49 protein-coding genes and 2 pseudogenes (1 of these 51 cut by a window edge) are annotated in these 56,368 nt (G+C 71.2%); 18 read left to right on the top strand and 33 right to left on the bottom strand.

What is annotated here, in order from left to right; genetic code table 11:
• Window positions 1–668 precede the first annotated feature (668 nt).
• Window positions 669–1,667 (top strand): annotated as a pseudogene (gene trpS, locus ACFU5O_RS21560) (tryptophan--tRNA ligase).
• Here trpS and ACFU5O_RS21565 read toward each other — a convergent pair.
• On the bottom strand, window positions 1,634–2,632 hold the full coding sequence (locus ACFU5O_RS21565; protein WP_384242818.1) for a GlxA family transcriptional regulator: 999 nt from the start codon (window positions 2,630–2,632) through the stop codon (window positions 1,634–1,636). The pseudogene trpS and the gene ACFU5O_RS21565 overlap by 34 nt on opposite strands.
• Before the next feature lie 73 nt (window positions 2,633–2,705).
• Here ACFU5O_RS21565 and ACFU5O_RS21570 point away from each other — a divergent pair, with 73 nt between their 5' ends.
• Window positions 2,706–3,293 carry a cysteine hydrolase family protein gene (locus ACFU5O_RS21570; protein WP_384242820.1) on the top strand — a complete coding sequence of 196 codons (588 nt, stop codon included), beginning with the start codon at window positions 2,706–2,708 and terminating at the stop codon, window positions 3,291–3,293.
• A 3-nt stretch (window positions 3,294–3,296) separates the two neighbouring features.
• On the opposite strand, the gene proC is transcribed toward ACFU5O_RS21570, so the two are convergent.
• The 7 genes from proC to ACFU5O_RS21605 form a co-directional block, all read right to left on the bottom strand.
• Entirely contained in the window at window positions 3,297–4,106 is an 810-nt protein-coding gene (gene proC / locus ACFU5O_RS21575) for a pyrroline-5-carboxylate reductase (RefSeq protein ID WP_384242822.1), read from the bottom strand.
• Between the two features lie 128 nt (window positions 4,107–4,234).
• Window positions 4,235–4,972: an ABC transporter permease gene (locus ACFU5O_RS21580; protein WP_384242824.1), complete on the bottom strand. Its 738-nt coding sequence runs from the start codon at window positions 4,970–4,972 to the stop codon at window positions 4,235–4,237.
• The gene (locus ACFU5O_RS21585) at window positions 4,969–5,760 is read right to left on the bottom strand and encodes an ABC transporter ATP-binding protein (RefSeq protein WP_384242827.1); all 792 of its coding nucleotides are present in this window, start codon (window positions 5,758–5,760) and stop codon (window positions 4,969–4,971) included. The genes ACFU5O_RS21580 and ACFU5O_RS21585 overlap by 4 nt, the downstream gene beginning before the upstream one ends.
• Window positions 5,757–6,278: a hypothetical protein gene (locus tag ACFU5O_RS21590; protein ID WP_384242829.1), complete on the bottom strand. Its 522-nt coding sequence runs from the start codon at window positions 6,276–6,278 to the stop codon at window positions 5,757–5,759. The genes ACFU5O_RS21585 and ACFU5O_RS21590 overlap by 4 nt, the downstream gene beginning before the upstream one ends.
• Before the next feature lie 688 nt (window positions 6,279–6,966).
• Window positions 6,967–7,848, bottom strand: a complete 882-nt coding sequence (gene sigJ / locus ACFU5O_RS21595; protein WP_384242830.1) for an RNA polymerase sigma factor SigJ — start codon at window positions 7,846–7,848, stop codon at window positions 6,967–6,969.
• 99 nt (window positions 7,849–7,947) lie between these two features.
• A complete protein-coding gene (locus ACFU5O_RS21600) occupies window positions 7,948–8,499 on the bottom strand; it encodes a hypothetical protein (protein WP_384242832.1) in 552 nt (183 codons plus the stop codon).
• Between the two features lie 33 nt (window positions 8,500–8,532).
• The gene (locus tag ACFU5O_RS21605; protein WP_384242834.1) at window positions 8,533–8,883 is read right to left on the bottom strand and encodes a peptidase; all 351 of its coding nucleotides are present in this window, start codon (window positions 8,881–8,883) and stop codon (window positions 8,533–8,535) included.
• Window positions 8,884–9,010: 127 nt separating this feature from the next.
• Between ACFU5O_RS21605 and ACFU5O_RS21610 the strand changes: the two genes are divergently transcribed.
• Window positions 9,011–11,296, top strand: coding sequence for a PQQ-binding-like beta-propeller repeat protein (locus tag ACFU5O_RS21610; protein WP_384242836.1), 2,286 nt, complete (start codon window positions 9,011–9,013; stop codon window positions 11,294–11,296).
• A 156-nt stretch (window positions 11,297–11,452) separates the two neighbouring features.
• Here the strand turns inward: ACFU5O_RS21610 and ilvD are convergent, their stop codons facing one another.
• The 4 genes from ilvD to ACFU5O_RS21630 form a co-directional block, all read right to left on the bottom strand.
• Window positions 11,453–13,303 (bottom strand): dihydroxy-acid dehydratase, encoded by a 1,851-nt coding sequence (ilvD, locus tag ACFU5O_RS21615; RefSeq protein ID WP_384242839.1) that lies wholly within the window; start codon window positions 13,301–13,303, stop codon window positions 11,453–11,455.
• A gap of 250 nt (window positions 13,304–13,553) precedes the next feature.
• Window positions 13,554–14,165, bottom strand: a complete 612-nt coding sequence (locus tag ACFU5O_RS21620) for a TetR family transcriptional regulator (RefSeq protein ID WP_384242841.1) — start codon at window positions 14,163–14,165, stop codon at window positions 13,554–13,556.
• Window positions 14,162–15,019: a sugar phosphate isomerase/epimerase family protein gene (locus ACFU5O_RS21625; RefSeq protein WP_384242843.1), complete on the bottom strand. Its 858-nt coding sequence runs from the start codon at window positions 15,017–15,019 to the stop codon at window positions 14,162–14,164. Before ACFU5O_RS21625 ends, ACFU5O_RS21620 begins: the two co-directional genes overlap by 4 nt.
• Window positions 15,020–15,072: 53 nt before the next feature.
• Window positions 15,073–16,005, bottom strand: coding sequence for a Ppx/GppA family phosphatase (locus tag ACFU5O_RS21630; protein WP_384242846.1), 933 nt, complete (start codon window positions 16,003–16,005; stop codon window positions 15,073–15,075).
• 103 nt (window positions 16,006–16,108) lie between these two features.
• Here ACFU5O_RS21630 and ACFU5O_RS21635 point away from each other — a divergent pair, with 103 nt between their 5' ends.
• Window positions 16,109–16,900 (top strand): hypothetical protein, encoded by a 792-nt coding sequence (locus tag ACFU5O_RS21635; RefSeq protein WP_384243234.1) that lies wholly within the window; start codon window positions 16,109–16,111, stop codon window positions 16,898–16,900.
• A gap of 127 nt (window positions 16,901–17,027) precedes the next feature.
• On the opposite strand, the gene ACFU5O_RS21640 is transcribed toward ACFU5O_RS21635, so the two are convergent.
• The gene (locus ACFU5O_RS21640; protein WP_384243236.1) at window positions 17,028–18,770 is read right to left on the bottom strand and encodes a hypothetical protein; all 1,743 of its coding nucleotides are present in this window, start codon (window positions 18,768–18,770) and stop codon (window positions 17,028–17,030) included.
• 192 nt (window positions 18,771–18,962) lie between these two features.
• Between ACFU5O_RS21640 and radA the strand changes: the two genes are divergently transcribed.
• Both radA and disA read left to right on the top strand, forming a co-directional pair.
• Window positions 18,963–20,372 (top strand): DNA repair protein RadA, encoded by a 1,410-nt coding sequence (gene radA, locus ACFU5O_RS21645; RefSeq protein ID WP_384242848.1) that lies wholly within the window; start codon window positions 18,963–18,965, stop codon window positions 20,370–20,372.
• A 211-nt stretch (window positions 20,373–20,583) separates the two neighbouring features.
• Window positions 20,584–21,717: a DNA integrity scanning diadenylate cyclase DisA gene (disA, locus tag ACFU5O_RS21650; RefSeq protein ID WP_384242851.1), complete on the top strand. Its 1,134-nt coding sequence runs from the start codon at window positions 20,584–20,586 to the stop codon at window positions 21,715–21,717.
• A gap of 502 nt (window positions 21,718–22,219) precedes the next feature.
• Here the strand turns inward: disA and ACFU5O_RS21655 are convergent.
• Window positions 22,220–23,026 (bottom strand): hypothetical protein, encoded by an 807-nt coding sequence (locus ACFU5O_RS21655; protein ID WP_384242854.1) that lies wholly within the window; start codon window positions 23,024–23,026, stop codon window positions 22,220–22,222.
• Between the two features lie 326 nt (window positions 23,027–23,352).
• On the opposite strand from ACFU5O_RS21655, the gene ACFU5O_RS21660 reads away from it, so the two are divergent.
• The 5 genes from ACFU5O_RS21660 to cseC all read left to right on the top strand — a co-directional run bounded on the left by ACFU5O_RS21660 (window position 23,353) and on the right by cseC (window position 28,001).
• Window positions 23,353–24,303 carry an A/G-specific adenine glycosylase gene (locus tag ACFU5O_RS21660; RefSeq protein ID WP_384242857.1) on the top strand — a complete coding sequence of 317 codons (951 nt, stop codon included), beginning with the start codon at window positions 23,353–23,355 and terminating at the stop codon, window positions 24,301–24,303.
• A 189-nt stretch (window positions 24,304–24,492) separates the two neighbouring features.
• Window positions 24,493–25,110, top strand: a complete 618-nt coding sequence (locus tag ACFU5O_RS21665; protein ID WP_384242859.1) for a SigE family RNA polymerase sigma factor — start codon at window positions 24,493–24,495, stop codon at window positions 25,108–25,110.
• Entirely contained in the window at window positions 25,098–25,790 is a 693-nt protein-coding gene (locus tag ACFU5O_RS21670; protein WP_384242861.1) for a hypothetical protein, read from the top strand. The genes ACFU5O_RS21665 and ACFU5O_RS21670 overlap by 13 nt, the downstream gene beginning before the upstream one ends.
• 140 nt (window positions 25,791–25,930) lie before the next feature.
• Window positions 25,931–26,635, top strand: coding sequence for a two-component system response regulator CseB (gene cseB / locus ACFU5O_RS21675; RefSeq protein WP_384242864.1), 705 nt, complete (start codon window positions 25,931–25,933; stop codon window positions 26,633–26,635).
• A gap of 40 nt (window positions 26,636–26,675) precedes the next feature.
• A complete protein-coding gene (cseC, locus tag ACFU5O_RS21680) occupies window positions 26,676–28,001 on the top strand; it encodes a two-component system sensor histidine kinase CseC (RefSeq protein WP_384242867.1) in 1,326 nt (441 codons plus the stop codon).
• A 142-nt stretch (window positions 28,002–28,143) separates the two neighbouring features.
• Here cseC and ACFU5O_RS21685 read toward each other — a convergent pair.
• Both ACFU5O_RS21685 and ACFU5O_RS21690 read right to left on the bottom strand, forming a co-directional pair.
• Window positions 28,144–28,393: pseudogene (locus tag ACFU5O_RS21685) on the bottom strand (helix-turn-helix transcriptional regulator); the annotation flags it as partial.
• Window positions 28,394–28,582: 189 nt separating this feature from the next.
• Entirely contained in the window at window positions 28,583–30,187 is a 1,605-nt protein-coding gene (locus tag ACFU5O_RS21690) for an MDR family MFS transporter (RefSeq protein ID WP_384242870.1), read from the bottom strand.
• A gap of 119 nt (window positions 30,188–30,306) precedes the next feature.
• Here ACFU5O_RS21690 and ACFU5O_RS21695 point away from each other — a divergent pair, with 119 nt between their 5' ends.
• Window positions 30,307–30,870 (top strand): TetR/AcrR family transcriptional regulator, encoded by a 564-nt coding sequence (locus ACFU5O_RS21695; protein ID WP_384242872.1) that lies wholly within the window; start codon window positions 30,307–30,309, stop codon window positions 30,868–30,870.
• A 3-nt stretch (window positions 30,871–30,873) separates the two neighbouring features.
• On the opposite strand, the gene ACFU5O_RS21700 is transcribed toward ACFU5O_RS21695, so the two are convergent.
• Complete coding sequence (locus ACFU5O_RS21700; protein ID WP_384242875.1) at window positions 30,874–31,506, bottom strand: M23 family metallopeptidase; 633 nt, start codon at window positions 31,504–31,506, stop codon at window positions 30,874–30,876.
• Between the two features lie 535 nt (window positions 31,507–32,041).
• Here ACFU5O_RS21700 and ACFU5O_RS21705 point away from each other — a divergent pair.
• Window positions 32,042–34,951 (top strand): NACHT domain-containing protein, encoded by a 2,910-nt coding sequence (locus ACFU5O_RS21705; RefSeq protein WP_384242878.1) that lies wholly within the window; start codon window positions 32,042–32,044, stop codon window positions 34,949–34,951.
• Window positions 34,952–35,059: 108 nt separating this feature from the next.
• On the opposite strand, the gene ACFU5O_RS21710 is transcribed toward ACFU5O_RS21705, so the two are convergent.
• The gene (locus tag ACFU5O_RS21710; protein ID WP_384242881.1) at window positions 35,060–37,588 is read right to left on the bottom strand and encodes an ATP-dependent Clp protease ATP-binding subunit; all 2,529 of its coding nucleotides are present in this window, start codon (window positions 37,586–37,588) and stop codon (window positions 35,060–35,062) included.
• A gap of 429 nt (window positions 37,589–38,017) precedes the next feature.
• On the opposite strand from ACFU5O_RS21710, the gene ACFU5O_RS21715 reads away from it, so the two are divergent.
• The gene (locus ACFU5O_RS21715; protein WP_384242883.1) at window positions 38,018–38,635 is read left to right on the top strand and encodes an SCO3374 family protein; all 618 of its coding nucleotides are present in this window, start codon (window positions 38,018–38,020) and stop codon (window positions 38,633–38,635) included.
• Here ACFU5O_RS21715 and ACFU5O_RS21720 read toward each other — a convergent pair.
• The 10 genes from ACFU5O_RS21720 to ACFU5O_RS21765 all read right to left on the bottom strand — a co-directional run bounded on the left by ACFU5O_RS21720 (window position 38,614) and on the right by ACFU5O_RS21765 (window position 47,194).
• Entirely contained in the window at window positions 38,614–38,949 is a 336-nt protein-coding gene (locus tag ACFU5O_RS21720; protein ID WP_384242891.1) for an Lsr2 family protein, read from the bottom strand. The two genes, ACFU5O_RS21715 and ACFU5O_RS21720, sit on opposite strands and share 22 nt — an antisense overlap.
• Window positions 38,950–39,138: 189 nt before the next feature.
• Window positions 39,139–39,678, bottom strand: a complete 540-nt coding sequence (locus ACFU5O_RS21725; protein WP_384242894.1) for an amino-acid N-acetyltransferase — start codon at window positions 39,676–39,678, stop codon at window positions 39,139–39,141.
• A gap of 9 nt (window positions 39,679–39,687) precedes the next feature.
• Window positions 39,688–40,185: a BlaI/MecI/CopY family transcriptional regulator gene (locus ACFU5O_RS21730; protein ID WP_384242897.1), complete on the bottom strand. Its 498-nt coding sequence runs from the start codon at window positions 40,183–40,185 to the stop codon at window positions 39,688–39,690.
• Window positions 40,186–40,328: 143 nt separating this feature from the next.
• Entirely contained in the window at window positions 40,329–40,514 is a 186-nt protein-coding gene (locus tag ACFU5O_RS21735; protein ID WP_384242898.1) for a hypothetical protein, read from the bottom strand.
• A gap of 13 nt (window positions 40,515–40,527) precedes the next feature.
• Window positions 40,528–41,154 carry a hypothetical protein gene (locus tag ACFU5O_RS21740; protein ID WP_384243238.1) on the bottom strand — a complete coding sequence of 209 codons (627 nt, stop codon included), beginning with the start codon at window positions 41,152–41,154 and terminating at the stop codon, window positions 40,528–40,530.
• A 261-nt stretch (window positions 41,155–41,415) separates the two neighbouring features.
• Window positions 41,416–42,213 (bottom strand): type III pantothenate kinase, encoded by a 798-nt coding sequence (locus ACFU5O_RS21745; protein WP_384242901.1) that lies wholly within the window; start codon window positions 42,211–42,213, stop codon window positions 41,416–41,418.
• Between the two features lie 4 nt (window positions 42,214–42,217).
• A complete protein-coding gene (nadC, locus tag ACFU5O_RS21750) occupies window positions 42,218–43,249 on the bottom strand; it encodes a carboxylating nicotinate-nucleotide diphosphorylase (protein ID WP_384242903.1) in 1,032 nt (343 codons plus the stop codon).
• Window positions 43,246–45,060 carry an L-aspartate oxidase gene (locus ACFU5O_RS21755; protein WP_384242906.1) on the bottom strand — a complete coding sequence of 605 codons (1,815 nt, stop codon included), beginning with the start codon at window positions 45,058–45,060 and terminating at the stop codon, window positions 43,246–43,248. The genes nadC and ACFU5O_RS21755 overlap by 4 nt, the downstream gene beginning before the upstream one ends.
• Window positions 45,057–46,259, bottom strand: a complete 1,203-nt coding sequence (gene panC, locus ACFU5O_RS21760) for a pantoate--beta-alanine ligase (RefSeq protein ID WP_384242908.1) — start codon at window positions 46,257–46,259, stop codon at window positions 45,057–45,059. The genes ACFU5O_RS21755 and panC overlap by 4 nt, the downstream gene beginning before the upstream one ends.
• Window positions 46,256–47,194, bottom strand: coding sequence for a Rossmann-like and DUF2520 domain-containing protein (locus ACFU5O_RS21765; RefSeq protein ID WP_384242911.1), 939 nt, complete (start codon window positions 47,192–47,194; stop codon window positions 46,256–46,258). Before ACFU5O_RS21765 ends, panC begins: the two co-directional genes overlap by 4 nt.
• Window positions 47,195–47,328: 134 nt before the next feature.
• Here ACFU5O_RS21765 and ACFU5O_RS21770 point away from each other — a divergent pair, with 134 nt between their 5' ends.
• Window positions 47,329–48,555 carry a threonine aldolase family protein gene (locus tag ACFU5O_RS21770; RefSeq protein WP_384242914.1) on the top strand — a complete coding sequence of 409 codons (1,227 nt, stop codon included), beginning with the start codon at window positions 47,329–47,331 and terminating at the stop codon, window positions 48,553–48,555.
• Window positions 48,556–48,592: 37 nt separating this feature from the next.
• On the opposite strand, the gene ACFU5O_RS21775 is transcribed toward ACFU5O_RS21770, so the two are convergent.
• Window positions 48,593–48,814, bottom strand: coding sequence for a hypothetical protein (locus ACFU5O_RS21775; RefSeq protein ID WP_384242916.1), 222 nt, complete (start codon window positions 48,812–48,814; stop codon window positions 48,593–48,595).
• A 93-nt stretch (window positions 48,815–48,907) separates the two neighbouring features.
• Here ACFU5O_RS21775 and ACFU5O_RS21780 point away from each other — a divergent pair, with 93 nt between their 5' ends.
• A complete protein-coding gene (locus tag ACFU5O_RS21780) occupies window positions 48,908–50,017 on the top strand; it encodes a DUF5937 family protein (protein ID WP_384242919.1) in 1,110 nt (369 codons plus the stop codon).
• A 58-nt stretch (window positions 50,018–50,075) separates the two neighbouring features.
• Here ACFU5O_RS21780 and ACFU5O_RS21785 read toward each other — a convergent pair whose 3' ends face one another.
• Together ACFU5O_RS21785 and ACFU5O_RS21790 are read right to left on the bottom strand one after the other, a co-directional pair.
• Window positions 50,076–50,753: a response regulator gene (locus tag ACFU5O_RS21785; protein WP_384242922.1), complete on the bottom strand. Its 678-nt coding sequence runs from the start codon at window positions 50,751–50,753 to the stop codon at window positions 50,076–50,078.
• A 37-nt stretch (window positions 50,754–50,790) separates the two neighbouring features.
• Complete coding sequence (locus tag ACFU5O_RS21790) at window positions 50,791–51,993, bottom strand: sensor histidine kinase (protein ID WP_384242925.1); 1,203 nt, start codon at window positions 51,991–51,993, stop codon at window positions 50,791–50,793.
• Between the two features lie 87 nt (window positions 51,994–52,080).
• On the opposite strand from ACFU5O_RS21790, the gene ACFU5O_RS21795 reads away from it, so the two are divergent.
• Both ACFU5O_RS21795 and ACFU5O_RS21800 read left to right on the top strand, forming a co-directional pair.
• Window positions 52,081–53,100, top strand: coding sequence for an SAM-dependent methyltransferase (locus tag ACFU5O_RS21795; RefSeq protein ID WP_384243241.1), 1,020 nt, complete (start codon window positions 52,081–52,083; stop codon window positions 53,098–53,100).
• A 106-nt stretch (window positions 53,101–53,206) separates the two neighbouring features.
• The gene (locus tag ACFU5O_RS21800; RefSeq protein ID WP_384242928.1) at window positions 53,207–54,349 is read left to right on the top strand and encodes an NADH-quinone oxidoreductase subunit D; all 1,143 of its coding nucleotides are present in this window, start codon (window positions 53,207–53,209) and stop codon (window positions 54,347–54,349) included.
• A gap of 123 nt (window positions 54,350–54,472) precedes the next feature.
• On the opposite strand, the gene ACFU5O_RS21805 is transcribed toward ACFU5O_RS21800, so the two are convergent.
• Both ACFU5O_RS21805 and ACFU5O_RS21810 read right to left on the bottom strand, forming a co-directional pair.
• On the bottom strand, window positions 54,473–55,444 hold the full coding sequence (locus ACFU5O_RS21805; RefSeq protein ID WP_384242931.1) for a hypothetical protein: 972 nt from the start codon (window positions 55,442–55,444) through the stop codon (window positions 54,473–54,475).
• Between the two features lie 142 nt (window positions 55,445–55,586).
• Window positions 55,587–56,368, bottom strand: the 3' portion of a protein-coding gene (locus tag ACFU5O_RS21810; protein ID WP_384242934.1) for an ABC transporter substrate-binding protein. Its footprint extends 202 nt past the window's final position; only the last 782 of its 984 coding nucleotides appear in the window; its start codon lies beyond the right edge, outside the window; the stop codon is at window positions 55,587–55,589.

Raw genomic sequence — 56,368 nt, forward strand, 5'->3', positions numbered from 1 at the left:
CACGCTGTTGAGTTCTCAAGGAACGGACGCTTCCTTTGTACTCACCCTCTCGGGCTTTCCTCCGGGCGCTTCCCTTCGGTCTTTCGTGTTTCCAGCTTAGCAGATCCGATTTCCGTTTCTGCCACCCGCTGGAGCGGGCTGCCGGGCCGTTCCTCCGCTTTCGCGAATTCCCTTTCCGGCGATTCCGACTCTATCAGATCCTTTCGGGCCCGATTCCCCGTCGGAGGGGGTTGCCGTTCCGACCTCGCGGCCGTTCCGACGAGTGAGACTTTAGCGGAATCGCTGCCCCCGACGCTAATCGGGATACGTTCACTCGAACGCGGATTCCTCATTTCGCAAAAGTGCACGGAAAGCGAGGCGACGAAGAGTCGCTCGCTCGGAGTGGTTCTGCGGAATGGCTGCCCGGGGCCGACCGGAGTCGGTGCTCACGTCGGACAACTCGGAGAACACTACGCATCGACAATCTCCATGTCAACCCCGACCTCCTGGCGTAGCCTTGACGGTATGACTACGCACGCGTGCACCCTTCTGTGGTGGGCCGCCTGACGGCGGCCGGCAATCACGCATGCACCCAACGGCCGCCGCCTTCGGCGGCCGTTCGTGTTTCTCCCTCCCGGGAGGCTCGGTCGCCAGTGCGGCGGCCTCGACCGGAGAGGGAGAACGAGCAGATGGCGCGGAGCTTCAGTGGGGTCAAGCCGACGGGGCATCTGACCCTGGGCAACTATCTCGGGGCCGTACGACGGTGGGCCGAGCAGGATCAGCATTCCTCGGATGCGCTGTTCAGCGTCGTGGATCTGCACGCGCTGACCGTGGAGCACGATCCGGCGCGGGTGCGCAGACTCAGTCGACAGGCGGCGACGGTGCTGCTGGCCGCGGGGCTGGATCCCGAGCTGTGCACCGTGTTCGTACAGAGTCATGTGGACGAGCACGCCCGGCTCTCGTATCTGCTGGAGTGCACGGCCACCGACGGCGAGATGCGGCGCATGATCCAGTACTAGGAGAAGAGTGCGCCGGCCCGGGCCGCGGGAGAGAGTGTGCGGCTGTCGTTGCTGACCTATCCCGCGCTGATGGCGGCGGACATCCTGGCGTACGGGACGGACGAGGTCCCGGTCGGGGACGACCAGACGCAGCATGTCGAGCTGACCCGGGATCTGGCGGTGCGGTTCAACCAGCGGTACGGGCATGTGTTCACGGTCCCGAGGGCGACGCATCCGAAGGTCGCGGCGAGGGTGATGGACCTGCAGGACCCCACGTCGAAAATGGCGAAGTCGCACGCGAACAGGGCCGGGATCGTCTATCTGCTCGACGAGCCGGACGAGGTCCGGCGCAAGATCATGCGGGCTGTGACGGACAGCGGGCAGAGCGTCGAGTACGACCGGGAGAGCCGCCCGGGGGTGGCGAATCTGCTGGAGATCCTCTCCGCCTGTGAGAACGGGAACCCGGAGGCCCTGGCCGGTGAATACCAGTCGTACGGCGCGTTGAAGAAGGACACGGCCGAGGCCGTGGTGGAACTGCTGAGGCCCTTGCGGGAGCGGCACGCGGAGCTGGCGGCCGATCCCGGGCATGTGGACGAGGTGCTGAGGGCGGGGGCCGCGCGGGCCAGGGCCATGGCCCGCCCTCTGGTGGACCGCGCCTATGAGGCGATCGGGCTGCTTCCGGCCGGGTGACGGAAGGCGGCCCGGTAGTCGCGTGGGCTGGTGGCGAGGTGGGCGGCGAAGTGCTGGCGCATGGTCACCTCGCTGCCGAAGCCCGTGCGCCGGGCGACTTCGGGGATGGGGTGATCGGTGAGTTCGAGGAGTTTCTGAGCGGCCGCGACGCGCTGGGTGATGAGCCAGTGGAGGGGGGTGGTGCCCGTGGTGGCCTGGAAGTGACGGGCGAAGGAGCGTGCGGACATACCCGCGCGGGCGGCCAGGGACGCGACGGTATGGGGTTCCGCGAGATTGGCCAGGGCGTATTCACGAAGGGCGGTGAGGGCGTCCGCGTCACGGTCGGATCGGGGGACGGGGTGCTCGATGAATTGGGCCTGCGTGCCGGTTCGGAAGGGAGCGGTGACCATCGACCGGGCGATGGTGGCTGCCGCCTCGGCTCCATGGGTGATGCGGACAAGGTGAAGACAGAGGTCGATACCCGCGGCGGTGCCTGCGGAGGTCCAGATGTTGGCGTCGTGAAGGAAGAGCGCGTCGGGGACGACGGTGACCTGGGGGTGGTGCTCGCGGAGGACGTGGGTGAGGCCCCAGTGGGTGATCGCGCGGCGGCCGTCGAGCAGGCCGGCCTGGGCGAGCGTGAAGGCTCCGCCGCAGAGTGCGGCGATCGGGGTACCGCGGGTGTGGGCGCGGCGGAGGGCTTCGAGGACCGGAGGTGGTGCGGGGGTGAGGTGATCGTCGAGGCCGGGGACGACGACGAGGTCGGCGTGGGTGAGCCATGCGAGGGTGCGGTCCGGGGTGAGGCTGAGGCCGCCGCGCATGGGGACGGGAGTGTGGTCGGAACCCGTCCGGCGGAGCTCGAAGGGGGGCACGCCGCGGTCGGTGCGGTCGACGCCCCAGACCTCGCTGATCACGGAGACGTCGAAGGCCCGGATGCCGGGGAAGGAGAGGAGGGCGATGCGCTGAGGTTCCTCCGACCGGGTCGCCATGGTGGCAGTAAACCATCGATCGCTGTCTTTCGCGCCTCTGGGGCGGGGCGGCCCGTCGCGGCAGCATCGAGGCATGGAGATCGCAGAGAACGCAGCGCTGGTTGTCGTCGACGTACAGAAGGGGTTCGAAGAGGAGGGGTTCTGGGGACCTCGGGGCAATCCGGAGGCGGACGGGAACATCGCGTCGCTGATCGACGCGTGGCAGTCGAGCGGGAGGCCGGTCGTCTTTGTGCGGCACGACTCCGGGAACCCCGGCTCTCCCCTGCGGCCCGGATACGAGGGGAATGCCTTCAAGGAGTACGTGGAGGAAAGGAGAGGGAACGGCAATGGGGCCGAGCTGCTGGTGACGAAGTCCGTGAACTCGGCGTTCTACGGAACTCCGGATCTGGGCGCGTGGTTCGAGGCTCAGGGGGTTCGGCAGTTCGTGGTGGCAGGTATCCAGACCAACATGTGCGTGGAGACCACGGCGCGGATGGGCGGGAACCTGGGGTACGAGGTGCTGTTCCCGCTGGACGCGACGTACACCTTCGATCTCGCCGGGCCTTTCGGCTGGAAGCTCGGTGCGGAGGAGTTGGCGCGGGCCACCGCCGTGTCACTGCACGGCGGCGGGTTCGCGACGGTCGTGGCGACGCGGGAGCTGCTCGCCGCTGTCGGCGGGTGAGCCTCAGCCGTTGCCGGAGGCGAGTTCGCGGCTGCGGTCGCGGGCGGCTTCCAGGGCGGCGATGAGGGCGGCGCGCACCCCGTGGTTCTCCAGCTCGCGGATCGCGCTGATGGTGGTCCCGGCCGGGGAGGTCACGGCCTCGCGGAGCTTGACCGGGTGCTCGCCGGAGTCGCGGAGCATCACGGCGGCGCCGATGGCGGCCTGGACGATCAGGTCGTGGGCCTGGGCGCGGGGCAGGCCCAGGAGGATGCCTGCGTCGGTCATGGCCTCGACGAGGAAGTAGAAGTAGGCCGGGCCGGAGCCGGAGAGTGCCGTTGCGGCGTCCTGCTGGGACTCGGGGACGCGGAGCGTCTTGCCGACTCCGCCGAAGATCTCCTCTGTGTGGGCGAGGTGAGCGGCGGTGGCGTGGCTTCCGGCGGAGATGACGGACATGCCTTCGTCGACGAGGACGGGCGTGTTCGGCATGACACGGACGACGGGGGTGTTGGGCGCGAGGCGGTCCTCGATGGTGGAGGTGGTGATACCGGCCGCGGCGCTGATGACAAGACGGTCGGCGGACACATGCGGGGCGAGTTCGTCGAGGAGCCTGTTCATGTCCTGGGGCTTGACGGCCAGGATCAGGGTGTCGGCACGCTTGGCGGCGTCGGCATTGGTGACGGCCTCGACGCCGTAACGGGCACGGAGCTCTTCTGCGCGTTCGGCGCGGCGCGCGGTGACCAGGAGCGCGGCGGCGGGCCAGCCGGCCCGGATCATGCCGCTGAGCAGGGCCTCGCCGATCTTGCCGGTGCCGAGGACTGCGACTGTCTGGGTCATGCGGGTCACCTCGCCGGGGGTGGTGCGTGTGCACGTACAGGGTGGTCCATGTCCGTGAACGGTTCATCCGCGGACATGGACATCCTTGCACCGGACCCGCCGTGGTGTCGGTGGTGTCCGAGGGGCGGTCAGGCGGTGCGACGGCGGAGTGTGGCCGCGCCGAGCGCGAGGACCAGCAGGGCGCAGGCGGCGACGACGAGGCCGTCCCGGATGAAGTCGGCGGTGACGTCGGTGTGGCGGAGGACCTCGTTCATGCCGTCGACGGCGTACGACATGGGCAGCACGTTCGAGATGCCTTCGAGGACGGGCTGCATGGTGTCGCGGGCGGCGAACAGGCCGCAGAGCAGCAGCTGAGGGAAGATCACGGCCGGCATGAACTGGACCGCCTGGAACTCGGAGGCGGCGAAGGCGGAGACGAACAGCCCCAGGGCCGTGCCGAGCAGGGCGTCGAGGAGGGCCACGAGGAGGAGCAGCCAGGGCGAACCGACGACGTCGAGGCCGAGGAACCAGAGCGCGAGACCGGTGGCGAGGCTGGACTGGATCATGGCGAGCAGGCCGAAGGCCAGGGCGTAGCCGGCGATCAGATCGCCCTTACCGAGGGGCATGGCGAGCAGGCGTTCAAGGGTTCCGGAGGTGCGCTCGCGCAGAGTGGCGATGGAGGTCACCAGGAACATCGTGATGAGGGGGAAGATGCCGAGGAGCGAGGCGCCGATGGAGTCGAACACCTGCGGGCTGCCGTCGAAGACGTAGCGCAGCAGGAAGAGCATCACGCACGGCACCAGGATCATCAGGGCGATCGAGCGGGGGTCGTGGCGCAGCTGGCGCAGGACGCGGGCGGCGGTGGCGAGGGTACGGGCCGAGTTCATCGTGCGGTCTCCTGGAGGGCGTTGGCCGTGTCGACGAGGTGGAGGAAGGCGTCCTCGACGGTCGCGGTGTCGTTGCGGCGCCGGAGGGCTTCGGGGGTGTCGTCGGCGAGGAGTTCGCCTTCGCGCAGGAGCAGGAGGCGGTGGCAGCGCTCGGCTTCGTCCATGACGTGCGAGGACACCAGGATGGCGGTGCCACGCTCGGCTGCGATGCGGTGGAAGAGGTCCCACAGATCGCGGCGGAGCACCGGGTCGAGGCCCACTGTGGGCTCGTCGAGGACGAGCAGCTCCGGGGTGCCGAGGAGGGCGACGGCGAGCGAGACACGGCTGCGCTGTCCGCCTGAGAGGTTTCCGGCGAGGGCGTCGGCGTGGCCGGCGAGGTCGACGTCGGCGATGGCCTGGGTGACGTGCTGCCTGCGCCGTTCGGCGGCGGCGCGTCCGGGGTCGAGGATCGCCGCGAAGTAGTCGAGGTTCTGGCGGACGGTCAGGTCGTCGTAGACGGAGGGGGCTTGGGTGACATAGCCGATCCGGGAGCGGAGGGCGGCGTCCCCCGCGGGGCGGCCGAGGACTTCGAGGGTGCCGGTGACCCTGGCCTGGGTGCCGACGACCGCACGCATGAGCGTCGACTTGCCGCAGCCGGAGGGGCCGAGGAGACCGGTGATCCGGCCGGGCGGTACGTCGAAGTCGAGGCCCCGCAGGACGGTTCGGGCGCCACGGAGGACGGTGAGGGCGCGGGCGTGGATGGCGGCGCTGCCGACGCCCTCAGCCGCTCCCGGAGCATTATTCATCATGCGATGAATAATGCTCCGGGGGAGAACGAACCGTCAAGCGGTGCGCCCGCGCGGCCACCGGCTCTGGACATCCCCGGGGTCAGGGGGACCGACCACGGGCGACGGGAGGCCCGGCACAGGAGGCGGAGGGCGGAGCGCACGATCCGTTCCTTGGTGCGGGCGGCCGAACCGCCTTTGAGGAAGCGGTCGTGCGGCCTGTCGTCGGCGCGGACGAACTGGACCAAGGCCGTCGTGCGGCCGAGACTCACGCACTGAGGGAGGCGGCGGAAGTCCAGGGGCCGGGGTTCCCTGCCACGGAACCCGTAGATGATCGACGAGGCGGCGTGCGAGCCCGTGGGCAAGGCCGTCGCGCAGGCCATGCGCAAGGTCCCGGCCCTTGGCGGGCCGGCCGCGGCGGCGTCGCCCGCGACGTACACCTCGGGGTGTGACACCGAGCGCAGGGCGCCGTCGACAGCGATGCGGCCGGACGGTTCGAGCGCGATGCAGGCGGATGCGGCCAGTTCGGTGTCGGGGATCATCGCCGGCGTCGGACGACCTCGTCCACGTCGAGCTCGTCGGCGTGGGCGACCCGTAGTGGCTCTCCTCGATCCGTACACCTCGCACGGCAAGGACGGCAAGGACGGCAAGGGCGGCAAGGGTGGTACCGGCCGCGCGCGGAGAGGCCCGCGCCGATGCCCCCGGCCGAGTGGGGGCGGACGCTCCGGTCGGGGTGGGACTCGGCGAGTTCTGCGGCGAGTTCGATGCCGGTCGACCGCCGCCGACGACGATCGGGAGTGAACCGGTGCCGTCCTCGAGCCGCTTGTACAGGGCGACGGCTGTACAGGGCGACGGCGGACTCGGGTGTGTGAGCGCGTCGGCCCGCGCCCGCGCGGCCGTACGGCTGCCGAGTGCGTACACCAGCCGGTCGTAGGGCAGTCGGCGGCCGTCGTCCGTTCACCTCCCGGACGGCCGTGTCGATGGCGGTGGCCGCGCCGGGATGTGTCCGACGCCGGTGGAGCGCAGGGGTCCGGTGAGCGGACGGGTCACGTCGGGGCGTCCGGCGGCCAGTTCATGCAGCCGGATGCGTTCCGTGAAGCGGTCGCTCGGATCGACGAGGGCGACACGTGCGGGGCCGGCCGCAGAGCGGCCATGAGCCCCGCACCGGCCCGCGCCGAGACACAGGCCCGCGGAGTATGACGGTGCCGCCCGTCAGGCGGGCGCCGCCGGTCAGGTCTCCGTGCCGCCGCCGAAGCCCAGGTGGCGGAGCTTGTCGGGGTTGATGACGACATCGATCTCGGTGATCCGCCCGCCGTCCACCGTGAACGCGAACACCGCGCCCCACGCGCTCGCCGCGTCGGCGAGGACCAGGCCCGGGGCGCCGTTCACCTCCCTCACCAGCACCTGCACGGTCTTCGGGTCGAAGCCCCGCATGAGGCGCTGGGCGAAGCGGGCGACCTTCTCGTTGCCGAGGACCGGCAGCCGGGCCGCCATGACCTTCCCGCCGCCGTCCGACCGCCAGACCACATCGGGGTCGAGGATCTCCAGCAGCCCCTCGAAGTCGCCGCCCGCCACCGCGGTCAGAAACGCGTCGACGGCCCTGCGGTGTTCGCCCCGGTCGACGGACCTGCGGGGCGCCTCCGCGCGGACACGGCGGCGGGCGCGGGAGGCGAGCTGCCGTACCGAGTCGGGGGTACGGCCGACGACCGCGGCGATCTCCGTGAAGGGCACGGCGAACACGTCGTGAAGGATGAAAGCCGTGCGCTCGGCGGGAGTGAGCCGTTCCAGGACGGTGAGCATCGCCATCCCAACGGACTCGTCGAGAGTCACCCGGTCCTCGGGGCCGTCCTCACTGATCACCGGCTCGGGCAGCCAGGGGCCGACATACGCCTCGCGGCGCGCACGGGCCGAGCCGAGCTGGTCGTAGCAGATCCGGCTGATCACCGTGGTCAGATACGCGCGCGGGTCGCGGGCCTCCCCGTCCGGCAGGCCCTGCCAGCGCAGCCAGGCCTCCTGTACGGCGTCGTCGGCGTCGGCGACGGAGCCGGTGATGCGGTAGGCGATACCCCACAGCCGGTCGCGATGCTGCTCGAAGAGCGTGAGCTCTGCCATGGTCCGGTGCCCCTCCTTGGTGCGGTTCCTTCTGGAGGGAGACGCTCCGGAGACGCGGAATGTGACACCGGAGGCCGGATGAACCGGCAGGCGTGCACGCTAGCGCCGCTTCGGCTTCCTCCGGGCTGCCGGATCGCTGCGCGTGGTGCGGCGCTTCTCGTAGTGCCTGAGCGCCGTCTCGTACTCGCCGCGCAGCAGTTTCTCGCCGGGGGCCTCGGTGAGGGAGCGGACGAAGTACGCGAGGAGGGAGCCGATGAAGCCGATCGCCTTCAGACTCCGCAGGGACTCCTCACGGGAAGGATCGGCGGGGCGGCGGGTGAAGCCCTCCCAGGTCTTGCGGAAGGCGACGGCACTGCAGACGGCGAACATGACGATCACGAGGGTGTTGACGAAGCCTCCGACCTGCGCGGTCACCAGGCCCTCGTGGGCGAACCGGAGAACGAGGCACCCGGCTGCGGCCGAGGCGACGGACCCCACGGCGACGGCGGCGCGGCGCAGGGCGTAGCCGCCGTCATGGCCGACCCAGGTGGTGCCGAAGAAACGGATCGGCTCGGGTTGCGGGCCGGTGCGGGAGGCGGCGCCGGGTGCTCCGGCACCGGAGCCGCCGTCCTTGCTCGCGCTGCCCCGGTTCTCGTCGTGGTTCTCGCTCACGAGGCCGATTATCCCCTGGGCATCCGGACCCGGTCAGGCGCAGCGCACGGCCACGTAACCGTCGGTGCCGGTGTTGACGTACGCGTCGGAGACGAACTGGCCGTTGGCGATGTTGTCCCAGAGGTTCGTCGTCCCGTACGGGCCGGTCACCGTCTCGCCCGGCTTCTGGCAGTTGATCGGCACCCGCGCGCCGTACGGGAGCACCTTGACGACCTGGTACTGGGTACCGGGGCCACTGCGGACGTTCACCCTGTGCCCGGGGGCGACCGAGTAGCGCCGAGCCGCGCGCGGCTCGGCGGAGACGGCGGGCCCCGCCTCTACGGCCTGCTCCCCCTGTTCCGCCCGTGCGGAAGGTTCCGTTCCTTCGGTTCTCTCGACGGCCATTGCGGGCCTCCCCCGTTTGTCCGAAAAACGTTGCGCCGCGCAGGCTAGCAAGCCGCGTCGGTCTCGTACGAACCATCGACTAGGCTCCGTGAGTCGCGCTTGCGGACAGAGAACACGGGGGTGGGCGATGCCACCGCTGCGCAGCACCGGGCCCGTCCCGGAAGCGGAACATCCGGAACACGCAGGGCAGTACCGTCTCGAGGAGACTCTGGGCTCGGGCGGCATGGGCGTCGTCCATCTGGCCACGTCCGCGTCCGGGCTACGCCTCGCGATCAAGGTCGTGCATGCGGAACACGCCACGGATCCCGAGTTCAGGGCACGTTTCCGGCAGGAAGTGGCCGCCGCGCGCAAGGTGAGCGGGGCCTTCACGGCGCCTGTCGTGGACGCCGACCCGGATGCCGTACGACCGTGGATGGCGACGCTGTTCATCAACGGCCCGACCCTCGCCGAACGCGTCAAGCGGAACGGCCCGTTGAGCCTCGGTGAGCTGCGCAGAGTGGGATCGGGGCTCGCCGAGGCGCTGCGCGACATCCATCGCGCCGGCGTCGTCCACCGCGATCTCAAGCCGAGCAATGTGATGCTCGCGGCCGACGGCCCGAAAGTCATCGACTTCGGCATCTCCCGCCCGGCGGACAGTGATCTGCGCACGGAGACGGGGAAGTTGATCGGCACCCCGCCCTTCATGGCGCCCGAGCAGTTCCAGCGGCCGCGCGATGTCGGTCCCGCCGCCGATGTGTTCGCGATGGCGGCGGTACTCGTGCATGCAGCGACCGGACGCGGGCCCTTCGGTTCCGACAGCCCGTACATCGTGGCGTATCAGGTCGTGCACAACGAACCGGACCTGGCGGGTGTGCCCGAGGAGCTCGTGCCGCTGCTGGCCCGCTGTCTGGCCAAGGACCCCGGGGACAGGCCCGCACCGGGCGAGGTGATGGCGGAGCTGCGGGCGCCGGTGGGAGATGTGACGACGGCGTTCATACCGGTCCAGCGGATGCCGGTGGCCGAGGTCCGCCCCGGCATGCGCGACGCGGGCGCGGGCGGATCGGGCGCGGAAGCGGACGCGGCCGACCCGGGGAACGCCGGAGACACGGGAGACGCGGGACACGCGGGACACGCGGGACACGCGGAACCCGAGGCGGCGGCCCAGGGCCACGCCGCCGGGAAGCAGATCGCCCGGGAACACGCGGATTCCGGTTCGCCGCCTCCGCCGCGGCGTCGCCGCGTGCGCAACGCCGTCGTCGGCATCGCCGTCGCGGGTCTGCTCGCCGGTGCGTACGCCGGTATCCGCTCCGCCGTGTCGGACAGCGGCAGCGGCCACCCGGCCCGTGGACCGGTCGCGACCGGCACCGGGCAGACCCTCGCACCGTGGCAGACGACACTCGCCCAGGGCGGCGGCACGCACCGGATGCCCGCCTGTTCGTCCGACGGCGACGCGCTGTACTGCTCGGCGCCGGGCGTGATGGCCGCCCGCCTGGCCCCCACCGACGGCAGACCGCTCTGGTCGCGGAAGGCCACCGGAGCCGGCGGGGGTGCGGGGTACGAGAGCGAGGCCCCCGTGCTCGCCGGCGGACTGCTGTACGCAAGAACCGCGGACGGCAAGCGACTCGAAGCCCTCGACCCCGATTCGGGGGCCACCCGCTGGGGTGTCGGTATCACCTCGTACGCCACGGTCGGCCACGCCGAGGGCGTCGTCCTGCTCATCGGCCCGGACGGGACCGTGCGGGCGCTCGACGCCGCGACGGGCTCGGAACGGTGGCGGAAGCGGCTGGGCTCGACGGGCACGCAGTGGGCGGCCGCGCCGGACGGCTCTGCGACCGTCTTCGCCGTCACTCCGGGTCCCGACGGCGCGAGCACGGTCATCCGGGCGGTCGCCCCCGGCAGCGGCGACGTGCGCTGGAGCAAGCGGCTGAAGGGCTCGCTGTCGCCCGTGGCACCCGCCTCGGGGGACGCGCTTCTCCTGCTGGCCGCCGACACCGACGGTTACACGACCGCCGTCGTACGCCTCGACACCGCCTCCCACGAAGTCCGGCGCGTCCCGCTGCCGGTGGTGGTGGACCAGGCGCAGGCGGCGGCCGCCGGGAGCACCGTCTACCTGGTGGGTGCGGGCGGATCGCTGCTGGCCGTGGACACGGCCGGGAGTGGCGGGCAGCGATGGCGGCTGGAGACGTACGTGTCGCGGTCGTCGCCGCCCGTCGTCGACGGCGGCCGGGTCTATCTGAGCGGCGCCGACGGGCGGCTGCTGGCGGTCGACGCCGGGCGCGGTGCGCAGCTCGGGCAGACCAGGCCGCGCATGAGCGAGGGTTCCGCCTACTCGGCCGCGCTGCCCGCCCCGGTGCCGGCCACCGGGAAGGTCTTCGCGACCGCCCCGGACGGTTCCGTGTTCGCCGTGGACGCCGCGGACCCCGGGGGCTGGTGAGCCGCCGCGGGCGCGAGCACGGTGAGGCCGTGGCGGGAACGGCGCCCGTGCCGACCGAAGCAGCCGGTCCCGGCGTACCGGTCCGGCGTACCGGTCCGGCGTACCGGTCCGGCCGCGCTGACACGGCCGGCACCGGCCTCGATCGCCGGCCCGCGCTCAGCCCAGCTGCGACACGTCCCTGACCGCTCCCTTGTCCGCGCTCGTCGCCATCGCCGCGTACGCCCGCAGAGCCGCTGAGACCTTGCGCTCGCGGTTCTTCGGGGCGTACACGCCGCCCAGCGCCTCGCGACGGGCCGCGAGCGTGGCCTCGTCGACCACGACCTCGATCGAGCGGTTCGGGATGTCGATGCGGATGAGGTCGCCGTCCTCGACGAGGGCGATCGTGCCGCCCGAGGCGGCTTCCGGGGACGCGTGGCCGATGGACAGGCCCGACGTGCCGCCGGAGAAGCGGCCGTCCGTGACGAGGGCGCAGGCCTTGCCGAGTCCGCGGCCCTTCAGGAACGACGTCGGGTAGAGCATCTCCTGCATGCCCGGACCGCCGCGCGGGCCCTCGTAACGGATGACGACGACATCGCCCTCCTTCACGACCTTGGAGAGGATCTTGTCGACCGCCTCCTCCTGGGACTCGCAGACGACGGCCGGGCCCTCGAAGGTCCAGATCGACTCGTCGACACCGGCCGTCTTCACGACACATCCGTCGACGGCGAGGTTGCCCTTGAGCACGGCCAGCCCGCCGTCCTTCGAGTAGGCGTGCTCGACGGAGCGGATGCAGCCGCCCTCCGCGTCGACGTCCAGGGACTCCCAGCGCTCGGACTGCGAGAACGCGGTGGCGGAACGGACGCAGCCCGGCGCCGCGTGCCACATTTCGACCGCCTCTGCCGAGGGGGAGCCGCCACGGACGTCCCAGGTCTTGAGCCACTCCGCCAGTGACGCCGAGTGCACGGTGTGGACGTCCTCGTTCAGCAGCCCGCCGCGGTAGAGCTCGCCCAGGATGGCGGGGATACCGCCGGCGCGGTGGATGTCCTCCATGTAGTACGTGCCGCCGGGGGCGACGTTCGGCGCGACCTTGGACAGGCACGGGACTCGACGCGAGACGGCGTCGATGTCGGTGAGGTCGTAGCCGAGCTCGGCCTCCTGGGCGGCGGCCAGCAGATGGAGGATCGTGTTGGTCGAGCCGCCCATGGCGATGTCGAGGGCCATGGCGTTCTCGAAGGCCTCACGGGTGGCGATGTTGCGGGGCAGGACGGACTCGTCGCCCTGCTCGTAGTAGCGCTTGGTGATCTCGACGACGGTGCGGCCGGCGGTCTCGTACAGGGCCTTGCGTGCGGTGTGCGTGGCGAGGACGGAGCCGTTGCCTGGGAGGGACAGGCCGATCGCCTCTGTGAGGCAGTTCATCGAGTTGGCGGTGAACATGCCGGAACACGAACCGCAGGTCGGACAGGCGTTCTCCTCGATGCGGAGGACGTCCTCGTCGGACACGTTCTCGTTGACCGCGTCCACGATGGCGTTGATCAGGTCCAGCTTGCGGACCGTGCCGTCGACCAGGGTGGCCTGACCGGCCTCCATGGGACCGCCGGAGACGAAGATCGCGGGGATGTTGAGGCGCATAGCGGCCATCAGCATCCCCGGAGTGATCTTGTCGCAGTTGGAGATGCAGATCAGGGCGTCCGCGCAGTGCGCCTCGACCATGTACTCCACGGAGTCGGCGATCAGCTCGCGGGACGGCAGGCTGTAGAGCATGCCGCCGTGGCCCATCGCGATTCCGTCGTCGACGGCGATGGTGTTGAACTCGCGGGGCACGGCCCCTGCGGCCAGGATCGCTTCGGAGACGATCCTGCCGACCGGAGCAAGGTGGGTGTGACCGGGCACGAACTCGGTGAAGGAGTTGGCGACCGCGATGATCGGCTTGCCGATGTCCGCGCTCGCTACGCCCGACGCGCGCATAAGGGCGCGGGCGCCCGCCATGTTGCGGCCATGGGTGACTGTGCGGGACCTCAGATCGGGCATCGTCGCTCGCTCCTTCAGGCAGTGCTGACTCCTGTCGAGCCTACGCCGCCGCTCCAAGATCTGGACATCATGTCCGGAATACGGGACGGGGTTCCGCCTTTCGGGCAGCTTCCCCGGCCGGCTCGGCTCCCGTCAGGTGCCGCCGGGGCTCTCGGCGGGGCTGCCGGGGGCTCTCGGCCAGGTGTCGCCGGAGCTCTCGGCCGGGCTGCGGGGCTCTCGGGCAGGTGCCGCCGCACCGTCGACGGACGGCTCAGCTCTCCGTCAGGTACCGCTGGAGCGTCGGTGCGACCAGCGCGATGATCTCCTCCGGATCCGCAGAAGCCAGCGGCTCCACCTGGATCACATAGCGCAGGACCGCGATGCCGATCATGTGCGAGGCCGCGAGCTCGGCCCGGAACTTCGGGTTCGGTACGTCGAGATCGGCCGCCACCCGCTCGAGCACCCGCCGCAGCACGAAGCCGCGCAGGACCTTCGCCGCCGCCTCGTGCGTCAGGGCGGAACGGATGATCGCCAGCAGTGGCGCACGGGTCGCGGGGTTCTCCCAGACGCCGATGAAATAGCGGGCGAGCCTTTCGCCGATGCCTTCGGGGCCTTCGCCGAGGACCGAGGGAACGACGATCACGGGCTCGAAGGACATCTCGATCGCAGCGGCGAAGACCTCGTCCTTCGTACCGAAGTAGTGATGGACGAGAGCGGGGTCGACCTCGGCCGCCTTGGCGATGCCGCGCACCGACGTCTTGTCGTAGCCGCGCTCCGAGAACTCCGTACGGGCGGCCTGCAGGATGCGCTCCCGTGCTCCGGGACCGGTGTCCGCCTCCGTCCGGGCGGGCCGGCCGCGCCGCCTCGGTTGCGCCGCGGTCATGATCCGCTCGCGGGGCCCGGGGTGCCGGTGACGCCGTGTGCCGACACGTTCGCCGAGGCCAGATGCAGCCTGGTGAAGGCCAGTGCCTCCGCGAGGTCGGCCTCCCGCTCCGCCGCCGACATGGCCCGCCGCGTATTGACCTCGACGACGACGTGGCCGTCGAAGCCGGTACGGGCCAGCCGTTCGAGCAGCTCGGCGCACGGCTGGTCGCCGCGCCCGGGGACCAGGTGCTCGTCCTTCGCGGAGCCCTTGCCGTCCGCGAGATGGACGTGCCCGAGCCGGTCGCCCATCCGGTCGACCATGGCCAGGGTGTCCGTACGGGACGTGGACGTGTGCGAGAGATCGATCGTGAAGTGCCGGTAGTCCTCTTTGGTGACGTCCCAGTCGGGGGCGTACGCGAGCATCTCGCGGTCGCGGTAGCGCCACGGGTACATGTTCTCGACGGCGAAGCGCACATCCGTTTCGTTGGCCATCCGCCAGATGCCGGAGACGAAGTCACGGGCGTACTGGCGCTGCCAGCGGAACGGGGGGTGGACCACGACGGTCGACGCCCCGAGCTTCTCCGCCGCCGACTGGGCGCGCTGCAGCTTCACCCACGGGTCGGTGGACCAGACCCGCTGGGTGATCAGCAGACATGGCGCGTGGACGGCCAGGATCGGCACCTCGTGGTAGTCGGAGAGCCGGCGCAGCGCCTCGAGATCCTGACTGACCGGGTCCGTCCAGACCATGACCTCGACACCGTCGTACCCGAGGCGCGCGGCGATCTCGAAGGCCGTCGCCGTCGACTCCGGATAGACGGAGGCCGTCGACAGCGCAACCTTCGCATCCGGGATGCGCACCACTGGTTCTGCCACGAGGGACAGCGTACGGGCCTTGCGTTGCGGCATCAGGGGGTGGGCGGACGGCATCAGCCGGTCGGCATGTGGTCCAGCCGCCGGAGGATCACACCCTCACGCAGCGCCCACGGGCAGATTTCCAGGTCATCGACTCCGAAGAGGTCCATCGCGCCCTCCGCGACCAGGGCCCCTGCCAGCAGCTGCGCCGAACGGCCCTCCGACACGCCCGGGAGCATGGAGCGCTGGGCGGCGGTCATCGCGGCGAGCTTGGGGACCCATTCCTCGAGCGCCGAACGGCTCAGATCACGCTGCACGTACAGGCCCTCGGCGGAGCGCGCGGCCCCCGCGATACGGGCGAGCTGCTTGAAGGTCTTGGACGTGGCGACGACATGGTCGGGGCGGCCGAAGCGGCTGAACTCGCCGACCGTACGGGCGATCTGCGCCCGCACATGGCGGCGCAGCGCACGCACGTCGTCAGGGTCGGGCGGGTCGCCGGGCAGCATCGCGGCCGTCAGCCGGCCCGCGCCGAGGGGAAGGCTGCGGGCGGCGTCCGGCTCCTCGTCGATGCCGAACGCGATCTCCAGCGAACCGCCGCCGATGTCCAGGACGAGGAGCTTGCCCGCGGACCAGCCGAACCAGCGGCGGGCGGCGAGAAACGTGAGCCGTGCCTCCTCCGCGCCGGTGAGGACCTGGAGGTCGATGCCCGTCACCGCCCTGACGCGCTCCAGCACGGCATCGGCGTTGGTGGCCTCGCGGACGGCGGACGTGGCGAAGGGGAGGACGTCCTCGCAGCCCTTGTCCTCGGCGGCCTGCTGGGCGTCCTGGACTGTGGCGATCAGCCGGTCGACGCCGTCGGGGCCGATGGCCCCGTCTCCGTCGAGAAGTTCGGCAAGGCGCAGCTCCACCTTGTGGGAGTGGGCGGGAATCGGGCGCGCACCGGGATGCGCGTCCACCACCAGCAGATGCACCGTGTTCGAACCGACGTCGAGGACTCCGAGTCTCATGTACGGAACGCTACTGCTGTCGCGCGCATACGCTTGACTCGTGCCAAAGACGAAAAAGACGAAGCCGGGCAAAGCTGCCCAGGAGAAGTCCACGAAGAAGGCGGTGAAGGCGGCGGAGGGTGCCCGAAGCGACTCCCGGCTCGGCGAGCCGGACGAGAAAGGGCTGGACTTTCCCCGTGCCTGGGTGGAGTTCGCCGACCCCGCGGACGACGAACAGGTCTTCCGCTGTGATCTGACCTGGCTGACCTCACGCTGGAACTGCATCTTCGGCAGCGGCTGCCAGGGGATCCAGGCGGGGCGCGCCGACGACGGCTGCTGCACGCTCGGGGCGCACTTCTCCGACAAGGACGACGAGAAGCGGGTCGCCGGGCATGTGGCGCGGCTCACACCGGAGCTGTGGGAGTTCCACGACGTGGGGACGGAGTCGGGCTGGGTCGAGGTCGACGAGGACGGCGACCGCCAGACGCGCCGCTGGGAGGGCTCCTGCATCTTCCAGAACCGTCCGGGGTTCGCGGCCGGCGCCGGGTGCTCCTTGCACATCCTGGCCCTGAAGGAGGGCCGCGAGCCGCTCGAGACCAAGCCCGATGTGTGCTGGCAGCTGCCGGTGCGCCGGACGTACGACTGGATCGACCGCCCCGACGACACGCGCGTGCTCCAGATCTCGATCGGTGAGTACGACAGGAGGGGCTGGGGCCCTGGCGGCCACGACCTCCACTGGTGGTGCACGTCGGCGACATCGGCGCACGGCGCGGGCGACCCGGTGTACGTGACGTACCGCCCGGAGCTCACGGAGCTGATGGGCAAGGAGGCCTACGACGTCCTGGTCGAACTGTGCGAGACCCGTCTGGCCGCGCAACTTCCGCTGGTGGCTCCGCACCCGGCGGATCCCGCCTGAGGCGGCGGGCACGAGCGGGCGCCGCGTCGCTCCTGTGGCCGGAACCGGTGAGCACCGGCCGCGTGGCAGGGAACCGTTTGGCCTACGAGGCCAGGCAGGAGACGGCGTGGGCCGGAGAAACGCTTCCTCAACCCGAGGTGGCGGGTGGCTCCGGGTCCGGGGACGGCTCGCCGGGCGGCTCCGGCTCCGAGGGCGGCTCGGAGGCCGGTGGAGGCTCCGAGGCCGGTGGGGGCTCGGAGGTGGGCGGAGGCTCCGAGTCGGGCGGGGGCTCGGAAGGTGGGGGCTCCGAGGGTGGCGGGTCGGACGGGGGCGGCTCCGGGGCGGGAGTCGTGCCGTGGCCCCTTACTTCCATCACCACTCCGGAGGGGTCGACGCCCACTCGGGCGGTCCACGGGCCGGCCGGTTCCGCGGCATGGTCGACGAATACCTGGACGGTGACGGACTCGCCCGGATACAAGGTGCCGGACGTGAGGCTCGCGTAGAGCCAGGGGGCGTCGGTCCACAGGGACCAGGAGACCGGCGCGCCACCCGACGCGGTCATGGTGATCATCGTGGTGTCGCCAGAAGGCTGTGCCTCGACCGTGAGCCGGCCCGGTCCCCGGCCGGGAACCGACGAGCCGGCCGGCGGTGGCCCCGTGCTGATCACCTGGACCGAGATCCCCTCCGCCGCCGCCGGGAGCATTCCCGGCGTCCTGCTCCCGGCGGTGAAGCGGTGGCCAGGGTTCTGGCGCGCGTTCCCGGCATTTTCGTAGTGGTCGTACGGGTCGCCCTGCATGCCCGCAGGGTCGTCCGCCTCGCTCGCGGAGACCGAGGAGCCGTCGCGCCCCTCGCCGATGACCGGTGCGCCGCGGTACGCCGCCCAGAGCGCCAGCACGGGCGCGGCGACGACGGTCGCGACAACGGTGGTGGTGACCGCCCGGGTCCGCAGCCGGTCACGCCGGGCCACGTGGTCCTTGGGATCGACGGGGAACCCGTGGCGCCCGAAGCGGGGCGCACCGGTACGCGTCCTTGGGACGTGCAGCATCGCCATGTGCGCCGCGGCTCGGGGCGCCGGCACGAGAGGCAGCGGTCCGGGAGTCCCGCCACCCGTCGCGGGGGGAGTGACGGACGCCCCCGGCCAGGTCGTGCCCGTGCCGGCACGCTCGGCGGTACGACGGCAGCGAGGGCAGTCGTCGACGTGCCGTACGAGCTCGCGCCGCAGTGTGGCGGAGAGCAGCACATGGTGGTCACCGGTGAACCGCGCGACGGACGGGCAGTTGCCGGTCTCGACCACGGCGAGCGCCGCGCGCGTGCGCTCCACCTCGCAGGCGGCGGTCGCGAGCAGCTCTCGCGCGCGGGCGGCGTCCATGCCGAGGACCGACGCGACCTCACCCGGGGTGAGCTGATGCCGTACCGCGAGCTCGAGCGCCTCGCGCTGCTCGGGGGTGGTGCCCGCGGCTTCCGGCCAGGCGAGCAGGGCCAGCTCTGCGCGGTGCCGCTCGGCGGCCTCGGGCGACACCGGGGGCGCGGCGTCGTCGGGGGTGGGTACGGAACGCCGGCTGTGCGCCCCGCCCGTCCCCTGCCGCTTGCGGCGCTTCTGGTCGGCGAGCTCACGCAGACAGGCCCACCTGGCCAGCGCGTACAGCCATGCTTTCCGCCCGGACTCCCCGGCGGGACAACGCCCGTGGTGCCGCTCGGAGAAGGCCAGGACATCGCCGAGCACGGCCGTCGCCCCGTCGTGGTCGCAGAGCGCGGAAAGGCAGTACGTGAACAGCCCGTCGAGGTACGCCTCGTACCGGGCGGGCGGGGTCTGCCCGAGAGTCGGCCGGTGGCCGTGCGCACGGCGGTTCGCCCGCTGTGCGCCGGTGGTGGGCGTAGGAGGCTCCAGCATGCTGCTCGTCACCCGGCGACCGTAGGCAGTAACAGGCACACCCTTCTCGCCACTTGAGCGCATTTACTCCTTACGGGTGAACTTATCGCCCAAAAGGGGACGGAGGCATGTGCCTCTGTCGTGGTCACTGTGCTTGTCCCCGGCACCGGGAGCCGTGCACGGGTGTCAGTGGGGCCAGCTACGGTTGCGCGCATGGCTGCCCGTACGAAAACCGCCAAGGACAGGCCGTCCTACCGCTGCACCGAGTGCGGCTGGACGACCGCCAAATGGCTCGGCCGCTGCCCGGAGTGCCAGGCCTGGGGCACGGTGGAGGAGTACGGCGCACCCGCGGTCCGTACGACAGCTGCGGGCCGGGTCACCAACGCCGCGCTGCCCATCGGCCAGGTCGACGTCAGGCATGCCACCGCGCGCACGACCGGCGTCGACGAGCTGGACCGGGTCCTCGGCGGCGGACTGGTGCCGGGAGCGGTCGTCCTGCTCGCGGGCGAGCCGGGCGTCGGCAAATCCACGCTGCTGCTCGACGTCGCCGCCAAGGCGGCGAGCGAGGACCATCGCACCCTGTACGTCACGGGCGAGGAGTCCGCGAGCCAGGTCAGGCTGCGCGCCGACCGGATCAACGCGCTGAACGACCATCTGTATCTCGCCGCGGAGACCGATCTCTCCGCGGTCCTCGGCCATCTCGACGCGGTCAAGCCCTCGCTGCTGATCCTGGACTCCGTCCAGACCGTGGCCTCGCCCGAGATCGACGGGGCGCCCGGCGGGATGGCGCAGGTGCGTGAGGTCGCGGGCGCGCTGATCCGCGCGTCCAAGGAGCGCGGGATGTCGACGCTGCTGGTGGGCCATGTCACCAAGGACGGAGCGATCGCGGGTCCGCGGCTGCTGGAGCATCTCGTGGACGTCGTGCTGCACTTCGAGGGCGACCGGCATGCGCGGCTCCGGCTCGTACGGGGCGTCAAGAACCGTTACGGAGCGACGGACGAGGTCGGCTGCTTCGAGCTGCACGACGAGGGCATCGTCGGCCTCGCCGACCCCAGCGGACTGTTCCTCACCCGGCGCGACGAGCCCGTGCCGGGTACATGCCTCACCGTGACGCTGGAGGGCCGCCGCCCGCTCGTCGCCGAGGTGCAGGCCCTGACCGTCGACTCACAGATCCCGTCGCCCCGGCGCACGACCTCGGGCCTGGAGACGTCCCGAGTGTCGATGATGCTGGCCGTGCTGGAGCAGCGGGGCCGCATCAGCGCGCTGGGAAAGCGGGACATCTACAGCGCGACGGTCGGCGGTGTGAAGCTCTCGGAGCCGGCCGCGGATCTCGCGATCGCGCTGGCGCTGGCGTCCGCGGCGAGCGACACCCCCCTTCCGAAGAACCTGGTGGCGATCGGCGAGGTCGGCCTCGCGGGCGAGGTCAGACGGGTCACGGGCGTCCAGCGCCGGCTGGCGGAGGCCCACCGCCTCGGCTTCACGCACGCCCTGGTTCCGACCGACCCGGGCAAGATCCCGCCCGGTATGAAGGTCACGGAAGTCGCCGATATGGGCGACGCGCTGCGGGTGCTCCCGCGGGGTCGCAGGCCGGAGGCCCCGCGGACGGACGAGGTGCGCCGGTAGCGGCGCCGGGCCCGGTCCTGGCGAGAAAGCCGCTCAGGGGGAGCGGCGGCGAGAGACGATGACGGAGCCGGGGCGACTGCCGGAAGCGCGGCAGGGCGCCCCCGGGCGAAGCTCCGCACGGCGGCCATCGTCACGCGACGCCGCCCTGGCCTGGCCGGGGTCGCTAGACTTTGCCCTGGTCTCGCCCATCCGTACGAGCCGGAGGAGTGCAGTGGCAGCCAACGACCGGGGCTCAGCACCCGGAAAGTCAGGCGGAGGCTCCGGGGGATCCGGCAAGGAGTGGCTGATGCGCGCCTCTCTGAGTGCGGTCGCCCCGGGCACCGGCCTGCGCGACGGTCTGGAGCGCATTCTGCGGGGTAACACCGGCGGGCTGATCGTCCTCGGAATGGACAAAACGGTCGAGTCGATGTGCACGGGCGGCTTTGTGCTGGACGTGGAGTTCACGGCGACGCGACTGCGTGAGCTGTGCAAGCTCGACGGGGCGCTCATTCTCGACAAGGACATCACCAAGATCCTCAGGGCGGGCGTGCAGCTGGTTCCGGACGCATCCATCCCCACGGAGGAGACGGGCACCCGGCACCGGACCGCGGACCGGGTCTCCAAGCAGTGCGGCTTCCCCGTGGTGTCCGTCTCGCAGTCGATGCGCCTCATCGCCTTGTACGTGGACGGGGAGCGGCGGGTCCTGGAGGAGTCAGCGGCGATCCTGTCCCGGGCGAACCAGGCGCTGGCGACCCTAGAGCGCTACAAGCTGCGCCTCGACGAGGTCGCCGGGACACTCTCCGCGCTGGAGATCGAGGACCTGGTGACGGTCCGGGACGTCACGGCGGTCGCGCAACGGCTGGAGATGGTGCGCCGGATCGCGACGGAGATCACGGAGTACGTGGTGGAGCTGGGCACCGACGGGCGGCTGCTGGCGCTCCAGCTCGACGAGCTGATCGCGGGCGTGGAACCCGAGCGGGAACTCGTCGTCCGCGACTACGTCCCGGAACCGACGGCGAAACGGTCCCGTACCGTCGACGAGGCGCTCGTCGAGCTCAACGAGCTGACGCACGCGGAACTGCTCGAACTGCCCATCGTGGCGCGGGCCCTGGGCTACAGCGGCTCCCCCGAGACCCTGGACTCCGCAGTCTCGCCCCGCGGCTACCGGCTGCTGGCGAAGGTTCCGCGGCTGCCGGGCGCGATCATCGAGCGGCTCGTCGAGCACTTCGGGGGCCTCCAGAAGCTGCTCGCCGCGAGCGTCGACGATCTCCAGGCGGTCGACGGCGTCGGCGAGGCGCGTGCGCGCAGCGTCCGCGAAGGGCTGTCGCGGCTGGCGGAGTCGTCCATCCTGGAGCGCTACGTCTGAGCCCGCGCCGGGGCCGGGCGCGCCGGGCGACCATGCCCGCCGTGCTCACGCGCCCCGGCCGGAACGGCTCTTCGCCGTTCTTCGGGGAGCGCCTTGCGGAGATCCCCTGCCCCTCGGGCAGCGCCTCGCACAGATCACCTCACGCAGATCGCCTCGTGCAGTTGGCCTCGCGGGGACACGACTGCCGGCATGCGCCCTGGCGCCCGCCTCGCCGAGCAGCTCCGGCCGCTGCCGGGCAACTCCGCCTCCGCCGGGCGACTCCCGCCTCCGTCGCGGCCAAGAGGCCGTCAGACAACGGGCTCCCGCCGTTCGTGGGGTCTTTCGTTCGGATCAGGCCGGATCGGTGAACGGGTTCCGGCGGCGTGCATCGCATGGCGGAGGAAGGAGATCACGCGGTGGACGGGCACCCCAGCGGTAGCTGCGGGGACGTAGGCGACCGAGGACGACGCAGCGAGGCGCGGCACCAGGGCACGCGAACCCGGCAAGATCCGAACGAGAGACCCTAGTCCTTGTCCAGGCGGAACGATGCAGGTGTCACCGTCACACCCGGGAACGTGGCCTCGACCAGGTAGGTGCCGGCCGGGGCCTGGGCCGCCGGCGGTGTGGCGCACCGGGCGGCGCTCGGGCGGCGGTCCCAGTCGACGGTGTGCGTGATCGTCGAGTTCGCGGGGACCTCCAGCAGCAGGCTGCCACCGCCGCGCGGACAGTCCTTCGACGACCAGACCTCGTCGTCCTCGTTGTCGCTGATGACCAGGACCGCGGCCTTCGGGCCGAAGTCGGCCTTGCACGCGACGGTGGACGTGTTCTTCGCGATGAGCTGGAAGCGCGGCTTCTCGTCCGGCGCGTACGACACCTTGGCACTGCGCAGGGTCAACTGCAGTGTGCCCGAGGAGCAGTTCGGCAGAGGTGAGCCGGCGGGGACCTGCCGGCCCACGCTCCCACCGCCGTTCGCGGCGCCGCTCGCGCCCGGGTCGCCGTTCTTGCCGGCGCCGTCGGAACCTTCCGTGCCGCCGTCGTCGCCGGTGCCGTCGCTGCCGCCCGGTCCGTCCGTCTCGTCCGACTCGTCGCGTCCGCCCGGCTGTTCACTGATCGCGGGGCCCGACGGGTCGTCGCCCGGGGTGATGGAGGGTGCGGGACCCGCGCCGCCCGGCTTGCCGTCGTCGCCGCCCTTGCTGCCGCCCCCGCCGCCGGTACCGACGGCCCAGGCGATCAGCAGCGCGAGCAGCGCCAACAGGGACAGCGCGACTGCCCTCCGTCGCCAGTAGATGGAGGAGGGAAGCGGCCCGACCGGATTGCGCAGAGATCCCACGCACCGAACTGTACGAGAGATCGCCGGCAACTCCCGCCCCACCCGCCGCCCATGCTGAACGATTTTGTCGATCATCATCACGGGTCGTAGGGATCGACCGTACGGAGCAGCCCTGTTGACCCCCGCGTTGGTCGGGGGCCGGCCGGTCGACGGCGCCGGGCGGGTGCGCCTGCGGTACGCGTACCGGCCCCGGGTCGTGCGGCCGTCGACCGCTCATGCCCGGCCGCGACGCTCATCGGCTCCGGGTGACATGTACGCCACCCCGGACCGCTTCACGGAGCGCATGCGCCGTGCGCGCCCCTGAGCATGCCAGGATCGGAAGTGCCATGACTGCGACCGACATCCCCTCCCCCGCCGTCGACGACTCCTCCGGTGTCGACATCGCCCGCGACGCGTCCGAGGACGCCGCCGTCCTCCACGCCCCCGTCCTCGCCTGGTTCGACCAGCACGCCCGTGATCTCCCCTGGCGCCGCCCTGATGCCGGTGCCTGGGGCGTGATGGTCAGCGAGTTCATGCTGCAGCAGACCCCCGTCAGCCGGGTGCTCCCGGTCTACGAGCAGTGGCTGGCCCGCTGGCCGCGGCCTGCCGACCTTGCCGCCGAAGCGCCCGGCGAGGCCGTGCGTGCCTGGGGCCGGCTGGGCTATCCGCGCCGTGCGCTGCGGCTGCACGGCGCCGCGGTGGCGATAACGGAGCGGCACGGCGGTGACGTACCGCGCGAACACTCACAGCTGCTGGCGCTGCCCGGCATCGGCGAGTACACGGCGGCAGCGGTCGCGTCGTTCGCGTACGGGCAGCGGCACCCGGTCCTCGACACGAACGTCCGCCGGGTGTTCGCGCGCGCGGCGACCGGGATCCAGTACCCGCCGAACGCGACCACGGCCGCCGAACGCCGCCTCGCACGCGCGCTGTTGCCCGAGGACGACGCAACGGCGGCGCGCTGGGCAGCGGCCTCGATGGAGCTCGGCGCACTCGTGTGCACCGCGCGCAACGAGGAATGCGGGCGCTGCCCGGTCGCCGGGCTGTGCGCGTGGCGGCTGGCGGGGAAGCCGGCGCACGAGGGGCCGCCGCGGCGCGGTCAGACGTACGCGGGCACCGACCGCCAGGTGCGCGGCAAGCTGCTCGCGGTGCTGCGCGACGCGGTCGCGCCGGTGCCGCTGGCGGTCCTGGACCGGGTCTGGGACGAGCCGGTGCAACGGGCCCGTGCCCTGGACGGGCTGGTTGCGGACGGTTTGGTCGAGCCGCTGGAGAATGACCGGTTTCGACTGCCTCTCACCTGAGAATCCGCGGTAAACCTCAGCGGATGCCGCTGTTACACAACCGATGGACGGCCGTGCGCCCTCCGAGGGCTTCCCCGCACAGCCTCGTGACAACAGCTCCGTAGCTTCTTGTGGCGTAAGGGAAACCACGAGAACGCACGGCAGCACACGGTTGCCACGGGGCTTGTTACGGGGACGGAGGCGGTTGTAATGGCGCACGGCGAGGTGCTCGAATTCGAGGAGTACGTACGCACCCGGCAGGAGGCGTTGCTGCGCAGCGCCCGGCGCCTCGTCCCCGACCCGGTCGACGCCCAGGACCTGCTGCAGACCGCGCTGGTCAGGACGTACGGCCGGTGGGACGGCATCGCCGACAAGTCGCTCGCCGACGCCTACCTCCGCCGCGTCATGATCAACACCCGCACCGAGTGGTGGCGGGCCCGCAAGCTCGAGGAGGTTCCGACCGAGCAGCTGCCGGAGGCGAGCGTCGAGGACGCCACCGAGCAGCACGCGGACCGGGCCCTGCTCATGGATGTCCTCAAGGTGCTGGCCCCCAAGCAGCGCAGCGTCGTGGTGCTGCGGCACTGGGAGCAGATGAGCACCGAGGAGACCGCCGCCGCGCTCGGCATGTCGACCGGTACGGTGAAGAGCACCCTGCACCGGGCGCTCGCCCGGCTCCGCCAGGAGCTGGAGAGCCGCGAGCAGGAAGGCCGGGGGCTGGAGAGCCACGGGACCGGGGGGGCCGGACGCCGTGGGGCGCGGGTTCCCGGGCAGCGTGGTGAACGTACGTACGCACGTCATGAGGGACGGGGGGAGCGGTGCGCGGCCTAGCCGGAGACGGCATCGGCGCCGGAGACGGCGAAAGCTCCAGAGGCGGCTTCTGCCGATGGGCGGCGAGTGGCACGGCAGTGGCCGGCCTCGCCGCCTTCGGGCTGTTCGCGGCCGGTTGCTCGACGGGCGGGACGGGGACCCGCGACGAGGGGCCGGCGCGGACCGATCCGGTGGCGCAGTCACCGTCGACCCACGAGCCCAACGCGACCTCCTCGCCGGTGAAGAAGGTCGACGCGGTCCGGCTGATACTGGACGACCCCAAGGTCGGCAAGCGGGTCAAGGCCGATCTGAAGGAGTGCGCGGACGACGCGTACCCCATCGACACGTCGTACGGGAACGTCACCAGCAGCCCGGTGCCCGATGTCGTGGTGAATGTGCTGACGTGCGGAGATGCCGTGGGCATCGGCACGTATGTGTATCGCGAGGGCGACAACGGCTACGAGAATGTCTTCGCCGCAGAGGAGCCCGCGGTCTACTCGACCATCGACCGGGGCGATCTGGTCGTCACCAAGCAGGTGTACGCGAAGGGCGACCCGGTCTCGTACCCCTCCGGCCAGATCGTGATCACGTACCGCTGGACGGGGAACAGGTTCACCGAGCACGACCGGGTCGAGAACGAGTACAGCCGGGGCATGGGCGGCGCTGTCGCGGACGATCCGGTACCGACGGCACCGCGCTGACCTACGCCGACGTCGGCGGCATGCGGCATCCGGCACCCGGCACCGAGGGCGGCGGCCTCCGGTAGGACGCCGGACACCGGCCGCCACGACACATGATCCACAGCCCAGCGGAAATCGAGAGAGCAGCGGAGTACAGCAGGATGGCCGAGACACATGTCCTGTTCGTCGAGGACGACGACGTCATCCGGGAAGCCACCCAGCTCGCGCTGGAGCGCGACGGCTTCACGGTGACCGCCATGCCGGACGGGCTCGCCGGGCTGGAGGCCTTCCGCACGGACCGTCCCGACATCGCGCTGCTCGATGTGATGCTCCCGGGGCTCGACGGCGTCAGCCTCTGCCGGCGGATCCGGGACGAGTCGACCGTGCCCGTGATCATGCTCTCGGCGCGGGCGGATTCGATCGACGTCGTGCTCGGCCTCGAGGCCGGCGCCGACGACTACGTCACCAAACCGTTCGACGGGGCCGTGCTGGTCGCCCGGATCCGTGCGGTGCTGCGCCGCTTCGGGCATGCGGGCGGTGTCGCCGGCGACTCGGGCTTGCCCGGACAGCCGGGCGAGCACGGCGTGCTCACCTTCGGCGACCTGGAGATCGACACGGACGGCATGGAAGTGCGCCGCGCCGGAGAGCCGGTCGGACTGACCCCGACCGAGATGCGGCTGTTGCTGGAGTTCTCGTCCGCACCGGGCACGGTGCTGTCGAGGGACAAGCTGCTGGAGCGGGTCTGGGACTACGGCTGGGGCGGGGACACCCGCGTGGTCGACGTCCACGTACAGCGGCTCCGTACGAAGATCGGCCAGGACCGGATCGAAACCGTCCGGGGCTTCGGCTACAAGCTCAAGGCATGAAGGAACCCGCCCCGCGCACCGGCGCAGAACAGGACCCCGCATGAAGCGCCTCGCCCTGCGCACCGGTGTCCGGTGGAAGATCAGCGTCGCGATCGCGGCGGTCGGTGCGCTGATCGCCTTCGCGCTGAGCCTGGTGGTGCACAACTCCGCCCGTGTCTCGATGCTGGAGAACGCCCGCGACCTGCAGATGAACCGGCTGCTCTTCGCCCAGCGCATCTACGAGACCACCAAGCCGAAGACCGCGCCCAAGTTCGGCACGAAGCTCAACGATCCCGCACTGCCCCGCGAACTGAGGCACCTGCTCGAGGGCGGCCGCCAGGGCACCTATGTGCAGGAGCACCACGGCGGGGCCCCCGACATATGGGCGGCCGTGCCGCTCGGCAACGGCGACGTGCTGTCCCTGCACAACCGCATCGCCGACCGCAGTTCAGCGATCATGCGGGACCTCGACCGGGCGCTGATCATCGGCTCGGTGTCGGTGGTGTTCGCTGGCTCCGCGCTCGGCGTGCTCATCGGCGGCCAGCTCTCGCGCAGGCTGCGCAAGGCCGCCGCCGCGGCCGGCAAGGTCGCGCAGGGCAACACGGAGATACGCGTCCGGGAAGCCGTCGGCGGCGTCGTACGTGACGAGACGGACGAACTGGCACGGGCCGTCGACGCCCTGACCGACGCGCTGAACGAGCGCATCGAGGCGGAGCGCCGCGTCACCGCCGACATCGCCCACGAGCTGCGCACCCCCGTGACCGGGCTGCTCACTGCCGCCGAGCTGCTTCCGCCCGGCCGCCCTTCCGAGCTGGTACGGGACCGGGCACAGGCCCTGCGCACGCTGGTCGAGGACGTGTTGGAGGTGGCGCGGCTGGACAGCGCCTCCGAGCGGGCCGAGCTCCAGGAGATAGCCCTGGGCGAGTTCGTCAGCCGCCGTGTCGCCGTGCTGAACCCGGACACGGTCGTGCGCGTCGTCCACGACTCCTGGGTCAACACCGATCCGCGGCGGCTGGAAAGGATCCTGGGCAATCTGCTGGCCAATGCGGCCAAGCACGGCGGCACACCCGTCGAAGTCACCGTCGAGGGCCGGGTCGTGCGGGTGCGCGATCACGGCCCCGGCTTCCCCGAGGCGTTGCTGCGTGAGGGGCCGAGCAGGTTCCGCACGGGCGCGAGCGACCGGGCCGGGCACGGCCACGGACTGGGCCTCACGATCGCGGCCGGCCAGGCCCGGGTCCTCGGCGCCCGGCTCACCTTCCGCAACGCGAGCCCCGAAGGTGCCGCGGCCCCCGGTGATGCCGCCAGCGGCGCGATCGCGGTGCTCTGGCTCCCCGAACACGCGCCGACGAACAGCGGCAGCTTCTCGATCCCCCTGCTCGCGGACTGACGCGTCGGCGGGCACCGGGCCCAGGCCGTGGCCGGGGAAGTAGCGGCGTCGGGCCGAAGGGGCGGGGGCCTGCGGCGTCCGGTGCTGGGGCACTCCCCCTGGCTTCGCCGGGGAGCCCCCCACCAGTGGCGAACGGCCACGGGGTCTGTTGCCTGAACCGGGCCGAGAGGGTGCCGAGACTGCTGAGACCGACCAGTGAGCAGATTTCGGCGTGACCGACAGATCCGCGCGGCGCAGGAGCTCCTCGGCGCGCTCCATGCGTCTGCGCGACAGATACCGGCCGGGCGTCTCGCCGTAGCCCGCCTTGAAGGCCCGGACGAGTGGAAGCGTGAGTGCCCGGCATGGGCTGCCACCGCCTCCAGGTCGAGGGGCTCTGCCCAGTCGCGGTCCATCGCGTCCTTGGCGAGGCGCAGCTGCCGCAGATGGGCGAGGTGTGCGGTCACCGGGGTGGCGCGTTCCCCCGTGTTTCTCCCCGTATCCGATGCCGGCACGCCCCACTGACAGCGGCCCCACCGACAAGGCCCCCGGTGCGGTGGCACCGGGGGCCCTCATCTGCCTGCCGTGGCGGAAGCGCGCGCCGGTCAGACGGTCTCGGCCAGCTTGGGCGCGTCCTGCGCGGCGTCCGCGGCCGGCTTCGCCGGGCCCGCGCCCTTCAGCGGCTCCTCCTTGACGAAGAACGCCGCGAGGAACCCGATCACCGCGACGGCCGAGCCGAGGAGGAAGGCGGAGTGCGTGCCGGAGGACACCGCGAACTGGTACGCCTCGCGTACCTGCTCCGGAAGCTTCGCCAGGCTCGCCGCGTCCAGCTGTGCGGACTGCTGGGTGAGCGCGGACCCGCCGTGGGCCGTCATCTCGTCCTGCACCCGTGAGGTGAAGAGGGCGCCCATGATCGCGACACCGAAGGAGGAGCCGAGCGTACGGAACAGGGTGGTGGACGAGGACGCGACGCCCATGTCCTTGAGCTCGACGCTGTTCTGCGCGACCAGCATCGTGATCTGCATCAGGAAGCCCATGCCGGCGCCGAGGACGGCCATGTAGAGCCCGGAGGTGAGCCGGGACGTACCGGTGTCCATCTGCGCCAGGAGGAAGAGACCCACCACCATCAGTGCGCCGCCGATGATCGGGAAGATCTTGTACTTGCCGCTGTTCGTGGTGACCCGGCCCGCGATCAGCGAGACGACCATCATCGAGAGCAGCATCGGCAGCAGGAGCAGTCCGGAGTTGGTGGCCGACGCGCCCTGCACGGACTGCTGGAACAGCGGCAGGAAGAGCACCGCGCCGAACATCACGAAGCCGGTCAGGAAGCCGATCACCGACATCAGGGTGAAGTTGCGGCTGCGGAAGATGTGCAGCGGGATGATCGGTTCCGGGACCTTGGTCTCGACGAAGAGGAAGCCCACGAGCGCCACGACGCCGATCGCGACAAGCTCCATGATCACGGCGGAGCCCCAGGCGTACTCGGTACCGCCCCAGGTGGTGACGAGCACGATCGAGGTGATGCCGACGGTCAGCAGCGCGGTGCCCAGATAGTCGACACGAACCTTGTCCGCGCCGCGCTCGCGCTTGGGCAGGTGCAGTACGACGGTGAGCATGGTGAGGGCGACGGCGCCGAGCGGCAGGTTGATGTAGAAGCTCCAGCGCCAGCCCCAGTGGTCGGTGATGGTGCCGCCGACCAGGGGTCCGCCGATCATGGCGAGGGCCATGACGCCGGCCATCATGCCCTGGTACCTGCCGCGCTCCCGGGGCGGTATGAGGTCACCGATGATCGCCATGACGCCGACCATCAGTCCGCCGGCGCCGAGACCCTGGACGGCACGGAAACCGATCAGCTGGCTCATGTCCTGGGCCATTCCGCTGAGCGCCGACCCGATCAGGAAGATCACGATCGAGGTGAGGAAGACGCCCTTGCGGCCGTACATGTCGCCGAGCTTGCCCCAGATGGGCGTGGAGGCGGCGGTGGCCAGGGTGTATGCGGTGACCACCCATGACAGATGCTCGAGGCCGCCGAGCTCACCGACGATCGTCGGCATCGCGGTGCCGATGATCATGTTGTCGAGCATCGCCAGCAGCATCGCGATCATGAGCGCGAGGAGAACGACCCGGACGCTGCGCGGCTGCGCCCCGCCCTGCCGACCCGCCTCCGGCTCCTCGGGTGCTGCCTTCTTCGATGGTTCCTGTCCCGCCACGGTCCCACTCCCCTGGGTACTTACTTGCCGCCCGGCTAGTTCACTACAATGGGAAGCTAGACCCTAACTAGCCGGGCGTCAAGTAAGTAGATGCGCAGGCATGTCTTCAGGAGAGGCCCATGGCCAGAGGCAACACCCGGCAGCGGATTCAGGACGTCGCCCTGGAACTCTTCGCCGAGCACGGGTACGAGAAGACGTCTCTCCGCGAGATCGCCGAGAAGCTGCAGGTCACGAAGGCGGCGCTGTACTACCACTTCAAGACCAAAGAAGACATCGTCATCAGTCTCTTCGAGGATCTGACCCGGCCCATCGACGAGCTGATCGCCTGGGCGCAGACGCAGCCGCGCACGCTGGAGACCAAGCAGGAGATCCTGCGCCGCTATCAGTCCGCGCTCGGGGCGGCCGCCCCGCTCGTCCGCTTCATGCAGGAGAACCAGGCCACCGTGCGCGACCTGAGCATCGGGGAGACCTTCAAGGAGCGCATGATCACCATGACCCGGCTGATCCAGGAACCCGACCTGAGCATGGCCGACCAGGTCCGCTGCGTCAGCGCGCTGTTCACGATGCACGCCGGCACGTTCTTCATGCAGAGCGTCGAAGGCGACCCCGAGGAGAAGCGCGAAGCTGTCCTCGAGGTCGCCATCGATCTGGTGACCCAGGCCTTCCAGGGGCCGCGGGAGTAGGCGTCAGATCGTGACGCCGACACCGCGCAGGAAGGAGGCGGGGTTGAGCGCGGAACCGTAGTTCGGGGTCGTACGGATCTCGAAGTGCAGGTGCGGGCCGGACGAGTTGCCGGTGTTGCCGGACAGGGCGATGTTCTGGCCCGTCTTCACGGCCTGGCCGGCCGAGACGTTGATCTTCGACAGGTGGGCGTACTGCGAGTACTTGCCGTTGTCGTGCTTGATCACGATGGCGTTGCCGTACGCGGGGCCGTCGCCGCCGCCGTTCGGGCCGGCCTTCACGACGACGCCGCCGTGCGCCGCCTTCACCGCGGTGCCGACCGGAACGGCGAAGTCCTGGCCGGAGTGCTTGTGGGACCACATGGCGCCGCCCTGGTTGAAGCTCGCGCTGAGGGTGTAGCGCGCGACGGGCTTGACCCAGGACGGGGCCTTCTTCGCCGCGGGGGCCTTGTCGGCCTTCGCCTGGACGGCCTTGACGACGGCGGGGGTCGCGGCGGCCGGGGCGGTCTTGCCCGCATCGGCGGCGGCGACACCGGCACCGGCTCCGACGACCATCACGGCGCCGAGTCCGGCTGCCACGACGGAGCCACGGGTACGGAGCACGGACGGGCGGAGACGGTTGATGTTGCGCTTCGACATGCGGGAAGAACCTCCGGGCTGATCGGGCATGAACGGACCCGGCGCAGGAGCACCGGGTGCCACACCTTGGTAACCCAGCCCCCCAATCCACCTCAAACCCCCCATCTACGACATCCCGTCGTAGCCGCGGCCGTGTGAGCAGGACCCTTGACGGCCCCGGGATCCACCGTCCGGCATTGTCCGAAATCTCCGGACGAAGTGCGGTTTAGCCCCATGTAGAGGCTGCGCCAGCGCCGCGTCGGCCCCCATCCCCCTCGAACGCCCTGCCGACCCACCCGCGACCCCACCCGCAGCGGCCCCGCGACCCCCGGACATCGCCTCGCGACCCCACTAACGTCGGTAGTAGGCTCGGAACGGCCTGTGCGCCTTGTCACGGCCGGTGGGACCGAAGTCCTTCCGATTCGGGACCAAAGTCCCGTTAGGGAACGGCAGAGGCGGTGCGACGCAGGTCACGCCGGAGACGGCGTTTCCGGGGGGAATCACCCCGTCCGAGACTGTGGATCTCTGGGTCCGGGGGAGCTGAGGGGAACACTGCATGGAGCCCGCGCTCATCGGCACCCGGCTGGCATCGGCAGCCATCACCCCCCTGCTGAAACAGCTCCTGGTACGGGAAGGCAGCGGCGCCGCCCTCACCGACAGGCCCGTGCGGCTCTCCGGGCTGGTCTCCTTCCGCGGCGAGCAGCGCACCCTGACCGAGAAGGACGTACGGAGGCTCGCGCGCACCCTCGTCGCCCGCGCCGTGGAAGGGCCCGGGGAGCGCCCCTTCCCGCCGGACGAGACCGAGGCCGTCTCCGGCGCCCTCGCCCGCACTCTGCTCGCCCTCGGCGACCTGGACATGGACGACGTCCAGGCGGTGCGCCACGGCCATCGCGAACTGGCACGCCGGCTGCGCACCGCAACGGCGGCGCGGCGCGGCGCCGAGGGGCTGTCGGCGGATTCCACCGTCTTCCTGGACTCGATCACCGAGTGGGCCTGCCTGCACGTCCTCCAGTTCTTCACCCAGCGCTCGTCCTTCGTCGCCCGCACCCTGGTCGAGCAGAGCCGCACCCAGGCCGAGCTGCTCGCGAAGCTCGACGAGCTGATCCTTCGCAGCCCCCGCGCCGACGGCCGCGACGTGGCCTTCGAGCGCCGCTATCTGTCGTACGTCGCGAAGAAGCACGGAAGCCTGACGATCTACGGGATCGACCTGCACAACTCACCGGACGCATGGCCGCTGGATCTGGCGTATCTGTCGCTCGAGGCCGCCGCGCCGACGGAAACCGGGCCGGTCCGGGCAACCGCCTCCGCCGAGCCCCACCCCGAACGATGGGCAGGACCCGATACGGCGATCCCCGCCGACGAGGCCCTCGCGCGCCAGGACAGGGTCCTGCTGCGCGGGGTGGCGGGCTCCGGCAAGACCACGCTCGTCCAGTGGCTCGCCGTCTCGGCCGCGGGCCAGGACCCCGACGAGCGGATGGCGTACCTCCGTGACCGCGTCCCGTTCGTCCTGCCCCTGCGCACCCTCACCCGCCACGGCGAGCGGATGCCCGCCCCCGACCGCTTCCTCGCCGCCGCCGGCTGCCCCCTCACCCCGCCCGACGGCTGGGCCGACCGGGTACTTTCCACAGGCCGCGGCCTCGTCCTCGTCGACGGCATCGACGAGGTACCCGAGCCCGAGCGCGAACGCACCCGCCGCTGGCTGCGCGATCTGCTCGCCACCTACGACGCGGGCAACCGCTGGCTCGTCACCTCCCGCCCCTCCGCCGTACGGGACGACTGGCTCTCCCCCGACGGCTTCACCGAGCTCGCCCTCTCCCCCATGCGCCGCACCGAGGTGACGTCCTTCGTGCGCCGCTGGCACCGGGCCGCGGGGCCCGACGCCGGGTCGTACGAGCAACCGCTGCTCGATGCCCTCCGCACCGGACAGGACCTCGCCCGCCTCGCCACCAACCCGCTGATGTGCGGCCTCATCTGCGCTCTGCACCGCGACCGCCGCGGCTACCTGCCGCGCGGTCGCAAGGCCCTCTACGAGGCCGCGCTCTCGATGCTGCTCGACCGCCGCGACCGCGAGCGGGACATGGGGACGCCGTCCGGCGTCGACCTCGCCGAAGCCCCGCAGATCCAGCTGGTCCAGCGCCTCGCGTACTGGCTCACACTCAACGGCCGCACGGAAATGGACCGTTCACGTGCCGAGTCGCTCGTCCTCGGGGCGATTCCCGCCGTTCCCGAGGCGGCGGCCGCCGACGACCCCCGGGCGGTGTTCACACATCTGCTGCACCGCAGCGGCCTGTTGCGCGAACCGTCCCCGGGTGCCGTCGACTTCGTCCACCGCACCTTCCAGGACTATCTCGCCGCGAAGGCCATCGTCGACGAATGGCACATCGGACTGCTGACGCGGCATGCCGCCGACGACCAGTGGGAGGACGTCATCCGCATGGCCGTCGCCCATGCCCGTCCCCGTGAATGCGCCGAGCTCCTCCGGGAGTTGCTGGGCGCGGCCGACGCGGCGACCGACCGCTCGACCCAGCTGCGCATCCTGGTGGTCGCGGCTGCCGCGATGGAACAGGCGACGGAGATCTCCCCGGAGATCCGGGGTGCGCTGCTCAGCCGTACGGCGGACGTCATCCCGCCCCGCACGAGCGAAGAGGCCCGCGAACTGGCCTCTGCGGGCCCGCTGGTGCTCGATCTGCTGCCGGGCCCCGACGAGGTGTCCGACGCCGTGACCGCCCGCATGACCGTGATCGCCGCATCCCACATCGCCTCACACGCGGCGATTCCCTTCCTCGCCGCATACGCCTCGCATCCGTCGCTGCTGGTGCGGTCGCAGCTGGTGTGGGCCTGGGACCGCTACGACACCCGGCAGTACGCCGCCGAGGTCGTCGCGGCAGTCGATCCGGAAGGCCTTCAGTTCACGATCCGGAACGCCGAGCAGGCCGAGGCCCTGATCGCGCTGGGCGGCAGGGGCTGGATCCACTTCAGCGGCGATCTCCCGGAGGACCTGATCAGCCGGACCGTAGGGACCTGTGCACCAACCATGATCCGTGTCTCGGGGAACAGGTCGCTGACGGACCTCGGCTGTCTGCGGGGGGCGCGGGAACTGGCGTACCTCGAGGTGGACCGCTGTACGGCGCTGACCGACCTGTCGATCCCGGGAGGTGGCGCGGTCGAGGAGCTCGCGCTGGACAACGTGCAGCTCGGACTTGCCGAGGCCGTGCCTGCGGCCGGGAGGCTTCGTCTCGAACTGCGGAGCCGGGGACGGTCTCTTCATCAGGTGCCCCGCCTCTTCCCGGAGATCACCGAGGTGGTGGTCGACCACCGCCTCCGGCGGAACTTCCTCGCCGATCTCTCGCCGCTGCACGCACTGGAGGGGCTCCGTACGGTTCGAGTCCTCGGAGACCGCGACCGGTTCTCCGGCGTCGACGGATTCGCCCCCGAGGTGCAGGTGGCACTCGACGAGTCGCGGTAGACCGGACCGCCCGTGCCGGCGGAACACGGCCCGCTCACAGGCCCGCCCATGAAGAAGGGGCTGCCCCGGACCTCAGGTCCGGGGCAGCCCCTTCAAGCGTTCCGAGCGCTACGCGTCCTTCGACAGGTTCGGACCCGCGCCGCCGCCCGCCGCCGACTCGATCGGCGGGACGTCCGGCAGGGCCGACTTCTCCTCGCCGCGGAAGGTGAACTTCTTCTCCTCACCCTCGCCCTCGGTGTCGACGACCACGATGTGACCGGGACGCAGCTCACCGAAGAGGATCTTCTCGGAGAGCAGGTCCTCGATCTCGCGCTGGATCGTCCGGCGCAGCGGCCGGGCACCCAGCACGGGGTCGTAGCCCTTCTTCGCCAGCAGGTTCTTCGCCTCCTGGCTGAGCTCGATGCCCATGTCGCGGTCCTTCAGGCGCTCGTCCACCTTGGCGATCATCAGGTCGACGATCTGGATGATGTCTTCCTGCGAGAGCTGGTGGAAGACGACCGTGTCGTCGACACGGTTGAGGAACTCGGGCCGGAAGTGCTGCTTCAGCTCTTCGTTGACCTTCGCCTTCATCCGGTCGTACGTGCTCTTGGTGTCGCCCTGGGCTGCGAAGCCCAGGTTGAAGCCCTTGGAGATGTCCCGGGTCCCGAGGTTGGTCGTCATGATGATGACCGTGTTCTTGAAGTCCACGACCCGGCCCTGGGAGTCGGTCAGCCGACCGTCCTCCAGGATCTGGAGAAGGGAATTGAAGATATCGGGGTGGGCCTTCTCGACCTCGTCGAAGAGGACGACGGAGAACGGCTTCCGGCGCACCTTCTCGGTGAGCTGGCCGCCTTCTTCGTAACCCACGTATCCGGGCGGGGAACCGAAGAGACGGGAAACCGTGTGCTTCTCGCTGAACTCCGACATGTCGAGGGAGATCAGGGCATCCTCGTCGCCGAAGAGGAATTCGGCGAGCGTCTTGGACAGCTCGGTCTTACCGACACCGGACGGGCCGGCGAAGATGAACGAACCGCCGGGGCGCTTCGGGTCCTTCAGACCGGCACGCGTACGCCGGATCGCCTGGGACAGCGCCCTGATGGCGTCCTTCTGGCCGATGACGCGCTTGTGGAGCTCGTCCTCCATGCGGAGCAGACGGGAGGACTCCTCCTCCGTCAGCTTGAAGACCGGAATACCGGTGGCCGTGGCGAGGACCTCGGCGATCAGCTCGCCGTCGACCTCGGCGACGACGTCCATGTCGCCGGCCTTCCACTCCTTCTCCCGCTTGGCCTTCGCCGCCAGCAGCTGCTTCTCCTTGTCGCGGAGAGAGGCCGCCTTCTCGAAGTCCTGGGAGTCGATCGCGGACTCCTTGTCCCGGCGGACGGCCGCGATCTTCTCGTCGAACTCGCGGAGGTCCGGCGGCGCGGTCATCCGGCGGATGCGCATCCGGGAGCCGGCCTCGTCGATCAGGTCGATCGCCTTGTCCGGGAGGAAGCGGTCCGAGATGTACCGGTCGGCCAGGGTGGCGGCCTGGACCAGCGCCTCGTCGGTGATCGAGACACGGTGGTGCGCCTCGTAACGGTCGCGCAGGCCCTTGAGGATCTCGATGGTGTGCGGCAGCGACGGCTCCGCGACCTGGATGGGCTGGAAACGGCGCTCCAGGGCCGCGTCCTTCTCCAGGTGCTTGCGGTACTCGTCGAGCGTCGTCGCACCGATGGTCTGCAGCTCGCCTCGCGCCAGCATCGGCTTGAGGATCGAGGCGGCGTCGATCGCGCCCTCGGCGGCACCCGCACCCACCAGGGTGTGGAGCTCGTCGATGAACAGGATGATGTCGCCGCGGGTGCGGATCTCCTTGAGGACCTTCTTCAGGCGCTCCTCGAAGTCACCGCGGTAACGGGAGCCGGCGACCAGCGCACCGAGGTCCAGGGTGTAGAGGTGCTTGTCCTTGAGGGTCTCGGGCACCTCGCCCTTGACGATGGCCTGCGCCAGGCCCTCGACGACCGCCGTCTTGCCGACGCCGGGCTCGCCGATGAGGACCGGGTTGTTCTTGGTCCGGCGGGACAGCACCTGCATGACCCGCTCGATCTCCTTCTCGCGCCCGATGACCGGGTCGAGCTTGGACTCGCGAGCGGCCTGGGTGAGATTCCGGCCGAACTGGTCGAGGACGAGGGAGGTCGAGGGCGTGCCCTCGGCCGGGCCGCCTGCCGTGGCGGCTTCCTTGCCCTGGTAACCGGAGAGCAGCTGGATGACCTGCTGCCGCACCCGGTTGAGATCGGCGCCGAGCTTCACGAGGACCTGGGCGGCGACGCCCTCGCCCTCGCGGATCAGGCCGAGCAGGATGTGCTCCGTGCCGATGTAGTTGTGGCCCAGCTGAAGAGCTTCGCGGAGCGACAGCTCCAGCACCTTCTTGGCACGAGGGGTGAAGGGGATGTGCCCGGACGGGGCCTGCTGGCCCTGGCCGATGATCTCCTCCACCTGCTGGCGGACCGCCTCGAGCGAAATCCCGAGGCTCTCCAGGGCCTTAGCGGCGACACCCTCACCCTCATGGATAAGGCCCAGGAGGATGTGCTCGGTGCCGATGTAGTTGTGGTTGAGCATCCGGGCTTCTTCCTGAGCCAGGACGACAACCCGCCGCGCGCGGTCGGTGAACCTCTCGAACATCGTTAATCGCTCCTCAGAGCGGTCAGTCAGTTAGGGGTCGATCCCCTCCCTGTCCTTCCGCAGCTTAGTCCCGCAAGCGGGGACCGCTCATTCCAACTGCCGACACCCGTCGCTGGCCTCCTGCACCGAACGCCGACAAATGCTCCAACCCGATGGTGCGAGACGATGTTCCCGCAGGCCAAGTGGTTACCCTCGCCATCAGTACGCCGATGGCGAACGTGAGACTCAAAAGCCTGCGTGTCGTACGTCCCCACTAGGGATGTCTTACCCGTAAGGACGGACACTCCATGCCGCGCATGGCGGTTCCCTCAGCTACGGGCGAACATCCTTGCGCCCTCGAAGATCCCGGACATCACCCTCGCCGACCACGCTGTGCAATCAATCATCCACATTGCGTAACCAACGGGCCGGCCCGGGAGTTCCCGGGACATGGTCTCCATTGTCCCGCTTCCTCGTACGCCGGCGCCGCTCGAAGGCGGCATCGCGCGGTGGTACGAGCACGAGCTGGGGTGGGCGACGGCCGACGGGCCCCCGGTGCAGCTGCTGACCGGGCTCCGCTTCGACGTGCTGGAGCTCCCGGCCGACGCGGGCTTCGCGCTGCTGAGGCGGTACGCGCGGACGGGCCCGGTCGCCCTCACGGGGCGGAGGATGCGGCTGCTGGTCGCCGCGGGCAGCGCCGACGAGCTGCCGGGGCTGCTCGACTGGCTGGAGTGGGGCGGGATCGGTCTCGATCTGACCGCCGCCGGGGCGGGCGGGCGGATGGCTGCTCCCGTACCGCCCGGAGTCTCGGCGGACCTGCCCGTCACCCCTGGGCCCCAGGGGGCCGCCGGGTGGTTGCGGCCCCCGGAACCGGGGCGCGAGGTGGAGCCGTCACTGCCGGCGCTGGCCCCTGTCGGGCGCTGCGCCGGGCCCGGGGGCGTTGGGGGCACCCCCGACCTCGTACGGCTCGTGGACGCGGCGGCGAATGCCTGCCACCGTGCCCGGCTGGTTCGTACGAATACCCGCGCCGGCGCTCGCACGAGGACTCAGGCGTTGGCCTTCTCGTAGGCCTCGCGGATCTCGGCGGGAACGCGGCCGCGGTCGTTGACGCTGTAGCCGTTCTCCTTGGCCCACTTGCGGATCTCGGCGGTGTCCTTGTTGCCCGTCGCGACGGCGCGACCCTTGCCACGGCCCGTGGCGGCCCGGCCACCGGTACGCCGGCCGCCCTTGGTGTACGGCTCGAGCAGGCCGCGCAGCTTGTCGGCGTTGGCGGTGGTGAGGTCGATCTCGTAGGTCTTGCCGTCCAGCGCGAACGTCACGGTCTCGTCCGCCTCGCCGCCGTCGAGGTCATCGACAAGAAGGACCTGAACCTTCTGTGCCACCGGATTTCCTTTCATCGAAAATGCAGTACGCGGAAAGGAAACCGCTTTTCCCTGAAAAACACAAACCCTCGGCAGAGGTTCAGAACCTCGAGAACGCGGGAAACGTGCGCGATTCGGACATAGGGATCGGCCTTCGTTCCGCCCCGCCTTCCGGTGCGCGTTCCCGCCGGTGTTCCACCCGGGGTTCGGTCACAGGTGCAGAAGCATCCGGCTGTTGCCCAAGGTGTTCGGCTTCACTCGTTCGAGACCGAGGAACTCGGCGACGCCCTCGTCATAGGAACGCAGCAGCTCGCTGTAGACATCTCCGTCCACCGGCGTCTCACCGATCTCCACGAAGCCGTGCTTGGCGAAGAAGTCGACTTCGAAGGTGAGACAGAATACCCGGCGCACTCCCAGCCAGCGGGCGGTGTGCAGCAGCTGGTCCAGCACATGATGGCCGATGCCGAAGCCCTTGAACTGCGGATCCACCGCAAGGGTGCGCACTTCGGCGAGGTCCTCCCACATCACATGGAGAGCACCGCAGCCGACCACTCGGGCATCGCTGTCCCGTTCCGCGACCCAGAACTCCTGGATGTCCTCGTAAAGCGTCACCGTCGCTTTGTCGAGCAGGATGCCTTCGCCCACGTAGGGATCGACGAGCCGTCGCACGGCCGGAACATCGGTGGTCCTGGCCCGCCGGACGGTGACGGCATTTGCTGCGGCATTGGGAAGCGGATGCGCGGAGGACATGACGGGACGCTATCGCCCCGCTCCACCGGTGTCGCGATCGGCCTGGCCGCTCTGTTCGGGAGGGACTTGACGGGCCGCCTGGGCGGGCTCTTCCGGGGTGCGTTGCCCGGATCCTTCCGCCGGCCCTTCCCGGCCCGCTTCCGGGATCTGGGGCTGAACGATGCGGATCGCGTCCTGGAGCGCCTCGCGTTGCTCCGGCGACATCATCCCGAAGAAGGCGACAAGGGCCGCTGCCGGGTTGTCGCTCTTCGACCAGGCCTCGTTCATCAGTGCGGCCGAGTAGGCGGGCCGGGTGGAGACCGCGGTATATCGATAGGCGCGTCCTTCGACTTCCCTGCGCACCCAGCCCTTCTGATGGAGATTGTCCATTACCGTCATGACGGTGGTGTAGGCGATGGACCGTTCCTGCTGCAGATCTTCCAGGACTTCGCGGACCGTCACCGGGCGGTTCCATTGCCAGATGCGCGTCATGACGGCGTCTTCGAGCTCTCCCAATTGACGGGGCACATTGCCACCTTAGTAGGAGATGCCGGAATGGCTGGCATTTGACGTAGTACACGTACGAAAAAGGACGTACGGCCATAGACAGCCGTACGTCCTTGACGGGAGCGGGTCCCTGGCGGGGCCCGGCCCGGGAATCAGCGCCGGGATCAGGCCTCGGCCGGGCGGTCGGCCGGAGTCGACGGCCGGCCCTCCGCACGGGCGATCGCCGCCTCCACGGCGGCGTCCTCCTTCACCTTGTTCGGGCCGCCCTGGCTCTTGACGATCGTCACGACGAGACCGATGAAGAAGGCGGCCATGACGAAGGGGGGCACGAGCGCGGATACGTAGTCCATGCCCCCAGAGTAGCTATCCGGCGGCCCGCTCCTGCTGCGGGGGCGCGGGCTTCCGGCGGGGCGGGAAGACCTCGCCGGGCGTGGGGATGGGGCGGCGGTCCGGTCTCGGGGCGGGGGCCGGGTCGGGTTTCGGTGCCGCCGGGCGGGGCTCGCGCTTCTCGTCGGCCGCTGCGCGGCCTCCGGGGAGCGCGAGCAGCCGGGCCCGTGGGGCGGGCGACGGGGACGGGTCGGGCGCGGTCGCGGCCGCCGCGGCGGCCGGCGTGGGCCGGCCGGCGAGACGGGCGCGCACCGACTGTTCCGCGAGGTCCTGACAGCGTTCCAGCAGCGCCGCGGCGACGGGCGTGCGGCACTGGAGGGTGCGCAGCGCCGCGAGGTCCTCGGGGCGGGGGTCGTAGCCGGCGGCCAGGGCGTCCTGGAGCAGCTCCAGATAGCCGCGGGCCGAGCCGGGGAGAGCGTCGCGGTAGCGGGCGAGGTCGGCGAGGAGGAACGCGTGCAGCCGCGCCGCCTCGCTCACGGCTTCGTCCACGGATTCGGCGAGCCGCAGACAGTCCTGGGCGACATCCTCGTGGGGCTGGGCGGGGTTGAGGGCGACGGCGAGGGCGCGTCGGAGCACACGCAGCTCGTCTGCGCTGAACGCCATGCCGCCGCGGGATCCGTATGGCGTGGGCATGGGCCGACGATACGCGCTAATCGGACAAAATTCGTTTACCGGGCGTATGCGGCGCGGCGTGGCGGCGGGCGGCCCTCGTACGGGGTCGCGGGAGGGTGCTGTGCGGACGTGTGGCGCTCGGGTGGCAGCTCCCGGGGCGGCGCGGGGCGGGGGCCGCCCTGCGCGGCGGGGCCCCTGCCGGGTGCCCCGCGGGGCACGAGCGCCCGGGCAGGGTCGCACGCGCCCGGCAGGTCACATACGGGAGATGTTCCGCTCGTACACCAGACGCAGACCGATCAGCGTCAGCCACGGCTCGTGTTCGTCGATCGCGGAGGCCTCTCCGAGCACGATCGGCGCCAGGCCACCGGTGGCGATCACGGTGACGTCGTCCGGATCGTCGGCCAGCTCGCGCTTCATGCGCTGGACGACCCCGTCGACCTGGCCCGCGAAGCCGTACACGATGCCCGCCTGCATCGCCTCGACCGTGTTCTTGCCGATCACGCCGCGCGGGCGGGCCAGCTCGATCTTGCGGAGCTGGGCGCCCTTGACGCCGAGGGCCTCGACCGAGATCTCGATACCGGGGGCGATGACGCCGCCCGCGTACTCGCCGCGGGCGCTGACGGCGTCGAAGGTCGTGGCCGTGCCGAAGTCGACGACGATCGCCGGGCCCCCGTAGAGCTCGACGGCGGCGACCGCGTTGATGATGCGGTCCGCGCCGACCTCCTTGGGGTTGTCCATCAGGATGGGCACGCCCGTCTTGACGCCGGGCTCGACGAGCACGGCGGGGACGTCGCCGTAGTAACGGCGGGTCACTTCGCGCAGCTCGTGCAGCACGGAGGGGACCGTGGCACAGATGGCGATGCCCTCGATGCCGTCGCCGAGCTCGTCGTCGAGCAGCGGGTGCATGCCCATCAGACCGTTGAGGAGCACCGCCAGCTCGTCGGCGGTGCGCCGCGGGTCGGTGGAGACACGCCAGTGCTCCACGATGTCGTCGCCGTCGAAGAGTCCGAGGACGGTGTGGCTGTTGCCGACGTCGATGGTGAGCAGCATGAGGTCAGTTCCCGGCCTCTCGGAGGTCCAGGCCGATGTCGAGGATCGCGGAGGAATGCGTGAGGGCCCCGACCGCGAGGTAGTCGACGCCCGTCTCGGCGTACGCCCTCGCGTTGGCGAGGGTGAGCCGGCCGGAGGACTCGAGGACCGCCCGGCTCTTGACGAGCGCGACGGCCTCCTCGGTCTCTGCCGGGGTGAAGTTGTCGAGCAGGATCAGGTCGGCCCCGGCGTCCAGGGCCTCACGGACCTGGTGGAGGGTGTCGACCTCGACCTCGATGGCGAGGTCCGGGGTGCCCATCGCGGCCATGGTCTCGCGCACGGCCTTGAACGCCTGGGGGACGCCACCCGCGGCGACGACGTGGTTGTCCTTGACGAGCGCGGCGTCGGAGAGGGACATCCGGTGGTTGACGCCGCCGCCGCAGCGCACGGCGTACTTCTCCAGGGCGCGCAGTCCCGGCGTCGTCTTGCGGGTGTCGCGTACGCGCGCGTTGGTGCCCTCGAGGAGGTCGGCCCAGGCGCGCGTGGCGGTCGCGATGCCGGAAAGACGGCACAGGATGTTGAGGGCGCTGCGTTCGCCGGTGAGCAGGTCACGGGTGCGGGTGGTGACCGAGAGCAGCTTCTGCCCGGCCTCGACGCGGTCGCCGTCCTCCACGTGACGCTCGACCGTGAACTCGTCGGTGCAGACGATGGACAGGACGGCCTCCGCAACGCGCAGACCGGCGACCACGCCTGCCTCGCGGGAGGTGAAGTCGCCGGTGGCGACTGCGTCCTCGGGCACGGTGGCGACGGTGGTGACGTCGACGCCGCCGTCGAGGTCCTCCTCGATCGCGAGGTGCGCGATGTCCTCGACCTGGACGGGGTCGAGGCCCGCCTGGGCGAGGAGCTCGGCGAGGGCGGGGTCGAGGCCGCACTCGTACACCTCGTCGGCGCAGCCGCAGCCGTCGCCGCAGCCCCCCGTCCCGTCGTCGGTGGCGGGGGCGCCGATCTGGATCAGCGGTACGTCCACGGGCTCCGGACGTTCTTCGGGCGTGCTCACGGTTGCGGCTCCCTGGGGGCAAGCGGGGTTACGGGGGGAAATGACTCGGTGTCCGTGCGGCGCACCACGAGACGCCGGTCAGGGGTGAGCCGTACGACAATATGGCGCCGCCACTCCGCGTCGTCGCGGTCGGGGTGGTCCTCGCGCCAGTGGCACCCACGGGTCTCGGCACGTTCACGGGCGGCGGAGACGAGGACCCGCGAGACGAGCAGGAGATTGCTCGCCTCCCACGACTCCACGCCGGGCTCCGCGGCCTTGGCGAACTCCTCGGCGTCCTGCAGCGCGGACATGTACAGCGCCTCCAGCGCCTCCGCCGCTGCGTCGAGACTCTCTGCGGAGCGGAGCACCCCCGCGCCGTGGGTCATGATCTGCTGGATCCGGTGCCGCGCCTCGGGCACGAGCAGCGGCACGGGAGCCCCGCCCGCCCGCCCGTCCCGGTCCCGCGCGCCGGCGCACGGCCGACCGGCCCCGGGGTCCGGGGTGCCGGACCCGGCGGGCACCGTGCCACCCGCGGTCGCGGGCCTCGGGTCCGTCGCGATCGCCGTCGCGATGCGCTCGGCGAAGACGAGGCCCTCCAGGAGCGAGTTGGAGGCCAGGCGGTTGGCGCCGTGGACGCCTGTGCAGGCGACCTCGCCGCACGCGTAGAGACCGGGGACGGTCGTGCGGCCGTGGAGGTCGGTACGGACGCCGCCCGATGCGTAGTGGGCGGCGGGGGCGACCGGGATCGGCCCGGTCACCGGGTCGATGCCGTGGCTGCGGCAGGCGGCGAGGATCGTGGGGAAGCGGGTCTCCCACATCTCGGCGCCGAAGTGGCGGGCGTCGAGGAACATGTGGTCGGCGCCCTGCTGCTGCATGCGGCGCATGATGCCCTTGGCGACGATGTCACGCGGGGCGAGCTCGGCGAGCTCGTGCTGCCCGACCATGAAGCGGGTGCCGGACGCGTCGACGAGATGGGCGCCCTCGCCCCGTACCGCCTCGGAGACGAGGGGCTGCTGGCCCTCCGAGTCCGCACCGAGGAACAGCACGGTCGGGTGGAACTGGACGAACTCGAGGTCGCTCACCTCGGCCCCGGCGCGCAGCGCCAGCGCGACGCCGTCGCCCGTGGAGACCGCCGGGTTGGTCGTGGCGGAGAAGACCTGGCCCATGCCCCCGGTCGCCAGGACCACGGCCGGTGCGTGCACCGCGCCGACACCGTCGTGCTGGCCCTCGCCCATCACATGCAGGGTGATGCCTGCCGCACGGCCTTCCTCGTCCGTCAGCAGATCGAGGACCAGGGCGTGCTCGATGATGCGTATCGCCCCCTCGCGTATCGCGGCGACCAGCGCCCGTGAGATCTCCGCGCCCGTCGCGTCGCCTCCGGCGTGCGCGATACGGCGCCGGTGGTGACCGCCCTCCCGGGTGAGCGCGATGCCCCCGTCCGCCGCGGTGTCGAAGCGCGCGCCGGTCCCGATCAGCCGCCGTACCGCGTCCGGCCCCTCGGTGACCAGCACCTGCACGGCCTCCTCGTCGCACAGCCCGGCGCCCGCGACCAGCGTGTCGTCCAGGTGCTGGCCGGGGGTGTCGCCCTCGCCGAGGGCCGCCGCGATACCGCCCTGGGCCCAGCGTGTGGAGCCGTCGTCGAGGAGGGCCTTGGTGACCACGACCGTACGCAGGCCCTCGGCCGTGCAGCGCAGGGCCGCCGTCAGGCCCGCGACGCCGGAGCCGACCACGACGACGTCGGCGTCGATCGCCCAGCCGGGCGCGGGGGCGTCCAGCCGTATTCCGGTGCCGGGGCCGGAGCCCGGGCGGGGACCGGTCGAGGTCGCGGTCATGCGGGCGCTCCGAAGGTCAGTGAGATGTTGTCGATCAGCCGCGTCGCACCGACCCGCGCGGCGACCGCCATGGTCGCCTCCCCCTCGTGCGCGTCCGCGACCTCGGTGAAGTCGGCCGGGTCGACAAGCGCCAGATAGTCCAGCACGAGCGCCGGTACGGCCTTGGCGGCGTCGTCCAGGACGGCTCGGGCCGCCGCGCGTACGGCATCGGCCCCGCCGCCCGGCTGCGCCACGGCCACCGCGTGCGCGTCGGCCGCCGCACGGGCCTCCCCGAGCGCGGAGAGCGCGGCCGCACGTGCCGTCGGCGCCGGCGCGGACTCGGCGCGGGCGCGCAGGGCCTGCTGCGCGGCGAGCCGGTCGCGGGCGGCGAAGAGGGCCCGGGAGAGCGCGAGGGCGGTCTCCCGCTCGTCGGGCGACAGGTAGCGGTTACGGCTGGACAGCGCGAGCCCGTCCTCCTCCCGCACCGTCGGTACGCCGACGATCTCCACCGGGAAGTTCAGGTCGCGGACCATGCGACGGATCAGCGCCAGCTGCTGGACGTCCTTCTGCCCGAAGAACGCCACATCGGGCCGCGTGAGGTGGAGGAGCTTGGCGACGACCGTGAGCACCCCGTCGAAGTGCCCGGGGCGGGAGGCCCCTTCGAGGAGCTCGCCCATCGGCCCGGCCGTGATGCGGACCTGCGGCTCGCCGCCGGGGTAGACCTCGTCCGCGGACGGGGCGAACACGACGTCCGCCCCGGCATCCCGCGCGGTCCTCAGGTCGGCCTCCGGCGTCCGCGGGTACCGGTCGAGGTCCTCCCCGGCGCCGAACTGGAGCGGGTTGACGAAGACCGTCACGACGACGAAGCCGTCGGGGCCGACATGGGCGCGCGCGGTGCGGACGAGGGTGGCATGGCCTTTGTGGAGCGCGCCCATGGTCATGACGACGGCGGTACGGCCCTTCGGCGCACGCCGGTCGAGAAGGCGGCCGAGGTCCTCGCGCGTACGGGCCGGCTCCACATCACGGCTGCCGCGGCTGCCGCGGCTGCCGTGAGAAGCGCCGCGCTCCCGGCCGACGCCGGACTCCGCGTGCTCGCCGGACTCCGCGTGCTCGCCGATCCCGGCGTCGTCGCCGCCTCCGGCGTCCTCGCCGGTCCCGGGCCCCACGCTGTTCGCGGGCCCCACGCCGCTCCCGGTGCTCTCGCTGATCTCACTGCTCATCGGCTGTCTCCCTCGGCGAGCACGCCCAGCAGGTCCTCCGCGAGCTCGGGCTTCAGCAGTCCGTGCGCGAGGGCGCGGTCCGCGGTCGTACGCGCCATGGCCAGATACCCGGCGACGGCCCCGGGCGCGTGCTTGCGCAGCTCGGCGATGTGCGCGGCCACCGTGCCCGCGTCACCACGGGCCACCGGCCCTGTCAGTGCAGCGTCGCCCGAGCGCAGGGCGTTGTCGAGCGCGGCGCCGAGGAGAGGGCCGAGCATCCGGTCGGGGGCGGAGACGCCCGCGGTGCGCAGCAGTTCCATGGACTGGGCCACCAGGGTGACCAGATGGTTCGCGCCGAGGGCGAGAGCGGCGTGGTAGAGGGGGCGGGCCTCCTCCTCGATCCACTCGGGCTCGCCGCCCATCTCGATGACCAGCGCCTCGGCGGCCAGCCGCAGCTCCGGGGGAGCGGTGACCCCGAAGGAGCAGCCGGCCAGCCGCTGTACGTCGACGCTCGTGCCCGTGAAGGTCATGGCGGGGTGCAGCGCGAGCGGCAGCGCGCCGGCCCGGCGGACGGGATCGAGCACGGCCGTGCCGTACCGCCCGGACGTATGGACGACCAGCTGTCCCGGCCGCACGGCTCCGGTAGCGGCGAGGCCCTCGACCAGGCCGGGCAGGGCGTCGTCGGGAACCGTGAGCAGCACCAGCTCGGCGCGGGCGAGGACCTCGGCGGGCGGCACGAGCGGCACATCGGGCAGCAGGACCGCGGCGCGGCGTACGGAGGCGTCGGATACTCCGGACGCAGCCACTGGTCGGTGGCCGGCCAATCGCAGGGACGCGGCGAGGACGGGGCCGACGCGGCCCGCTCCCACGACGCCCACGGTGAGCCGGGCGGGGCGGTCCTTCGGGTCGACGGGCTCGGACGACGACGGAGTTGCTGACGGTGGTGGTGCGTTCACGCGGCGATGGCCTTCCGTTCCAGTCCGCGGGGGGTACCGGACGATTCCTGGTCATGCTACGCCAGCGTTTCGGGGGCCTTCCGGTTGTCCACAGGCTGTGGAGGCCCACGGTCCGGGTGGGCGATGATCGCAGCATGGCGGACACGGAAGAGACGGCGGACCTGGAAGTCACGGCGGACCCGGCGCGGAGCGAGCGGGAGGAACGGCGGCGCAGACTCACCGCGTGGCGCTCCTCGGAGCGGGTGCTGTGGCGCGGCTCGTCGGAAGGCCGGATCGGTGAACGGCTGGAGGCGCTCGCGATGGACGCGGGTGCGGTGCACGACCTGGACGAATGGGTCGATGTGTACGGGGACGGAGTCGTCGCGGAGCTCGAGCGCCGCGTCGCGGAGCTGCTCGGGTTCCCGGCGGCGGCGTACTTCCCGACGGGGACGATGGCGCAGCAGGTGGCGCTGCGTTGCTGGGCGGGGCGCACGGGGAACGCCACGGTCGCGCTCCATCCGCTCGCCCACCCCGAGGTGCACGAGCGGGGCGCCCCGGGTGTGGTGAGCGGGCTGCGTACGATCCATCCGACGCAGGCCCCCCGGGTGCCCACGGCCGAGGACGTGCGGGGCCTGGACGAGCCGTTCGGGACGCTGATGCTGGAGCTGCCGCTGCGTGACGCGGGTTTCGTCCTTCCGTCCTGGGACGAACTGGTGGACGTGGTGGAAGCGGCGCGTGAGATGGATGCAGTGGTGCATTTCGACGGCGCGCGACTGTGGGAGTGCGCCCCTCACTTCGGCCGCGGTCTCGACGAGATCGCCGGTCTCGCGGACAGCGTGTACGTGTCCTTCTACAAGTCCCTGGACGGGCTGTCCGGGGCGGTGCTGGCAGGCCCCGGGCCTCTGGTCGAGGAGGCACGGGCCTGGCGGCACCGGTACGGCGGGCAGTTGTTCCAGCAGTACCCGGCCGCACTGTCCGCGCTGGTGGGGCTGGAGCGTGAGCTGCCGCGACTGGCCTCGTACGTTGCCCACGCGAAGACCGTCGCACGGGCACTGGCACAGGGGCTTCGGGCCGCGCCGGGGATGCCGTGGTTCCGGGTCCACCCGGAGCCCCCGCACACCCATCAGTTCCAGGTGTGGCTGCCCTACGAGGCCGAGGTGCTGAACGAGGCGTCGCTGCGCCAGGCCGAGGAGACGGGCACCACCCTCTTCCGTCGCTGGTGGGCTCCCGGGCCCGGGGGGCCGCCCGGTGTCTCGGTGACGGAGGTGACCGTGGCGTCGGACGGACTGGCGTGGACCGGCGGCGACGTCCGGGCGGCTGTGGCGGATTTCGCGGCGCTGGTCGGGGAAGCCGAAGGGGCTGTGGGCACCGGCGCGGTGTGACCCCCTGGAGGCGTCACGGAGGCGCCCACGGAGGCGTCTACGAGCAGCGAGGTACCTGAGTGGCCCTGCGGCGCAGGAGGCGCCTGAAGCCCGTACGGAAGGGGTGGAGCGGTCGGCCGGTGAGGACCCTGGTGAAGCGGCGGTGGTCGCGCAGGGACCGGAGCGTCCGCACGTCGTCGCGCCCCGGCGGCGGCGGAACCGGCGCGCCGTGCCGGGCGGCGCGCCAGGTGTCGAGGAGATGCTGCTGGATGGCGTCCATGCGTCCCAGGCTGCCTGCGGACGGCGCCGGATCGCGCGTCGATTGACGAGCCGCGTCAAATGAGGCGACGGGCCCACGGGGGTACCCCGCACCATGGGAGGCGTGAGCGTCACCATCGACATCGCGGGCATGCCGCCCGAGCGGATCCGCTTCGACATCTCGCCCCTCGCCGAGCTCGGCGTCGCGCTGCACGCACTGTCGCAGCCCGCGCACCATCCCGGCCTGCACGCATGGGCGACGGCCACCGGGGCCGGGCTGAAGCCGGATCTCGCGGACAGGCTGCACGAGGCGGACTTCCTGTGGAGCACCACGTTCTCCGACATCTTCACGCCGTTCGCCGGTCTGCCCGGCCACGACGGCAGCACCGGCGTGACCCTCGCCGATGAGCTGGACATGCTCGACCGGCTCCCGGACGACCGTTTCATCGGCGCCGCGCTGGAGTTCACCTGCTCCCGCGCCTACTCCACCGGCGGTCCCGTGGACGCCGGCCGCGCTCTGGAGCTCGCGGCCACCCGCGGCCCCAAACAGCTCGACTTCGCCCGCCGGCTGCTGGACGACCCCGCTCCCGTACGCGCCTGGGTCCGCCGCCTTCTCGAGGACTGCGACCGGGCCTTCTACGCCGAGACCTGGCAGCGCACCCGCATCCAGCTCGCCGCCGACGCCCGGCACAAGACCGAGATCCTGCGCCGCAAGGGCCTCGCGGAGGCGCTTCGCGCCGTCTCTCCCGCGCTCTCGCTCAACGAGTCGACGGGCCGGATCGAGGCCGACAAACTCGCGGTCGGGCACACGACCGCCGTCGACCCGGCGGTCGGAGCGGGGGTCTCGTTCGTGCCGTCCAGCTTCGGCTGGCCGCATCTGATGGTGCTGCACGCCCCCGGCTGGCGGCCCGTCGTCCACTACCCGGTGGGCGCCCCCGAGCTCCGCGGCCCCGCCTCCGTCGAGCTGCTCAAACTCCGTATGGAGGCCCTGGCCCACCCGATGCGCATGCGCCTGTGCCGGGACCTCGCCCGCGCCCCCCACAGCACCGGCGAGCTGGCCGACACGCACGGCATCTCCGCGCCGGAGGTCTCACGCCATCTGTCGGTCCTGAAGAAGGCCGGTCTGGTCACGACCCGCCGCCGCGGCCGGTACGTACTGCATCAGCTCGACGTCACGGTCGTGGCCCGCCTCGGCAGCGACTTCCTGGAGACGGTCCTGCGCTGAGCGGGGGCGGCGGGCGAGGGCGGTGGCGCGGGACACGGCGGAGAGCCTGCAGCGCGGATCAGGCCCCCGCCCCACCACCCGCCCGCACCAGGCCGCTCTCGTACGCGAGCACCACCACCTGGACCCGGTCCCGCAGCCCCAGCTTGGTGAGGATGCGGCCGACGTGGGTCTTGACCGTTGCCTCGGAGAGGACGAGCCGCGCGGCGATCTCGCCGTTGGACAGGCCCTGAGCGACCAGCAGCATGACCTCGCGCTCCCGGTCGGTGAGCTTCTCCACCTCCTTGTGCTGCGGCGGCCCGCCGGCGGACGGCAGCATCGGCGAGAAGCGGTCCAGCAGCCGCCGGGTCGTGGAAGGCGCCACGACCGCGTCGCCACTGTGGACCGAGCGGATCGCGCCCAGCAGCTCGCCCGGCGGTACGTCCTTGAGCATGAAGCCGCTCGCGCCCGCCTTGAGCCCCGAGAAGGCGTACTCGTCGAGGTCGAAGGTGGTCAGGATGAGCACCTTCGGCGCGTCCGGCTGCGCGCAGATGCGGCTGGTCGCCTCGACACCGTCGACCCTCGGCATGCGGACGTCCATCAGGACGACGTCCACCGCCGTGGAGCGCAGGATCTCGATCGCCTCTGCCCCGTCACCCGCCTCCGCCACGACCTCCATGTCCGGCTGCGCGGCCAGCACCATCCGGAAGCCGGTGCGCAGGAGCACCTGGTCGTCGACGAGCATCACACGGATCGTCATGTGCTGAGTCCTTGTCTGGAGGGCGGTGCGGGTGAGCCTAGTGGGCGGGCTTGAGCGGCAGCAGGACGCTGATACGGAATCCGCCGCCCGGCCGCGGCCCCGCGTCGAGAGTGCCGCCGACCATGCCGACACGCTCGCGCATGCCGATGAGGCCGTGGCCCTTGCCGTCGGCGCCGCCGTCCACGTACATCTCCTGGGACGCGCCCCGGCCGTCGTCCTCGACGAGAAGTCCGAGCCCGTCGTCGAAGTACACAAGACGCACGCTCGCCCCGACATCGGGGCCACCGTGCTTGCGCGTGTTGGTGAGGGCCTCCTGCACGATGCGGTACGCCGTGAGCTCCACGCCGCTCGGCAGCGGCCGCGGGGTGCCCTCGATCTTGAAGTCGACCTCGAGACCCGACCTACGCACCTGGTCGACCAGATCCTCGATCTGCTGGACGTCGGGCTGCGGCACGTACTCCCCGCTCTCCGGGTCGTCACCGGTGCGCAGCACACCCAGCAGCCGGCGCATCTCGGCGAGCGCCTGGCGGCCGGTGGTGGAGATGGTCTCCAGGGCCTGCCGGGCCTGGTCGGGGGCGGCGTCCATGACATAGGCGGCGCCGTCTGCCTGCACCACCATCACGGAGACGTTGTGCGCGACGACGTCATGGAGCTCACGGGCGATCCGGGCACGCTCGGCGGCGACGGCGACCTTGGACTGTGCCTCGCGCTCCTTCTCCAGCCTGGATGCACGCTCCTCCAGCTGGGCGAAGTAGGCGCGGCGGGTGCGCAGCGAGTCACCGAGCACCCAGGCGAGCGCGAAGGGCACGCTCATGACGACGGTGATGAAGATCCGCTGGCCGATACCGGCGTTCTCCTGCGGCCAGCGGATCTGGGAGAGCGTGGCCGCGCTCAGTCCGCCGACGAGAGCGAGGCGGGACGCCCAGCGCGGGCCGTCGTGCACCGCGACCGTGTAGATGATCACGAGCATCGCGAAGTCCGCCGGGTTGTCCTCGACACCCAGCACCAGCTGGGCGATGCCGAGGGCGGCCACGAGCAGGAGCATCTTCTCGGGTGCGCGGCGGCGCAGCGCGATGGCGAGGCAGAGCAGGAGGGCGATGGCGGCCGCCACGATCCGGGGCTGGTTCCCGACGTTGTTCTCCTGGACGACCCACAGCAGGGAGAACCCGAAGAGGACGACGGCCCAGAAGGTGTCGACGCCCGTCGGGTGCCTGCGGATGAAGTCATAGAGGCTCTGCACGTAACCCAGCGTAGGGAAGGCGGAAAGGTGCATGGGTCAACCGGAGGGTCGATCCGGTCGGCAGGTGCCTACTCCGCAAGGTGGAGACTGGCACGCGTGACGACTGAGGCAACCGATGCGCCGGACGGCTGGATCCCGTGGCGGAAGGCGACGGAACGCGCGCTGTACGGGCCAGGCGGGTTCTACCGGCGGCCGGAGGGCCCGGCCGGGCATTTCCGTACGTCCGTGCACGCCTCGGCGCTGTACGCCACCGCCGTCGCGGCGCTCCTGGCCGAGACCGCGCAGTCACTGCCCGGCGCTCCCGAGATCGCGTTCGTCGACATGGGCGCCGGGCGGGGTGAGCTGGTGACGGCCGTGCTCGCGGCGCTCCCGGGCGGACGGCTGCCGGACGGGCGAGCGGTACGCGCCTGGGCGGTCGAACGCGCGGGACGCCCGGCGGACCTCGATCCGCGCATCGGCTGGACGGAGCGGCCGCCCGCCGGGGTGAGCGGGCTGCTCTTCGCGAACGAGTGGCTGGACAACGTCCCGGTGGATGTCGTGGAGGTGGACGGTGCGGGCGACGCCCGGTACGTCCTGGTCAGCGGCGCCGACGGCGAGGAACGCCTCGGGGACCCGGTGAGCGGCGCCGACGCACGGTGGCTGGAGCGCTGGTGGCCCGCCGCCGGGCCGGGCTCGCGGGCGGAGATCGGCAGGCCCCGGGACGAGGCGTGGGCAGCGGCGGTCGCGACCCTGGACGCCGGACTCGCCGTCGCCGTGGACTACGCGCACCACGCCGGCGCCCGTCCCCCCTTCGGCACACTGACCGGCTTCCGCGGCGGCCGCGAGGTCCGGCCGGTCCCGGACGGCAGCTGCGACATCACGGCGCACGTGGCCCTGGACGCCTGCGCCGGCCCCGGCGCCGAGCTGGTGTCGCAGCGCGAGGCCCTGCACCGCCTCGGCGTCTCGGGTGCCCGCCCGCCCCTCGCGCTGGCCACGTCCGACCCGACGGCGTACGTACGCGCGCTGGCATCGGCGGGCGAGGCGGCCGAACTCACCGCCCGCGGCGGCCTCGGCGACTTCACCTGGCTGCTCCAGCCGGTACCGCCAAGGGCGGGACGGGACGCGTGAGCCGCTCAGGCCCCGGGAGCTGTCTCCGGCGGGGCCCCTGGCCCGGAAGTGTCCGGCACCCGGGCCGGGCCGCGGGGACCCGCACGGGCGAGGGATACTGTCGCCCATGACGGAGACGACGGTCGGCATCGGCGGCGCGGCGGAGAGCACCGACATGGTGCTGAACATCGGCCCGCAGCATCCCTCCACGCACGGCGTGCTCCGGCTCCGGCTCGTCCTGGACGGCGAGCTGATCCAGCACGCCGAGCCGGTGATCGGCTATATGCACCGCGGTGCGGAGAAGCTCTTCGAGGCGCGCGACTACCGCCAGATCGTGATGCTGGCCAACCGCCACGACTGGCTGTCCGCCTTCTCGAACGAACTCGGCGTCGTCATGGCCGTCGAGCGGATGCTCGGCATGGAGGTCCCGGAGCGTGCGGTCTGGATGCGGACGCTGCTCGCCGAACTGAACCGGGTGCTCAACCACCTGATGTTCCTCGGGTCGTACCCTCTCGAACTGGGCGGAATCACCCCGGTCTTCTACGCCTTCCGTGAGCGCGAAGAGCTCCAGAACGTCATGGAGGAGATCTCCGGCGGCCGAATGCACTACATGTTCAACCGTGTCGGCGGTCTCAAGGAGGACCTGCCCGCGGGATGGACCGGCCGGGCCCGGCAGGTGGTCGCCGATGTGCGGTCGCGGATGGACGTGTTCGACCGGCTCGTCCTCGGCAACGAGATCTTCCGCGGTCGTACGCGCGGCATCGGTGTCCTGACGCCGCAGAACGTGCACGCCTACGGCGTATCCGGCCCGATCGCCCGCGCGTCCGGTGTCGACTTCGACCTCCGCCGCGACGAGCCCTACCTCGCGTACGCCGAGCTCCAGGACACTCTCGAGGTCGTCACCCGGACCGAGGGCGACTGCCTGGCCCGCTTCGAGTGCCTGCTGGAGCAGACGCACAATGCGCTCGCCCTCGCGGAGGCCTGCCTCGACCGGCTCGCCGAGCTGCCGCCCGGCCCCGTCAACCAGCGCCTGCCGAAGGTCCTGAAGGCCCCCGAGGGCCACACCTACGCCTGGACCGAGAACCCGCTCGGCATCAACGGCTACTACCTGGTCTCCAAGGGCGAGAAGACCCCGTACCGTCTCAAGCTCCGTTCGGCCTCGTACAACAACATCCAGGCGCTGACCGAACTGCTGCCGGGCACGCTCGTCGCCGACATGGTGGCGATCCTGGGGTCGCTCTTCTTCGTGGTCGGCGACATCGACAAGTAAGGCGGCACCGCCACACAGGCCGGCGCCGCCGTACGGTCGCACCCCGGCGCCGCCGTACGGTCGCACCCCGGGCACGACCGCGCCGCGCGGCGGTCCCCCGAGGAGGGGAACCTCCGCGCCACGTCAGGAAATCGCGCTGCGCAGCTCCACGACGTCCAGCTGCTCGGTCTCGTCGTGTGCGGTCAGGTCGATGACCTTCCCCACCGCACGGCCCTCCGTGCGCTTGGTGTCGGCCAGTGCCTCTTCACCCACCACGTCGGCCAGGTCCTCGTCCTGGACCGACGCGAGCTCTGCGGGCCGGCTGCCGCTGCCCGTGCCGAAGAAGTCGAAGCCGCCCAGGGGCCGGGCCTGACGCGCGGTGTACGGAACGATCGCCGAGGCGATCGGCACCGGCCTCCTTGCGAGGGTGGCGGACGTCGGGCGGGTGTGCTGCTCTCCCCCGGCGACCGCCGTGTGCTTCCCCTGCGACTCGTCGGCCTCCCTCGCCCGCTCGGCGATGTCGCGCTTGCGGGCCTCCTCGACGGTGCGCCTGGCTTCCTGGGCCGCGGCGTTGCGCGACAGGTCCTCCAGCGCCTTGGCGGCACGCAGATACGCGGACGGTGTCGGCGTGGAACCGGCGGGGAGCAGCTCCTTGGGCGCGGAGGCCTCGATCGCGAGCTGCCTGCGGCCCTCGAGGGCGCTGGCCCGCTCCGTCTCGGCGGTCGCGTACCGACGCAGCAGCGCGGCGTGCTCGTTGCGCAGGGCGGCCAGCTCGACCCTCTTGGAGCGGAGCTTGGCGTCCAGCTTGGCGCGCAGCTCGCGGGATTCGTCGAGGTCGGCCTCCAGCTCGGCCGTCCGCTCCTCGGTCTTCCAGGCGTCGCTCGCGCGGGCGCGGGTGAGCTCGGCGACGCGGCGGCCCGCGTTCCGGTCCCAACTGCGCATGAGCACGGCGCCGGTGACGGCGGCTGCCGCCGCTGCCGCGACCATGATGCGGAGCACCACAGGATCCGCGAACAGCCAGGCGCCGGCGGCACAGAGAACCGAGGCTCCGGCGACCGCGGCGGGCTGGAGGAGCCGGTGCAGAGGTGGGGAATGGCGGTGGCGTCCACGTGGCATGGCCTGAAATTTACCGTGCGTAGGTGACGAATGGGGGGTCACCCCGGCAATCTCTTGGTCAGTTCGGACCGCACTTCGATCCGGCTCCTTGCGGAACCGGATCGAAGTCACAACGGAAACCGGGCCGGCGCCCTTTGCTCCCCTACTTCTTGGTCAGGCCCTTGGACGCCAGGTACTCCTTCGCCACGTCCTCGGGCTTCGCCCGCTCCGCATCCACCTTCCGGTTCAACTCCACCAGGTCCTGCGTGGTCAGCGTGCTCGTGAGCTTGCCCAGAATGTCCGCTATCTCCTGTCCCCCGGCGTCCTTGGCGTTGAGAACCGGCAGCACGTTGTCCGCGTTCTGGAGCTTCTTGTCGTCCTCCAGCAGCACCAGCCCGAAGGTGTCGAGGGTGGCGTCGGTCGTGGTGGTCAGGACCAGCTGGTCCTCACCGTCCTTGACCGCCTGCTTCGCCTGGGGCGTACCGACACCCTTCGGATCCACACCCGACACATCGATGCCGTAGACCTTCTTCAGACCGGGCGCGCAGAACGGCCGGACCTCGCATTCGTCCCCGGCCGCGACCCTGACCGCGAGCTTCGACTTCCCAAGATCGGAAAGGGTCTTGAGCTTGTTCTTCCCGGCGAATTCCTTGCTCACCGCGAAGGCGTTCTGGTCGACGGCCTCCCCGGCGGGCAGCACCTTCAGCCCGCGCGGCTCCGCGAGCTTCTTGAGCCCTGCCACCGTGGCGGCGACATCGCTGGAGGCGACGGGCTTCTCCTCCGGCGCCTTGGGGCCGTTCACCTTGGCATTGAGGAATTCGGCGACGGTCGCCGCGTATTCCGGTACGACGTCGATCTCGCCCTTTTCCAGCGACGGCTCGTACAGCTCGCGGTTCTTCACCGTGGTGACGGACGTGCTGTACCCGGCGTCTCCCAGGACCTGGG

The organism is Streptomyces sp. NPDC057445, assembly GCF_042802855.1.
Classification (GTDB): Bacteria; Actinomycetota; Actinomycetes; order Streptomycetales; family Streptomycetaceae; genus Streptomyces.

Coding starts and splice junctions, on each gene's coding strand:
- ACFU5O_RS21775 (WP_384242916.1), bottom strand. CDS start 48,814: ATGGACGCCATCCAGCAGCATCTCCTCGACACCTGGCGCGCCGCCCGG.
- panC (WP_384242908.1), bottom strand. CDS start 46,259: ATGAGCAGTGAGATCAGCGAGAGCACCGGGAGCGGCGTGGGGCCCGCG.
- ACFU5O_RS21570 (WP_384242820.1), top strand. CDS start 2,706: ATGGAGATCGCAGAGAACGCAGCGCTGGTTGTCGTCGACGTACAGAAG.
- cseB (WP_384242864.1), top strand. CDS start 25,931: ATGGCCGAGACACATGTCCTGTTCGTCGAGGACGACGACGTCATCCGG.
- ACFU5O_RS21565 (WP_384242818.1), bottom strand. CDS start 2,632: ATGGCGACCCGGTCGGAGGAACCTCAGCGCATCGCCCTCCTCTCCTTC.
- ACFU5O_RS21660 (WP_384242857.1), top strand. CDS start 23,353: ATGACTGCGACCGACATCCCCTCCCCCGCCGTCGACGACTCCTCCGGT.
- ACFU5O_RS21590 (WP_384242829.1), bottom strand. CDS start 6,278: ATGATCCCCGACACCGAACTGGCCGCATCCGCCTGCATCGCGCTCGAA.
- ACFU5O_RS21705 (WP_384242878.1), top strand. CDS start 32,042: ATGGAGCCCGCGCTCATCGGCACCCGGCTGGCATCGGCAGCCATCACC.
- ACFU5O_RS21620 (WP_384242841.1), bottom strand. CDS start 14,165: ATGACCGCGGCGCAACCGAGGCGGCGCGGCCGGCCCGCCCGGACGGAG.
- ACFU5O_RS21805 (WP_384242931.1), bottom strand. CDS start 55,444: ATGCCACGTGGACGCCACCGCCATTCCCCACCTCTGCACCGGCTCCTC.
- ACFU5O_RS21640 (WP_384243236.1), bottom strand. CDS start 18,770: ATGCTGGAGCCTCCTACGCCCACCACCGGCGCACAGCGGGCGAACCGC.
- radA (WP_384242848.1), top strand. CDS start 18,963: ATGGCTGCCCGTACGAAAACCGCCAAGGACAGGCCGTCCTACCGCTGC.
- ACFU5O_RS21715 (WP_384242883.1), top strand. CDS start 38,018: ATGGTCTCCATTGTCCCGCTTCCTCGTACGCCGGCGCCGCTCGAAGGC.
- ACFU5O_RS21780 (WP_384242919.1), top strand. CDS start 48,908: ATGGGAGGCGTGAGCGTCACCATCGACATCGCGGGCATGCCGCCCGAG.
- ACFU5O_RS21710 (WP_384242881.1), bottom strand. CDS start 37,588: ATGTTCGAGAGGTTCACCGACCGCGCGCGGCGGGTTGTCGTCCTGGCT.
- ACFU5O_RS21700 (WP_384242875.1), bottom strand. CDS start 31,506: ATGTCGAAGCGCAACATCAACCGTCTCCGCCCGTCCGTGCTCCGTACC.
- ACFU5O_RS21725 (WP_384242894.1), bottom strand. CDS start 39,678: ATGTCCTCCGCGCATCCGCTTCCCAATGCCGCAGCAAATGCCGTCACC.
- ACFU5O_RS21735 (WP_384242898.1), bottom strand. CDS start 40,514: ATGGACTACGTATCCGCGCTCGTGCCCCCCTTCGTCATGGCCGCCTTC.
- proC (WP_384242822.1), bottom strand. CDS start 4,106: ATGACCCAGACAGTCGCAGTCCTCGGCACCGGCAAGATCGGCGAGGCC.
- ACFU5O_RS21770 (WP_384242914.1), top strand. CDS start 47,329: ATGGCGGACACGGAAGAGACGGCGGACCTGGAAGTCACGGCGGACCCG.
- ilvD (WP_384242839.1), bottom strand. CDS start 13,303: ATGCCCGATCTGAGGTCCCGCACAGTCACCCATGGCCGCAACATGGCG.
- ACFU5O_RS21580 (WP_384242824.1), bottom strand. CDS start 4,972: ATGAACTCGGCCCGTACCCTCGCCACCGCCGCCCGCGTCCTGCGCCAG.
- ACFU5O_RS21800 (WP_384242928.1), top strand. CDS start 53,207: ATGACGGAGACGACGGTCGGCATCGGCGGCGCGGCGGAGAGCACCGAC.
- ACFU5O_RS21740 (WP_384243238.1), bottom strand. CDS start 41,154: ATGGCGTTCAGCGCAGACGAGCTGCGTGTGCTCCGACGCGCCCTCGCC.
- ACFU5O_RS21630 (WP_384242846.1), bottom strand. CDS start 16,005: ATGAGACTCGGAGTCCTCGACGTCGGTTCGAACACGGTGCATCTGCTG.
- ACFU5O_RS21585 (WP_384242827.1), bottom strand. CDS start 5,760: ATGATGAATAATGCTCCGGGAGCGGCTGAGGGCGTCGGCAGCGCCGCC.
- ACFU5O_RS21755 (WP_384242906.1), bottom strand. CDS start 45,060: ATGACCGCGACCTCGACCGGTCCCCGCCCGGGCTCCGGCCCCGGCACC.
- ACFU5O_RS21610 (WP_384242836.1), top strand. CDS start 9,011: ATGCCACCGCTGCGCAGCACCGGGCCCGTCCCGGAAGCGGAACATCCG.
- ACFU5O_RS21605 (WP_384242834.1), bottom strand. CDS start 8,883: ATGGCCGTCGAGAGAACCGAAGGAACGGAACCTTCCGCACGGGCGGAA.
- sigJ (WP_384242830.1), bottom strand. CDS start 7,848: ATGGCAGAGCTCACGCTCTTCGAGCAGCATCGCGACCGGCTGTGGGGT.
- ACFU5O_RS21695 (WP_384242872.1), top strand. CDS start 30,307: ATGGCCAGAGGCAACACCCGGCAGCGGATTCAGGACGTCGCCCTGGAA.
- ACFU5O_RS21745 (WP_384242901.1), bottom strand. CDS start 42,213: ATGCTGCTCACCATCGACGTCGGCAACAGCCACACCGTCCTCGGACTC.
- ACFU5O_RS21665 (WP_384242859.1), top strand. CDS start 24,493: ATGGCGCACGGCGAGGTGCTCGAATTCGAGGAGTACGTACGCACCCGG.
- cseC (WP_384242867.1), top strand. CDS start 26,676: ATGAAGCGCCTCGCCCTGCGCACCGGTGTCCGGTGGAAGATCAGCGTC.
- ACFU5O_RS21785 (WP_384242922.1), bottom strand. CDS start 50,753: ATGACGATCCGTGTGATGCTCGTCGACGACCAGGTGCTCCTGCGCACC.